This is a genomic window from Streptomyces sp. NPDC127108 (assembly GCF_042677545.1).
In the GTDB taxonomy this organism is placed as follows: Bacteria; Actinomycetota; Actinomycetes; order Streptomycetales; family Streptomycetaceae; genus Streptomyces.
The window spans coordinates 114485-169368 of the sequence record NZ_JBHXTE010000009.1; the positions used below are offsets into that span (position 1 = coordinate 114485).

The window sequence follows — 54884 nt, forward strand, 5'->3', positions numbered from 1 at the left end:
CATGTCGAGGGAGACGAGGAACTGGACGGTCAGGAGGACGGGGAGCAGCAGCGGGCCGCGCGAGGGCGGCGGGCCGGTCGGCTCAGTCGGGCGCAGCGGACCGGTCGGCTCAGTCGGCCCGGTCGGAGATGTCGTCATGCGCCGCACATTATTATACGCGTACAGAAATTAGCTATACGCGTACAGAAATTGACGTGGGAACCGGCCGGGGGCAAGGCCCGGGGGTCGGCCCCCGCACGCCCGGACGCGACAATGAGCACGTGGCAGCGCGAGCGAACGGCGAGGAACCCGGCACGGCCGGACAGAAGCGGCGCGTCGGACGGCCCCGGCGGATCGAGCCGGAGGCGATCGTCGACGTGGCGCGGCGCATCCTGCAGGAGGAGGGCGTCGCGGCGCTCAGCATGCGGCGGGTCGCCAAGGAGGTCGGCGCCACGCCCATGGCGCTGTACCACCATGTGCGCGACAAGGACGAGCTGTTGATGCTCACCCTGGCCGGGACGGCCGCGACCCTGCCCCGCCCCGAACTGCCCGCCGACCCCCGCGACCGGCTGCTCGCCGTCGCCCTGCACATGCACGGCATCCTGCTGCGGCTGCCCTGGGTGGTGGAGGTCCTGAGCCTCGGCGACCTCAGCGACAAGGGCGCCATGTGGATGGTCGACGAGATCATCGGCGCGGGCGTCGCCTGCGGGCTCTCCCCCGTCGAGGCCGCGCACGCCTACCGCACCGTCTGGCACTGCGTGTACGGCGACCTCGCCTTCCGGAACGCGATGCGGCGCCGCGCCGAGGAACCCGACCGCAAGCGGTACTTCCCCGACACGCTCACGGACGCCGACACCGCCGAACTGCCCCACGTCGCCCCCCTGGCCTCCCGCTGGGCCGAGCTCCGCGAGACCTACGACTTCGCCCGCCAACTCGGCGCGGTGGTCGACGGGTTGCTCGGCCGGACCACCCGCCCGACGCCGCCGCACCCGCAAGCGGACACGCCATAGACAACGCGGTTGCCCACCGGCTACACAGGGCTCGACGACAACCGAAGACAGGCAACGGGGGGCACGCATGGCCGCATGGGGTCAGGGCGGGGCAGGACAGGGCATACCGGGGCAAGGCATACCCGGCCACGGCATGACCGGGCCGGGCGTACCGGGCCGCGTCGCACCGCGCGACGCACCGACGCTGCAGTGGGTCGGCGCGGCCGTCCTGCTCTACGCGCTCACGGCGGCGATCTGGATCGGGTACGAGGCCAAGGAGGCGGCCGACCACCCGTACGCCAGGTTCTCCTTCAAGGCCCTGTACGACCCCCGGCAGTTCCTCACGCCGGTGGCGCAGACCCACCACGACTGGGCGTTCCTCGTGACCGCCGTCGTCGTCGGCGCCCTCGCGCTCGGGCGGCGCCGGGTGGCGCGCGGGGGCCTCGCCCTGGTCGCCGTGCTCCTGATCGGCCTGGGCCTGCGGGAAGTCATCGGCCTCATGGCCTCGGACGAGTACGGCGACCTCATCACCGAGATCGGCTACGGCAAGGCCCTGCTCACCTTCCGGTTCACGGGCATCGCCCTGGGGTGCGCGATCTTCGCGGCCGTCGCCCGCACCCGCGGCTCGACGGACGGCGCCCCGCCCCCGGCTGCCCCGGCCCACCCACCGGCCCCGCCGCGGCCCGCGTTCGCGGACGCCCCGCCCCCGCCCGCGTACGCCCCGTACAACGTGCCCTACGGCCCGCGGCCCGGCGCGACGGGCCGCGCACGGCCGGCCTTCATCGCGTCCGGCATCGCGCTGCTCCTGAGCGGCGCGATCGAGGTGGGCTGGCTGATCCACTCCCTCACCCGGGACAACGTCTACTTCGTCGGCAGCCAACCGGGCTCCGACGCGGGCGACTTCTTCCGGGCCGCGGTCGACGCCTCGCGCGGCATCCCGCTCCCCCAGGCCTTCTACGTCCTGGCCCTGGTGGCCGCACCCGTGCTCGTCGGCGTCCTGCTGCTCGCCGGGCGCCCGGCGGCCCGCGGTGCCGCGCTCGCCCTGGCGCTCGCCTCGACCTACTTCGACATCCGCACCCTGGTCCCGGCCTTCGACGACGGCTTCGACATCTACTGGGACTCGACGGTCGGCACGCTCAACATCCTGACGCCGTTCGTCACCCTGCCGCTCCAGGCCGTGGTGGTGATCGCGCTGCTCGGGGCGCGGGAGGACGGCGTGCGCGCCGGGGCGTACGGGGGTCAGCCCTGGCCGAGGGACTCGAACCGCCATCTGTGAGGCGGCCGGGAGACCAACTCCGCGGGGGGCGCGGGCAGTTCGGGCAGGTCGGCGTCGTACGCCGCGTCCCACCACGTGATCACGAGGACGCGGTCCTGCGGGGCCTGGAAGGTCTCCCTGCGCGGCGGCGCGGGCGCCAGGACCTGGGCCCGCGCCCACGCGAGGAGTTCCGGGCCCCGGCCCTCGACGGCCCGCGCCTCCCACATCAACGCGACGCTCATGAGCGGAGGTCGCCCTTCACGAGTAGAGGTTGTCCTTGCTGACCTCGTGCACGTGATCGTGATCGTGGCCATGGGAGTGCGCGTGCGCGCCCGGCACGTGCGGCTCCGTCACCGGCAGCGAGGAGTCCGCCGAGAGCCCGAGGTCGGAAGCGGCCCGGTTGCGGGCGACCATCTCCGCGCCGAGCGCGGCGACCATCGCCCCGTTGTCCGTGCACAGCTTCGGCCGGGGCACCCGCAGCCGGATCCCCGCCCGCTCGCAGCGCTCCTGGGCCATCGCCCGCAGCCGGGTGTTCGCGGCCACGCCGCCCCCGATCATGAGGTGGTCCACGCCCTCGTCCTTGCAGGCCCGCACCGCCTTGCGGGTCAGCACGTCGACCACGGCCTCCTGGAACGACGCCGCCACGTCCCGCACCGGAACCTCCTCCCCCGCGGCCCGCTTCGCCTCGATCCAGCGCGCCACCGAGGTCTTCAGGCCCGAGAAGGAGAAGTCGTACGCGGGGTCGCGCGGCCCCGTCAGACCGCGCGGGAACGCGATGGCCTCCGGGTCGCCCTCACGGGCGTAGCGGTCGATGACGGGGCCGCCGGGGAAGCCCAGGTTCAGCACGCGGGCGATCTTGTCGAAGGCCTCGCCCGCCGCGTCGTCGATCGTCGCGCCCAGCGGCCGCACGTCGGAGGTGATGTCGGTCGACAGGAGCAGCGAGGAGTGGCCGCCGGACACGAGGAGCGCCATCGTGGGCTCCGGCAGGGCGCCGTGCTCCAGCTGGTCCACGCAGATGTGCGACGCCAGGTGGTTCACGCCGTACAGCGGCTTACCGAGGGCGTACGCGTACGCCTTCGCCGCCGAGACCCCGACGAGCAGCGCGCCCGCGAGTCCGGGGCCCGCGGTGACGGCGATGCCGTCCAGGTCCTTCGCGCTCACCCCCGCGTCCTTCAGGGCGCGCTGGATGGTGGGGACCATCGCCTCCAGGTGCGCGCGGGACGCCACCTCGGGCACGACGCCGCCGAAGCGCGCGTGCTCGTCGACGCTGGACGCGACCGCGTCCGCGAGCAGCGTCGTGCCGCGGACGACGCCGACGCCCGTCTCGTCGCAGGAGGTCTCGATGCCGAGGACGAGGGGCTCGTCACGGGAGTCAGCCATGGATCTCGGTTCCTTGTACGCCGTTCAGCGGGCCAGGGGCCCGGCCTTCGGTGGGGCCGCCGGTCGAGCCGTCGGCCGCGGAGTCGGGGGCGCCGTGCGCGGAGCAGTCCGGTACGGCGGACGGGTCGGACAGGCGCATCACCAGCGCGTCCACGTTGCCCGGCTGGTAGTAGCCGCGGCGGAGGCCGATCGGCTCGAAGCCGAAGCGCTGGTACAGCTTCTGCGCCCGGGTGTTGTCCACCCGCACTTCGAGCATCACCTCGGTCGCCTCGAAGGCCGTGGCGTGCCGCAGCAGTTCGGTGAGCAGACGCGCGCCGAGGCCGGAGCCCCAGTGGTCGCGGGCGACCGCGATGGTCTGCACGTCGGCGGCCACCGCGGCGCCGCCGTCGGAGTCGGTGCCGGCGACCGCGAGGCCGCCGTAGCCGACGAGGCGTTCGCCCTCGTACGCCACCAGGTAGCGGCGCGTCGAGCCGGGCCCGCGCGCGTGCGCGAGCTCGGACCAGAACATGCCGCGCGACCAGGCGTCGTCCGGGAAGAGTTCCTTCTCGAGGGCGAGCACGGCGTCGATGTCCCACCAGCGCATCTCGCGCGGTACCACGGCGGGGGGCGGCGTCTTCGACGGCACGGTGGTCACTTGGGGGTGACCACCTTGTAGTTCTTGGGGACCTGCGCGTCGGGGCGGCGCAGGTACAGCGGGCGGGGTTCGAGGAGTTCCTCGCCCGCGGCGAGCCGCTCGGCCGCGAGGGCGGCGAGCGCCGCGGCCGACACGTGCTCGGGGCCGCGCACGTCCCCGAAGGCCTCCGGGTAGAGGGCGGCGCCCGCGCCGACGGCGGGGAGCCCGGCGACCTGCTCCGCGATGTCGGCGGGCCGGTCGACGGCCGGTCCGCCGACCCTCGTACGGGCGTCTTCGTAGCGCGCCCAGTAGACCTCCTTGCGGCGGGCGTCCGTCGCCACGACGAACGGCCCGTCCTCGATGCCCGCCGCGTACGCGAGGCCGTCGAGGGTGCACACCCCGTGCACCGGGACGCCGAGCGCGAGGCCGAAGGTGTCGGCGGTCATCAGGCCGACGCGCAGGCCCGTGTAGGGGCCGGGGCCGACGCCGACGACGACGTCCGTCACCGCGTCGAGTCTCAGCCCCGCGTCGGCGAGGACCCGGTCCACGGCGGGCAGCAGCAGTTCACCGTGGCGGCGGGCGTCGACCTGGCTCGATTCGGCGACTGTTCCGATGGAGGCCGTGCCGTCGTGCAGGGCGACGGTGACGGCGGGGGTGGCGGTATCCAGAGCGAGCAAGAGCACGCGAACAGCCTACGGCTCCGGCGCCCGGCGCACGGCCGCCCCGGCACGGGCCGCGCCTGCTGCTACCGTCACCCCATAGCCGTACGTAGGAGAGGTGGGCCAGGTGTCAAGGAGCAGCTCGGGATTCGTGGCCGGGCTCACCGCGGCGGCGCTCGCCGTGGTCGGCTTCCTCGCCTACCAGGCCTCCGCGAACGCCCCGGACGACCTCAACGCCCGCCCGGACAAGTCCCCCACGGCCCCCTCGCGCTCCCCCAAGGACAAGGCCGACCCGCTGAAGCTGCCCGCCGGATCCGGCGCGGGCAGGCGCGTCGTGTACTCCCTCGACGGTGACCGGGTGTGGCTGGTCGGCGAGTCCGGCAAGGTGAAGCGCACGTACAAGGTCACGCCGAGCACCGTGGACCCCTCTCCCGGGTCGTACACCGTCGGCTCGCGGACGGGCCAGGTCATAGGGTCCGACGGCGTGCAGATCGAGCACGTGGTGCGGTTCACGAGTGTCGACGGGATAGCGATCGGGTTCAGCGCGGCGCTCAGCGGCTCGACCCAGAAGCCGGACCCGGCGAAGAAGACCGGCGGCATCCGCTCCTCGCGCGAGGACGGCAACGTGATGTGGGACTTCGCCCTGTACGAGACGAAGGTCGTCGTGGTCCGCTAGGACCCCCGCCGACCGGTAACCCGCCGACCAGTACCCGCCCGACGAAAAGCACTCCGCCCGACGCCGCGGCGCCCGCTCTACGCGGCGTCGCGGCGTCGCTCGTCCGTGTGCCCTGCCGCCGGGTGCGCCGGCGTCTCCGGGGCCGGGGGCGGCGTGGAGACCGCGCTCGCGGCGGCGCAGGACGCCAGCAGATCGCTCATCGAGTACGCGTGGGAGGGCGCCGGCCGCGCCGAGGGCCCGTGCGGGCGGGGCTGCGCATCACGTTCTGAAGCCGGCATGGACGCCTCCTGGGGCTCCGGGGGCAGACGTGGTTAGGTAGACCTAACCCGTACCTGGTATCCATGTGACCACGTACGACGCTCGGCGCGCAACATCTTGCCGACGGCTTGTCGGAAAGTTCGGGCGAACCGACGAGAACCCGTCACCCCGCCCCCGGCACCCTCAGGCCGACAGGACCGTCAGATCGGCCCCCGCCCACCGCGCGCCGATCCCGCGCAGCGTCACCTCGCGCACCTCGTCCGTGGTGTCCCCGACGGCCCGATGGATCAGAACATGCAGCCGGTCCTCCGACAGGTCCTCGACCTTGCCGTCGCCCCACTCGACGACAATCACGGAATCCGGCAGGGACACGTCGAGGTCCAGGTCCTCCATCTCGTCGAGCCCGCCGCCCAGGCGGTACGCGTCCACATGGACCAGCGGCGGCCCGTCGCCGAGGGACGGGTGGACGCGGGCGATGACGAACGTCGGGGAGGTGACGGCGCCGCGCACGCCCAGGCCCTCCCCGAGCCCGCGGGTCAGCGTCGTCTTGCCCGCGCCCAGCTCACCGGTGAGCATGACGAGGTCTCCGGGGCGCAGGATCTTGGCCAGGCGGCGGCCCAACTCGCCCATCTGCCCCGGCGAGTTCACGGTGAGCTCGAGAGCGGTGGCGGGGGCCGGGCTGTGCGGTGCTTCCATGACGGAAACGTTAGCCGCTCGGCGCACCCTCCCCGGCCCCGCCGACACCGCGCCCGGTGCCTCACATGGCCGCGCTGCGCGCCTGTTCCCTGGCCCTGACCAGCAGATCGGCGATCCGGTCGGTGACCGCCTCGGGGTGTTCAAGCATCACCAGGTGCCCGGCGTCGGGGACGAGCACGAGTTCGGCGTCCGGCAGCAGGTCCGCGATGGCCTCGCTGTGCTCGCTGGGGGTGACCAGGTCCTTGTCCCCCGCGAGGACGAGTACGGGAAGCTCCGCGAAGTGGACGAGTGCCTCGGCCTTGTCGTGCTCGGCGAACGCCGGATAGAACTCGGCGACCACGTCGATGGGCGTGGCCTCGATGAGGCGCTCCGCGAACCGGGCGACGGCGGGATCGACATCCCTGGAGGCGAACGAGTACCGCTTGATGATGCCCGCGAACAGATCGGCGGTGGCGCGGCGCCCCTTCTCCACCAGGTCGGCCTGCGAGCCCAGGGCCTTCAGGACGCCGGGCAGGACGCGCCGGATGGCGTTCATGCCCGCGACGGGCAGGCCGAAGCTGACCTCGCCGAGCTTTCCGGACGAGGTGCCGATGAGGACGACGCCGACGACGCGGTCCCGGATCAGCTCCGGGAACTGGTCGGCGAGGGCCATCGTCGTCATGCCGCCCATGGAGTGACCGACGAGCACCAGCGGCCCGGTGGGTGCGGCCGCGTCGATGACGGCCTTCAGGTCCCGGCCGAGCTGGTCGATGGAGACGGGCTTGTCGTCGTGGATCTGGGCCATGCCGCGACCGGAGCGGCCGTGGCTGCGCTGGTCCCAGTAGACGCACCGCACCGCACCGCGCAGCGCGGCGCGCTGGAAGTGCCAGGAGTCCTGGCCGAGACAGTAGCCGTGGCTGAAGACGAGGGTGACGGGATCGGGGGCCTTGCGCCCGAAGAGCCGCCGCAGCCGAGGCACCTGCGCCGCGTCACCACCCGCCTCACCGCTCCCGTCGCCCACCTCGTCGACCTCGTACGCGAGCTCCGTGCCGTCATCGGCGTAGGCCTTGCCGGGCATGCCGCGGAGCGAGCCGTAGGGTCCGGAGGCGTCGAGGGCGAGGCGGGCCTTCTTGCGCATGCCGCGCCCGACCGTCATCCGCTCGATGGCGACGCCCGCCGCGGCGCCCGCCGCGATGACTCCTATGGCGGCACCGGCGAGACCGGCCCGCCGCCAGTTGGTGCCCGCCGAACCGGCGGCCTCGGCCACTTCGGCCGCCAATTCCACGGCGGCCGCCCCCGTGCTGCCCTCGCCCACGTGCCGCTCCTCTTCAGTCGTCGCTGCCGCTGTGCCGCTCGTCGACATAGACGCGCGGAACGCGGGAACCGATGCGAGTCACGATCTCGTACGCGATGGTGCCCGCCGCGCGCGCCCAGTCCTCGGCTGTCGGCTCACCCCGGTCACCGGCCCCGAAGAGCACGGCCTCCGCCCCGACCTCGGGCTCGTCGCCGCCCAGGTCGACCACGAACTGGTCCATGGCGATACGGCCCGCGGCGGTACGCCACTTGCCGCCCACCAGGACGGGTCCGGAGCCGGACGCGTGCCGGGGGATGCCGTCGCCGTACCCGGCCGGGACGAGGCCGAGGGTGGTGGCGACGGGGGTGGTGTAGTGATGGCCGTAGCTCACGCCGTGATCGGCCGGGGCGTGCTTGACCGAGGCCAAGGCGGCGGCGACCGTCATGACGGGCCGCAGTCCGAAGTCCTGCGGGGTGCCGATCTCGGGGCTGGGCGAGACGCCGTACATGGCGATGCCGGGCCGGACAAGGTCGAAGTGGGCCTCGGGGACCGTCAGCGTCGCCGGGGAGTTGGCGATGTGCCGGACCTCGGCCCGTATCCCCTCGCCCTCCGCGTACGCGAGCATCTCCCGGAACACGTCGAGCTGACTCTTGATGGACGGGTGCCCCGGCTCATCGGCGCAGGCGAAGTGGGACCACAGCCCGGTCACCTTCACGAGCCCGTCCGCCTCCGCGCGCAGGGCCGCGGCGATCAGCTCGGGCCAGTCCTCCGGCATACAGCCGTTGCGGCCGAGGCCGGTGTCCGCCTTGAGCTGGACGCGAGCCGTACGGCCCGAGGCGCGGGCGGCCGCGGTGACCTCGCGCAGGGCCCACATGCCGCTCACCGAAACGTCCAGGTCGGCCTCGACGGCCTCACGCCAGGGGCCGCCCGGGGTCCAGAGCCAGCACATCACGCGGCCGCCGATACCGGCCGCGCGCAGGGCAAGGGCCTCCTCCGGGGTGGCGGTGCCCACCCAGGTGGCGCCCGCCTCCAGGGCCGCGCGGGCACACGGGATCATGCCATGGCCGTAGCCGTCCGCCTTCACCACGGCCATGAGGGCGGCCGTGGGGGCGTGGGCGCGGAGCGTACGCACGTTGGCCCTCAGGGCGGCGAGGTCGATCTCGGCGCGGACGCGCGGCAGTGCAGTCTCAGTCATCGCGCCAAGTCTCTCAGAGCCCGATCTGGCCGGGGGCCCACACCCGCCCCACCCCGGCCCGGTGACCCTCACCCTCGCCCCCACATCACGGGCGCCCTGGCCCGGGGCCCACCCCTCCCCCCTCACATCAAGGGCACCGTCGGCCTGGGCTGTGCCCACCCGTGCCGCCCCTGGCGGCCCAGCTGCCCACAGCGGGGGGGCGGCAGCTAGAAGTGACCGCGCCCCACCGAACCGAAAGCCGGACGCCAGGCCCCCACCGGACCGATAGCCGCGAACCGAACCGGAGGGGACGTGCCGGTATGTCCGCGCGCAGCTCGGACGACCACGATGGACGTACACACAACGCGTACCAGGCCACACACGCGAGCACGGACATACCGGCGCGGCCCCGCCCCACAACCGGACACAAGGCGAAAAGACCGCAGCCCCCACAACCGAACCGAGGGCGAAGGGACAGCCCCCCCGAACGCCCCCGACGCCGACCTCGCCCTCGGCCTACCCCCGCACGTCCCGCCAAGCCAGCGGCACCGCGTCCGCCACGTCCTGGGCCCCCACGGGCGCCCCCTCGGCCGCCAGCCGTGCCGCGAGGCCGTGCAGGAAGGCGCCCACGGCCCCCGCGTCCCGAGCCCCGAGCCCCGCAGCCAGCAACGACCCCGAAAGCCCCGAGAGCACGTCCCCACTCCCGGCCGTCGCGAGCCACGCCGTCCCCGTCGGATTGACGCGCACCGCCCCACCCCCACCCGGCGAGGCCACCAACGTGGTCGACCCCTTCAACAGCACCGTGGCCACGTACCGAGCAGACAGCTCCCGCACGGCGTCGAGCCGAGCCCCCTCGACCTCGGCCCGGGACACCCCGAGCAGCGCGGCCGCCTCCCCGGCGTGCGGGGTGAGCAGGGTGGGCGCGGCACGCTTCCGCACGGCGTCGGGGTCGACGAGCCGCAGCCCGTCGGCGTCGATGAGGACGGGCACGTCGGCGGCCACGACGTCACGCAGACGCCCCGCGTCGTCCCCGAGCCCCGGCCCGGCCACCCAGGCCTGCACCCGCCCGGCCTTGGCGGGAGGCCCGTCGGACACGAGGGCTTCGGGGAAGCGGGCGATGACGGCGTCGGCGGCGGGCCCGACGTACCGAACGGCCCCGGCCCCGCCCCGCAGGGCACCCGCGACGGAGAGGACGGCGGCGCCGGGGTAGCGGGCGGACCCGGCGACGATGCCGACGACCCCACGCCGGTATTTGTCGCTCGCGGCGCCGGGCACGGGCAGCAGCCGCTCGACGTCGACGTACTGAAGGGCTTCGAGCTCGGCTTCGTACGGGGCGAGTTCACCGTCGAGCCCGATGTCGACGAGCCGGACGGCCCCGGCGTACTCCCGCCCGGGGTCGACGAGCAGTCCGGGCTTGTACGTCCCGAAGGTCACGGTCGCGTCGGCGCGCACGGCGTCGCCGGGCACCTGCCCGGTGTCGGCGTCGACGCCGCTGGGCAGGTCGACGGCGACGATCAGGGCGCCGGAGTCCGTGGCGGCGCGGACGAGCCGGGCGGCGGGGGCCCGCAGCCCACCCTTGCCGCCGATGCCGACGATGCCGTCGACGACGAGCTGGGCCCCGTGGACCGCGTCGAGCGCCCCCTCCGAGACAACACCCCCGACACCCCCGCTACCCCCCACAGCCCCCACAGCCCCCACAGCATCAACAACCCGCCCCCCAGCCCCACGAAACGCAGCGAGCCCACCCCCATGCACCCGCTCCGGAGCAAGCAACACCGCCGTCACCCCGGCACCACGCCGAGCGAGCCGGGCCCCGGCGTACAGGGCGTCACCCCCGTTGTCCCCACTGCCGACGAGGAGCACGACGCGCGCCCCGTACACCTTGCCGAGCAACTGCGCGCAGGCCACGGCGAGTCCGGCGGCGGCGCGCTGCATCAGGGCGCCATCGGGGACGCGGGCCATGAGGGCACGCTCGGCGGCTCGGACACTCTCCACGCTGTACGCAGTACGCATGCCCCAAGTCTCCCGCATGGGAGGAAACCCCACGCGTCCGCGAGACACCACCCCCAGCACCCCCGGACCCCAGCACCCCCCGCTCCCCCAACTACCCCTCAGCGATCACCACAGCGGAAGCGACCCCCGCGTCATGACTCAACGAGACATGCCACCCCCGCACCCCCAAGGCCTCAGCACGAGCGGCAACGGTCCCCGAGACGCGCAACCGGGGCTGCCCACTCCCCTCGACGTACACCTCGGCGTCGGTCCACCGCAGCCCGGCGGGAGCACCCAGGGCCTTGGCGAGAGCCTCTTTCGCGGCGAAGCGGGCGGCGAGGGAGGCGACGCCGCGCGGCTCCCCGCTGGGCAGGAACAACTCGGGCTCGACGAAGAGCCGTTCACGCATTCCAGGGGTCCGCTCAAGAGAGGCGGCGAACCGCTCGATCTCGGCAACGTCGATCCCGACGCCAATAATCACGAACTCACTCCACAGTCACCGACTTGGCCAGATTCCGAGGCTGATCCACCTCGTTGCCCCGCGCCACGGCCAGCTCGCAGGCGAAGACCTGCAACGGCACCGTGGCGACGAGGGGCTGAAGCAGCGTAGGCGTAACGGGCACGCGGATCAGATGGTCGGCGTACGGGACGACGGCGTCGTCGCCGTCCTCGGCGATCACGATGGTGCGGGCGCCCCGGGCCCGGATCTCCTGGATGTTGGAGACGATCTTGTCGTGGAGGACGGAGCGGCCGCGGGGCGAGGGCACGACCACGACGACGGGCAGACCCGACTCCACGAGGGCGATGGGCCCGTGCTTCAGCTCCCCGGCGGCGAAGCCCTCGGCGTGCATGTAGGCGAGTTCCTTGAGCTTGAGGGCGCCTTCGAGGGCGACGGGATACCCCACGTGCCGCCCGAGGAAGAGCACGGTCCGGGCCCCGGCGAGGGACCGGGCGAGCGCACGCACGGGCTCCATCCCGGCGAGCACCCGCTCGACCGCGTCGCCGATGTCGGCCAGGTCCCGGACGACGCCGAGTACTTCGTCGCCCCATTGGGTGCCGCGCGCCTGACCGAGGTAGAGGGCGACCAGGTAGCAGGCGACGAGCTGGGTGAGGAACGCCTTCGTGGAGGCGACGGCGACCTCGGGCCCGGCGTGGGTGTAGAGGACGGCGTCGGACTCGCGCGGAATCGTGGAGCCGTTGGTGTTGCAGATGGCGAGGACGCGGGAGCCCTGTTCGCGGGCGTGCCGCAGCGCCATGAGGGTGTCCATGGTCTCGCCGGACTGGGAGACGGCGATGACGAGGGAGCGGGCGTCGAGGATCGGATCGCGGTAGCGGAACTCGCTGGCCAGCTCCACCTCGCAGGGCAGCCGCGTCCAGTGCTCGATGGCGTACTTGGCGATGAGCCCGGCGTGGAAGGCGGTGCCGCAGGCGACGACCACGACCTTGTCGACCTCGCGCAGCTCGGCGGCGGGGATGCGCAGCTCGTCGAGGGTGAGCGCGCCGTCGGCGCCGATGCGGCCGAGCAGGGTGTCGGCGACGGCGCGCGGCTGCTCGGCGATCTCCTTGTGCATGAAGGAGGCGTACCCGCCCTTCTCGGCGGCGGCCGCGTCCCAGTCGACGCGGAAGTGCCGCACCTCGGCGGGGCGCCCGTCGAAGTCGGTGACGGTGACCTCGACGACGCCGCCCCGGCGCACCTCGACGACCTGGTCCTGCCCCAGCTCGATGGCCGACCGGGTGTGCGCGATGAAGGCGGCGACGTCGGAGGCGAGGAAGGCCTCGCCCTCGCCCACGCCGACCACGAGGGGCGAGTTCCGGCGCGCCCCCACCACCACGTCCGGGGCGTCGGCGTGCACGGCGACCAGCGTGAACGCGCCCTGGAGCCGCCGGCACACCAGCCGCATGGCCTCGGCGAGGTCGGCGCGGCCGGAGAACTCCTCGGCGAGGAGGTGGGCGACGACCTCGGTGTCGGTCTCGGAGCGGAGGACGTGCCCGCGTTCGGCCAGCTCGGCGCGGAGGGCGGCGAAGTTCTCGATGATGCCGTTGTGGACGACGGCGACGCGACCGGCGTTGTCGAGGTGGGGGTGGGCGTTGGCATCGGTGGGGCCGCCGTGGGTGGCCCAGCGGGTGTGTCCGATGCCGGTGGCGCCCGCCGGGAGCGGCCGGTCCACCAGGGCCTTCTCCAGGTTGACGAGCTTGCCGGACTTGCGGGCCGAGGCGATCCGGCCGTCGGCGGGTACGGCCACTCCGGCCGAGTCGTATCCCCGGTACTCCAGGCGTCTCAGCCCGGCGAGCACCACTTCGAGCGCCGACTGCGAGCCGACATATCCTACGATTCCACACATGCCGGGAAGCGTACGACGCATATCGACCAAGGTGACGCACCCCACCCGCCGAGCTGTTCAAACAGCCGTAACAATGGAATGTGATCTCTTCGGTCTCAGCGCCCACGAAGGCGCCACGGGGCGCCCACCGGCACAAGCCGGAGGCGACCCCTTATGTCGACCTCACCCGATCCGAGTGGAGCGCGCTGCGCGAGAAGACGCCGCTGCCGCTCACCGCCGACGAAGTCGAGAAGCTCCGCGGTCTCGGCGACGTCATCGACCTCGACGAGGTCCGTGACATCTATCTGCCGCTGTCACGGCTCCTGAATCTGTACGTGGGCGCCACGGACGGCCTGCGCGGCGCCCTGAACACGTTCCTCGGCGAGACCGGCGAGAAGGCCGCGCAGTCGGGCACGCCGTTCGTGATAGGCGTCGCGGGCTCGGTGGCCGTCGGCAAGTCGACGGTCGCCCGCCTCCTGCAGGCCCTGCTCTCGCGCTGGCCGGAGCACCCGCGCGTGGAGCTGGTCACCACCGACGGCTTCCTGCTGCCCACCAAGGAGCTGCAGGCCCGCGGCCTGATGTCGCGCAAGGGCTTCCCCGAGTCGTACGACCGGCGGGCCCTGACCCGCTTCGTCGCCGACATCAAGGCGGGCAAGGACGAGGTGACGGCCCCCGTCTACTCGCACCTGATCTACGACATCGTGCCCGGCGAGCGCCTCACCGTCCGCCGCCCCGACATCCTCATCGTCGAGGGCCTGAACGTCCTGCAGCCCGCCCTGCCCGGCAAGGACGGCCGCACCCGCGTGGGCCTCGCCGACTACTTCGACTTCAGCGTGTACGTGGATGCCCGCCCCGAGGACATCGAGCGCTGGTACCTGAACCGCTTCCGCAAGCTGCGCGCCACGGCCTTCCAGAACCCGTCCTCGTACTTCCGCAAGTACACCCAGGTCTCCGAGGAGGAAGCCCTGGACTACGCCCGCACCACCTGGCGGACCATCAACAAGGTCAACCTCCTGGAGAACGTGGCCCCGACCCGCGGCCGCGCCACCCTCGTCGTCCGCAAGGGCCCCGACCACAAGGTGCAGCGCCTCAGCCTGCGCAAGCTCTGAGGGCCGTGTCAGGGCCGCGTTAAGGTGCGGACATGCTGCATCTGCGCCTGATCACCCCGCCGGACAAGACCGATGACGTGGTGCGTCTGATCGAGAAGACGCCGGGCACCACGCATCTGGCCGTCGTGGCGGGCGCGGCCCGCAACCCCTCGGGCGACATCGTCATGTGCGACGTCGCCCGGGAGGCGGGCGACGAGCTGATCGACGGGCTGCGCGGCCTGGAGATCGACAAGCGCGGGTCGATCGCCCTGGAGAACATCGACCTGTCGCTGTCGCTGCGCGCCGCCAAGGCGGAGGACGAGGCGCCGGGCGAGGGCGCCGACGCGGTCCTGTGGGAGCACCTGGAGGACGCCACCCACGAGGAGTCCACGCTCTCCGTCACCTACGTCGCCTTCATCACGCTCGCCACGATGATCGCCGCGTGCGGCGTGGTGCTCGACAACGCGATCCTGATCGTCGGCGCGATGGCGGTGGGCCCGGAGTTCGGGCCGCTCGCGGGCTTCTGCACGGCGCTCGTGCAGCGCACGCCGCGGCTCGCGCTGCGCTCGCTGATCGCGCTGCTCGTGGGCTTCGCGGTGGCGATGGTGGTGACGGTGGGCTTCAGCTTCTTCATGGACGCGGTCGACCTGTTCGACGCGGAGGCCCTGGACGCCGCACGCCCCAACACCAACTTCATCTACCGGCCCGACTGGTTCTCCTTCGTCGTGGCCGTCCTCGCGGGCGCCGCCGGCATGCTCTCGCTGACCTCGGCGAAGTCGGGCGCCCTGGTCGGCGTCGCGATCTCGGTGACGACGGTCCCGGCGGCGGCGAACGCCGCGGTCGCCTTCAGCTACGACAAGTACAACCAGGCCTGGGGCTCCACCGAACAGCTGCTCCTGAACCTGCTCGGCATCGTCCTCGCCGGTACGTGCACGCTGCTCGCCCAGAAGCTGCTCTGGGCGCGGCAGCGCGAACGTACCGCGAGGACACGCGAACTGGGCTAGCCCAGCGCGGACTTCACCACGTCGGCGAGGCGTCCGGCGACGGAGCGGGCCTGCTCGATGTCGGCGGCCTCGACCATCACGCGCACCAGCGGCTCGGTGCCGGAGGGGCGAAGGAGCACGCGGCCGGTCTGGCCCAGCTCGCGCTCGGCGTCGGCGACGGCCGAGGACAGCTCCGCGGAGGTCTTCACCCGGGACTTGTCGACGTCGGGGACGTTGATGAGGACCTGCGGCAGGCGCTCCATGACGGCGGCGAGGTCGGCGAGGCCCCGCCCGGTCTCGGCGACGCGGGCCGCGAGGAGCAGACCGGTGAGGGTGCCGTCGCCGGTGGTGGCGTGGTCCAGGACGATGACGTGCCCGGACTGCTCGCCGCCGAGGGCGTAGCCGTGCTCCTTCATCGACTCCAGGACGTACCGGTCGCCGACGGCCGTCTGCACGAGGGACAGGCCCTCGCGCTCCATGGCCAGCTTGAAGCCGAGGTTCGACATGACGGTCGCGACGACGGTGTCCTGGCGCAGCACGCCGCGCTCGCGCATGGCGAGGGCGAGGACGGCGAGGATCTGGTCGCCGTCGACCTCCGCGCCGGTGTGGTCCACGGCCAGGCAGCGGTCGGCGTCGCCGTCGTGGGCGATGCCGAGGTCGGCGCCGTGCTCGACGACGGCGGCCTTCAGGAGGTCGAGGTGGGTGGAGCCGCAGCCGTCGTTGATGTTGAGGCCGTCCGGCTTGGCGCCGATGGTGATGATCTCGGCACCGGCCCGGGCGAACGCCTCGGGCGAGACCCGCGCGGCCGCGCCGTGCGCCTCGTCCAGGACGACCTTGAGGCCGTCGAGGCGGTTCGGGAGGACGGCGACGAGGTGGGCCACGTACTGGTCGAAGCCCTCGTCGTAGGTCTTCACGCGGCCGACGCCCGCGCCCGTGGGCCGCTCCCAGGGGGCGCCGGTGCGGTGCTCGTCGTACACGGCCTCGATGCGGTCCTCGAGGTCGTCGGCGAGCTTGTGGCCGCCGCGGGCGAAGAACTTGATGCCGTTGTCGGGCATCGCGTTGTGGCTGGCGGAGAGCATCACGCCGAGGTCGGCGCCCAGCGCACCGGTGAGATGCGCCACCGCGGGGGTGGGCAGCACACCGACGCGCAGGACGTCCACGCCCGCGCTGGCGAGGCCCGCGACCACCGCGGCCTCAAGGAACTCCCCGGAAGCGCGCGGATCACGCCCGACCACCGCCGTCGGGCGATGTCCCTCGAAGGTGCCCGCTTCGGCGAGCACATGCGCCGCGGCGACCGAGAGCCCGAGCGCGAGCTCGGCCGTCAGATCCGCGTTGGCGACACCGCGCACACCGTCCGTGCCGAAGAGTCGTCCCACTGCTGTCCTCCGAACATTGAGTGTCGGCTGGTCCTGCGGACGCGGTGACGTCAGCGGCTCCACCGCACGGTCCCGGACGCTCAGCCTGTCGAACTTCTACCCCAGATCATGGGGTGCTGATAAACGAAACGCCCCGGCAGCACACAGGGTGCCGCCGGGGCGTTCGAGAAGTACTAGCAGGCAGCGATGATTAGCGCTTGCTGTACTGCGGGGCCTTGCGGGCCTTCTTCAGACCGGCCTTCTTGCGCTCGACCGCACGGTCGTCGCGCTTGAGGAAGCCGGCCTTCTTGAGGGCGCCGCGGTTGTTGTCCACGTCGGCCTCGTTGAGGGCGCGGGCCACGCCGAGGCGCAGGGCGCCGGCCTGGCCGGAGACGCCGCCACCCGCGATGCGGGCGATGACGTCGTAGCGGTCGTCCAGCTCGAGCACCTTGAAGGGCTCGTTGACTTCCTGCTGGTGGACCTTGTTCGGGAAGTAGTCCTCGAGCGTACGCCCGTTGATCTTCCACTTGCCGGTGCCCGGGACGATCCGGACGCGGGCGATGGCGTTCTTGCGACGGCCCAGGCCGGCGGCCGGCTGCGGGTCGCCGAAGCGCGCGGCGTTGGACTCCGAGGTGTACTCGCCCTCGACGGGCGCCTCGGACTCGGTGGTGTAGGACTCGATGTCGACGTTCTCGGTCTCGTCGAGCGGCTGCTCAGCGGTGGTCTCGGCCACGATGCTCCTCAGATTCTTTTTCGTCTTAGGGGGTGGCCGGAACTACTGCGCGACCTGGGTGATCTCGAACGGGACCGGCTGCTGAGCGCCGTGCGGGTGCTGGTCACCCGCGTAGACCTTCAGCTTCGAGAGCATCTGACGGCCCAGGGAGTTCTTGGGGAGCATGCCCTTGACGGCCTTCTCGACGGCCTTCTCGGGGTTCTTCTCGAGCAGCTCGTCGTAGCGGACCGAACGGAGGCCGCCCGGGTAGCCAGAGTGGCGGTAGGCCATCTTCTGGGTCTTCTTGTTGCCGGACAGGTGCACCTTGTCGGCGTTGATGATGATGACGAAGTCACCGGTGTCAACGTGGGGCGCGTAGATCGGCTTGTGCTTGCCACGCAGGAGGGTGGCAGCAGTGGTCGCGAGACGGCCGAGGACGATGTCCTGGGCGTCGATCACGTGCCACTGGCGAGTGACATCGCCAGGCTTAGGGCTGTACGTACGCACTTCGTAGCCTTCGCTTCTTCAGTGGATGAGTTCCAGACACACGGATCCTCTGAAGCGATCATGCAGCTGGGGCTCACAAAGGCCGGGACGATGCCCGTATGCGAGCCACTGGTAACTGCTCCAGGGAACTTGCGTAAGGGCCCATCGCGTGAGAACGACCAAGCCAATACGCATAACGAACTGGCACAATACCCGTCATGCCCCGTACGGGTCAAAACGGGGTCGCCACCGGCAACTATCAGCCCGTCGTGGGGGTCCCCCCCTGCTCTTTAAGAGCTTGGGGGAGTTTGAGGACGAGGCGCGGAGCGCCGACAGCGGGGCCCAGGGGCGGCAGCCCCTGCCCGCGGCGGAGCCGCTGATCGGTGCGGCGGGAAGGGGCGGGACCGGGGAGCCCCCGGCAGGGCCCACGGCGCCGCCCGGCGGACGCACACCACCAGAACACCACCGCCGCCAGCACACAGAGCGTGAACGCGTCCTTGAAGGCCCGCTGCGGCAACGCCTCCACCCCCACCCACACGAACCCCGGCACCTGCGGCACCAGCGCCACCCAGAACCACGGCACCCGCACCACGGAAGCCCCCGCCCCAAGCCCCCCGGCCAGCAGCAGCGGCAGCACGACCAGCAGATAGTGGTCGTACGACGGCCGCGACACCAGGAACGCGGCCAGCATCAGGGCCGCCGCCACCTCGACGACCCGCCCCGCGGCGGGCCCCCCGGCCAGCCACCGCCGCCAGGCGCACCACACCCCCGCACAGGCGCCCACGCCCGAAAGAAGCGACGCCACCACCACGGGCACCCCCACCCGAGGCAGCACGGCCGCGGGCGACGCCTCGTACAGCCGCACGAACCGGTCCTCCCCGCGCAGCAGGAACGGCAGGGTCCTGGTGAAGAACGCCCCCGGATCCGGCAGCACGAGCGCCGCGAGCACCGACACCACCACCGGCACGGCCACCGCCACCCCCAGCGCCCGCCACTTCCGCGCGAAGACAAAGAGGAGCAGCACCGGCACCAGCAGCGGCTTCACGGAGACCGCCACCCCGATCACCGCCCCGGCGACCACCCACCGCCCCCGGCACACGCACAGCAGCGCCACCGGCAGCGCGAGGGCGGACGCCACCGTCCAGTTGCCCAGCTCCACGAGGTGCACGAAGGGCGCGAAGCCGAGGACGAGCCCGAGCAGGCCGAGCACCGCGAACCGGCTGCCCCAGGCCACGCCGTGGATCCGCAGCGCGCAGAACCACCCGGAGGCCAGCGCCCCCACCACTCCCACCGGCACGAGCACCCGCGCCACCCCCGGGAACACCGCCTGCGGCACCGCCGCGAGCACGGCCCCCGGCAGATAGAGGAAGTGCCGGTCGGCGTACGGCGAGCGCCCGTCCAGCCAGGCCTCGGCGGCCCGCACGACGATCGCGTTGTCCATGCCGCCGTCCGGCACCCGGTACGCGATCCGCAGCGCCGCCGCCCCCAGGACGACCCCGAGGACGCCCCAGGCCCACCACTCCGCCCGGCGCTCCAGCCAGCCACCCACGCCGAATACCCCAGAAGCATCCTTTTTGCCCGATTTCATGCGGGTCAGGCTAGGGCGAGATCGCCCCACAACCCCGGCTCAACATCCCCACCGCCCCGTCTAAGATGCGGCCCATGAGCTTTGGGCAAGGGGGACCCCAGTGGGGTCCGGGGGGCTCGCAGACCCCCGACTGGGCGGCGCTCGCCGAAGCGTCCGAGGCACGTGCCCGCCGCCGCAAGTGGCTGATGATCGGCGGCGGCGCGCTCGCCACGATCGGCGTCGCCGCGGCCGTCGCCATCGCGGTCGTCTCCGCGAACAGCGACGACGCCACGGCCTCGAACAAGCCCGCCAGCGAGCTGCCCACCAGCGCGGACATCCCCGGCGCCAGCGACTCCCCCGAGCCGTCCTTCGAGGCGACCACGCCTCCGCCCCCGCCGGACCCGAAGGACTACATCTCCAGCGCGAAGAAGGACAAGGCCCCGCTCAGTCCCGAGTCGTTCTTCCCGGGCACGAAGCTGACCTCCGGGGAGCGGGTCTACAAGAAGGGCGCGACGGCGAGCACCAAGAAGTGCGCCTCCGTCGCCCAGCCGGTTCTGGCCAACATCCTGACGAAGAACAAGTGCACCGAGGTGCTGCGCGCCACCTACGCCCGTAAGGGCGTCGCGGTCACCGTCGGCGTCGCCGTCTTCGACACCGAGGCACAGGCCAAGAAGGTCAAGCGGCAGGCCGACAAGGGCCTGATCACGTCCCTGCCCGGCAAGGGCGTGTCCGGCTTCTGCCGTACGACGGTCTGCCGCGGCACGTACAACGCGTACGGCCGCTACGCGTACTTCACGACGACCGGCTTCCTGAACGGCAAGGACGTCACGGAGAAGGACCGCTCCGCGTACGAGGTCGGCGACGACCTCGCCCGCTTCACGTTCCACCAGATCAACCGTCGGGGCGAGGCCCAGGCGTCGGCGGCGGCCAACAACCCCGAGTAGTCCCGCCCGCGGCGGCGATTCTCAGCAGCAGCCCGCAGCGCCCGCGGTCCCGGGCAGCGTCCGCTTGTTCCGCGCCGCCACGCTCCGCGCCGCGAGCAGCTCGTCGGCCGGGTAGCCGACCTCCTCCAGGGTCAGCCCGTGCGGCCGCACCACGTGCACGGCGGAGTCCCGCACCCCGGCGGCAAGCACCTTCCCGGGCCAGTCCGCGGGCCGGTGCCCGTCCCCCACGAACAGCATCGCGCCGACCAGCGACCGCACCATGTTGTGGCAGAAGGCGTCGGCCTTCACGGTCGCCTCGAGGATCCCGTCCGGACGCCGCTCCCAGCGCAGCTCCTGGAGCGTACGAATGGTCGTGGCGCCCTCGCGCCGCTTGCAGTACGCGGCGAAGTCGTGCTCCCCGAGCAGCGCCTCCGCGGCGGTGTTCATGGCGTCGACGTCGAGCGCCCAGTCGTGCCACAGCACGTGCCCGCGAAGCAGCGGATCGACGCCCCCGGGGTGATCGGTCACCCGGTACGCGTACCGCCGCCAGATCGCCGCGAACCGCGCGTTGAACCCGGCGGGCGCCTCTTCGACCTTCCACACCCGGACGTCGTGCGGCAGCCGCCCGGCGAGCCGCCGCAGCAGCTTCTCCCGGTGCTCGGCCCACAGCGCCTCCGGCAGATCGACGTGCGCGACCTGCCCCCTGGCGTGCACCCCGCTGTCGGTCCGCCCGGCCACCGTCAGCTCGTACGTCTCCTGGGACCGCGTCACCGTACGCAGGGCGTCCTCGATCTCACCCTGGACGGTCCGCTGGCCCTCGCGCTGCTTGGCCCAGCCGGAGAAGTCCTTGCCGTCGTACGACAGGTCCAATCGCACCCGGACGAAACCGGGCTCCACTTCCTCACTCACACCGCAATCCTCTCAGGCATGCGAAAGCGGGCCCGCCCCGAAGGGCGGACCCGCTCTCACGAAGGCTCAGCCTCAGGCGTCCTTGGACTCCTCGGCCGGGGCCTCGACGGCCTCGTCGGACTTGGCCTCGACGGCCTCGTCCTTCTTCAGGGCGTCTTCCTTGACGGCACGCTTGGTGGCCGCCTCGGCCTCACCGGTGGCCTGCTGGGCCACGGTCAGGGCCTCCACCAGCTCGATGACGGCCATGGGCGCGTTGTCGCCACGGCGGTTACCGATCTTGGTGATACGGGTGTAGCCACCCGGGCGGTTCTCGTAGCGCGGGCCGATCTCCGTGAAGAGCGTGTGCACGATGCTCTTGTCGGTGATGACCTGGAGGACCTGGCGGCGGTTGTGAAGGTCGCCCTTCTTCGCCTTGGTGACCAGACGCTCCGCGTAGGGACGCAGACGACGGGCCTTGGCCTCGGTGGTGGTGATGCGGCCGTGCTCGAAGAGCTGCTTGGCGAGGTTCGCCAGCAGAAGCTTCTCGTGCGCGGCACTGCCGCCCAGACGGGCACCCTTGGCGGGCTTCGGCATGGTGTATCTCCTTGATGTCTGCCCCGGCCGTACTAGGTACCGAGGTCAGTGTCCGAGCAGGCGGTCGCCCGTCGGAGATCCGGACCGAGCCCCGAAGGGGCGAGTCCGGAAGGGGCGCGGGGCGGTATCGATATGCGACTCCGTCACGTGGGCGCGACAAGCCACAGCGCACCCGCACCCGCACCCAAGATCCGGCAAAAAGCGCCGAGCTCTTAGTACTGCTCGGTCTCGACGAAACCGGCGTCCGCGTCGTCGTCGGCGCCGAAGGCGTCCGCGGCGGCGGTCGGGTCGAACCCGGGAGGCGAGTCCTTCAGGGCCAGGCCCATGCCGTTGAGCTTCATCTTGACCTCGTCGATCGACTTCGCACCGAAGTTGCGAATGTCGAGCAGGTCCGCCTCGGAGCGGGCGACGAGCTCGCCCACGGAGTGGATGCCCTCGCGCTTGAGGCAGTTGTACGACCGAACGGTGAGCTCGAGCTCCTCGATCGGCAGCGCCAGATCGGCGGCGAGCGCGGCGTCCGTCGGGGACGGACCCATGTCGATGCCCTCGGCGTCGATGTTGAGCTCGCGGGCCAGACCGAACAGCTCGACCAGCGTCTTGCCGGCGGACGCCATGGCGTCGCGCGGCCGCATGGCCTGCTTGGTCTCGACGTCGACGATCAGCTTGTCGAAGTCGGTGCGCTGCTCGACACGCGTGGCCTCGACCTTGTACGTGACCTTCAGCACCGGCGAGTAGATGGAGTCGACCGGGATGCGGCCGATCTCCTGGCCGACCTGCTTGTTCTGCACGGCGGAGACGTAGCCGCGACCGCGCTCGACGGTCAGCTCCATCTCCAGCTTGCCCTTGCCGTTGAGCGTGGCGAGGACGAGGTCGGGGTTGTGCACCTCGACACCGGCCGGGGGCGCGATGTCGGCGGCGGTGACCAGACCCGGGCCCTGCTTGCGCAGGTACATCACGACCGGCTCGTCGTGCTCCGAGGAGACGACCAGCTGCTTGATGTTCAGGATGAGGTCGGTGACGTCTTCCTTGACGCCCGGCACGGTGGTGAACTCGTGCAGGACACCGTCGATGCGGATGGACGTGACCGCCGCACCCGGGATCGAGGAGAGCAGGGTCCGACGCAGGGAGTTGCCGAGGGTGTAGCCGAAGCCCGGCTCCAGCGGCTCGATGACGAACCGGGAGCGGAACTCGTCGACGACCTCTTCGGTCAACGAGGGACGCTGAGCGATCAGCATGAAGTGAATCCTTCAGTCAGGGGCACCCACTATTTGATGCCCGACTAGTTACCAAGGGTACGGGCGGCACGGCCACAAGGAGCCGTACCGCCCGAAAACCTCGAAATCAAGCGACGAACGTCAGACGCGGCGGCGCTTGGGCGGACGGCAGCCGTTGTGCGGCGTGGGCGTCACGTCCTGGATCGAGCCGACCTCAAGACCGGTCGCCTGCAGCGAACGGATGGCGGTCTCACGACCGGAACCCGGACCCTTGACGAAGACGTCGACCTTGCGCATGCCGTGCTCCTGCGCGCGACGGGCAGCCGACTCGGCGGCCATCTGCGCGGCGAACGGGGTGGACTTGCGCGAGCCCTTGAAGCCGACGTGGCCGGCGGAGGCCCAGGAGATCACGTTGCCGGTCGGGTCCGTGATGGACACGATCGTGTTGTTGAACGTGCTCTTGATGTGGGCGTGCCCGTGAGCGACGTTCTTCTTTTCCTTGCGGCGCACCTTCTTGGCAGCGCCCTGACGACCCTTGGGGGGCATCTATTACTCCTACGGGAGGTGGTCGGTCCTGCAGCGTCAGCTGTCGATAGACCGCTGAGCGAGGACTACTTCTTGCCCGGCTTCTTCTTGCCGGCGATGGCGCGACGCGGGCCCTTGCGGGTGCGAGCGTTGGTGCTGGTGCGCTGACCGCGGACGGGCAGGCCACGGCGGTGACGCAGACCCTGGTAGCAGCCGATCTCGACCTTGCGGCGGATGTCGGCCTGAATCTCGCGACGGAGGTCACCCTCGGTCTTGATGTTCTGGTCCACGTACTCGCGGATCTTGACCAGGTCCTCTTCGGACAGGTCGCGAACGCGGGTGTTGCGGTCGATCTCCGTGGCGTCCAGCGTCTGCTGGGACAGCGTCCGGCCGATGCCGAACACGTAGGTGAGGGCGACCTCGATGCGCTTGTCGCGCGGGAGATCGACTCCTTCAACGCGTGCCATTCATGGCTCCTGTTGATACTCGGAGGTCTTCAGCAGAACCGCTCCCAACCGCCGTTCCCTCCGGGTGGAAATTCACCGGGAAGAGTCGGTACGAACTGGGTCCCCGGCCTCCGAGCCGGGGGTGTCGCCCTCCATTACCGCTGTGGACCTGAAGAGGGACGGGTCCTGCACATGTGCTGTTACGTGCGTCGCGCGAAAATCTGCGAGTGCAGTACGTGCGTCAGCCCTGGCGCTGCTTGTGGCGCGGGTTGTCGCAAATGATCATGACCCGGCCGTGACGGCGGATCACCCTGCACTTGTCGCAGATCTTCTTGACGCTCGGCTTGACCTTCATGGGTGTGAGGTTCTCCGGGTCAGTGCCACCACCCCGCCGGGGCGGAGTGCGGGCAAGATCTACTTGTACCGGTAGACGATCCGGCCACGCGTCAGGTCGTACGGAGACAGCTCCACCACGACCCGGTCGTCAGGGAGGATGCGGATGTAGTGCATGCGCATCTTGCCGCTGATGTGTGCCAGGACCTGGTGGCCGTTCTGGAGCTCCACCTTGAACATGGCGTTCGGAAGAGACTCGACGACAGTGCCTTCGATCTCGATGGCACCTTGCTTCTTGGCCACGCTTCGCCCTTCGAATCGACTACCTTGATCGACTCTGTGAGCGTTACGCAGACATGCGAATGCACGAGAGCCGACGCGTCAGTCTACGTCAGTGCACTCGGAAAGACGAATCGGGTATGACTGCCCGCTCACGAAGATCCTTAAGCAAGGGCACGGTCAGGGCCCCGGCGCGACCATCGGCGCCGGGTGGGAACAGCTCCGGGCCGAAGCCCGGACGACCTCAGCCCAGCGGATCCGGCGCCGCCGTGATCCCGTACTCCGCCAGCTTCGCCTTGCCGCCATCGGGGGCCGTCAGGACCAGCGGACCCTGCTCGGTCAGCGCGACGGAGTGCTCCCAGTGCGAGGACCAGGTGCCGTCGGTCGTGATGACAGTCCAGTCGTCCTCGAGGACCTCGGTCTTGGCGGTGCCGAGGGAGACCATCGGCTCGATGGCCAGGCACAGGCCGGGGACCAGCTTGAGGCCGCGGCCGCGGCGGCGCTCCACGTAGTTCAGGAGGTGCGGGTCCATGTGCATCTCGGTGCCGATGCCGTGGCCGCCGTAGTCCTCGACGATGCCGTACTTGCCGCGGGCGGGGCGGGGCTGGCGGCGGATGTAGGTCTCGATGGCGCGGGAGATGTCGACGAGCCGGTTGCCCTGCTTCATGGCCGCGATCCCGGCCCACATCGACTCCTCGGTCACCCGGGAGAGCTCGACCAGCTCCGGCGCGTGCCCGCTGCCCACGAAGGCGGTGAAGGCAGCGTCGCCGTGCCAGCCGTCGATGATCGCGCCGGCGTCGATCGAGATGATGTCGCCGTCCTGGAGGACCACGTCCTCACTCGGGATGCCGTGGACGACGACCTCGTTCTTGGAAGTGCAGATGGTCGCGGGGAAGCCGCCGTACCCGAGGAAGTTCGACTTGGCGCCGTGCTCGGCGAGGACCTTGCGGGCCACGTCGTCCAGGTCCTTGGTGGTCGCCCCCGGGACCGCGGCGGCACGCGTCGCCTGGTGGATGGCGGCGACGACAAGCCCCGCCGCCCGCATCTTCGCGATCTGCTCGGGAGTCTTGATCTGCACCATCGGGCTTCCGCTCTCCGTCTTCCTACAACCTTTGGGTACACAACACTACGGCCGCGGCGCCCATGACGGGCACCGCGGCCGAAGCGACGTGCTGATGACTACGCGTCGCCCTGGAGGGCGGCCATCGCGCGCTTCGTGACCTCGTCCACCTTGCCGAGCGCGGAGATCGTGACGACCAGACCCTGGGTCCGGTAGTAGTCGATGATCGGCTCGGTCTGCGTGTGGTAGACCTCGAGGCGCTTGCGGACGGTGTCCTCGCTGTCGTCCTCGCGCTGGTACAGCTGGCCGCCGCAGACGTCGCAGACGCCTTCCTGCTTCGGCTTGGAGTACGTCACGTGGAAGACGTGGCTGGAGTCCTTGCGGCAGATGCGACGGCCCGCGATCCGCTTGACGACCTCGTCCTCGGGGACCTCGAGGTCCAGGACGGCGTCGAGCTTCACGTCGTCGGCCTTGAGGGCCACGTCGAGCGCCTCGGCCTGCGACACGTTCCGCGGGAAGCCGTCGAGGAGGAAGCCGTTCTCCGCGTCGGGCTGCGCCATGCGGTCCTTGGCCATCCCGATGGTGACCTCGTCGGGGACCAGGTTGCCGGCGTCCATGTAGGACTTGGCCAGCTTGCCGAGCTCGGTCTGCTGACTGATGTTGGCCCTGAAGAGGTCGCCCGTGGAGATGTGCGGGATCGACAGGTTCTTGGCAAGGAACGCGGCCTGCGTTCCCTTGCCGGCACCGGGCGGCCCGACTAGGACGATACGCATCAGCGGAGGAACCCTTCGTAGTTGCGCTGCTGGAGCTGGCTCTCGATCTGCTTCACGGTCTCCAGACCCACACCCACGATGATGAGGATGCTCGTCCCGCCGAACGGGAAGTTCTGGTTCGCGCCGAAGCCCACCAACGCCATCGTTGGCACAAGAGCGATCAGACCCAGATACAGCGAGCCCGGCCACGTGATCCGGTTGAGTACGTAGCTCAAGTACTCAGCGGTCGGTCGGCCAGCCCGGATGCCCGGGATGAAGCCACCATACTTCTTCATGTTGTCCGCGACTTCCTCCGGGTTGAAGGAGATCGCCACGTAGAAGAAGGCGAAGAAGACGATGAGGACGAAGTAGGTGACGATGTAAATCGGGTGGTCACCCTTGGTCAGGTTCTGCTCGATCCAGGTCTTCCAACTCGACTGACCACCCGCGAACTGGGCGACGAGAGCCGGAATGTAGAGCAGTGACGAGGCGAAGATCACAGGGATGATGCCCGCCTGGTTGACCTTCAGCGGGATGTACGTCGACGTACCGCCGTAGGACCGGCGGCCGATCATGCGCTTCGCGTACTGCACCGGGATGCGGCGCTGTGCCTGCTCGACGAAGACGACCAGGCCGACCATGAACAGACCGACCAGGATCACGGTGCCGAACTCGATCCAGCCGCCGGCCAGGTCACCCTGCTTCTTGATGCCCCAGAGGGCGGCGGGGAAGGTCGCGGCGATCGAGATGAACATCAGGATCGACATGCCGTTGCCGATGCCGCGGTCGGTGATGAGCTCGCCGAGCCACATCACACAGGCGGTGCCCGCGGTCATGGTGAGCACCATCGTGATGGTCACGAAGATCGACTGGTCAGGAACGATCTCGCTGGCGACCGGGCAGCCGCTGAACAGCGTGCCGGTGCGGGCGGTGGCGACGAGGCCGGTGCCCTGCAGGATGGCGAGCGCGATGGTCAGGTAGCGCGTGTACTGCGTGATCTTGGCCGTGCCGGCCTGGCCCTCCTTCTTGAGGGCTTCCAGGCGCGGGATCACCACGGTCAAGAGCTGCAGGATGATGCTCGCCGTGATGTACGGCATGATGCCGAGCGCGAAGATCGTGATCTGAAGAAGCGCGCCACCACTGAACATATTGACCAGACCGAACAGGCCCTGGTTGGCATTGGCCGCGTCGATACAGGTCTGGACGTTCTTGTAGTTGATGCCGGGAATCGGTACGTGCGTACCGAGCCGGTAGATCACGATGATGCCGAGCGTAAAGAGCAGCTTCTTGCGCAGGTCGGGCGTCTTGAACGCCCGGGCGAACGCGGTGAGCACGGTGCCTCCTGCGACCCCCGCGCTACTGCGTCAGAGGTGACGGTGGTGAGTCCGACGGATAAGTACGTAACGACTAGAAACAGGCAAGAACCGCACGCCCTGTCGCGAGGACAGACCGCGCGGAAAGTAACAGTGCACGCCACCTTACCGGCGACCGTGCCCCCCTTGGAACGACCAACCGGGGATGCCCCTTTTGTGGGGCATCCCCGGTTGGGATCGCTCAAGTCATCGAGACGCCTGGGAAATTCAGACGAGCTCGGTGACGGTACCGCCGGCGGCGGTGATCTTCTCCTTGGCGGAGCCGGAGACGGCGTCAACCGTCACCTGCAGCGCCACGGTGATCTCACCCTGGCCGAGGACCTTGACAAGGCTGTTCTTGCGAACGGCGCCCTTGGCGACCAGGTCGGCCACCGTGACCTCGCCACCCTCGGGGTAGAGGGAGGCGAGCTTGTCCAGGTTGACGACCTGGAACTCGGTCTTGAACGGGTTCTTGAAGCCCTTGAGCTTCGGGAGACGCATGTGGAGGGGCATCTGCCCACCCTCGAAGCGCTCCGGAACCTGGTAACGGGCCTTGGTGCCCTTGGTACCACGACCGGCCGTCTTACCCTTCGACGCCTCACCACGACCGACACGGGTCTTCGCGGTCTTGGCACCGGGGGCGGGACGGAGGTTGTGGATCTTGAGCGGGTTGTTCTCCGCCATGATCAGTCGACCTCCTCGACCGTCACGAGGTGGCGGACGGTGTGCACCATGCCGCGGAACTCGGGACGATCCTCCTTGACGACCTGCGTGTTGATGCCCTTGAGACCAAGGGAGCGCAGGGTGTCGCGGTGGTTCTGCTTGCTACCGATGTACGACTTCGTCTGCGTGATCTTGAGCTGAGCCATGATTACGCACCCGCTCCCGCACGCGCACGCAGGAGAGCCGCGGGGGCGACGTCCTCGAGGGGCAGACCGCGGCGGGCCGCGATCTCCTCGGGACGCTGCAGGCCCTTGAGGGCCGCCACGGTCGCGTGCACGATGTTGATCGCGTTGTCGGAGCCCAGGGACTTCGACAGGATGTCGTGAACGCCGGCGCACTCGAGCACGGCACGCACCGGGCCACCGGCGATAACACCGGTACCGGGGGAAGCAGGCTTCAGCAGGACGACGCCCGCGGCCTTCTCACCCTGGATGGGGTGCGGGATGGTGCCCTGGATACGGGGGACCTTGAAGAAGTGCTTCTTGGCCTCCTCAACACCCTTGGCGATGGCGGCCGGCACCTCCTTGGCCTTGCCGTAACCGACACCCACGGTGCCGTCACCGTCGCCCACCACGACAAGCGCGGTGAAGCTGAAGCGACGACCACCCTTCACAACCTTGGCGACGCGGTTGATCGCGACGACGCGCTCAACATATGCGGTCTTCTCGGCGGCGGCAGCGCCACCGTCACGGCCCTTCCGGTCCCGCCGCTCGCCGCCACCGGCACCGCTTCCACGGCGCTGGGGTCCAGCCATTGGATTACCTCTCTCTTTTCCGCTAGCTACGCAGTGACATCAGTCGCTGCGCGACGGGGCCTCAGAACTTGAGCCCGGCTTCGCGGGCGGCGTCCGCCAGGGCGGCGATGCGCCCGGCGTACTGGTTACCACCACGGTCGAACACGACAGCCTCGACGCCGGCGGCCTTGGCGCGCTCGGCGACCAGGGCGCCGACCTGCTTGGCCTGCGCGGACTTGTCGCCCTCGCCACCGCGGATCGACGCGTCCAGGGTGGACGCCGACGCGAGGGTGTGACCCTTCACGTCGTCGATCACCTGGGCGACGATGTTGCGGTTGGAGCGCGTCACGACCAGGCGCGGACGCTCGGCCGTACCGGAGATGTGCTTCCGGATACGAATGTGACGGCGCTTGATGGCAGCACGCTTGTAAGCGTCGCCCTTAGCAATCTTGACACCGTATGCCATGGCTTACTTACCCGCCTTTCCGACCTTGCGGCGGATGACTTCGCCCTCGTACTTGACGCCCTTGGCCTTGTACGGGTCAGGCTTGCGCAGCTTGCGGATGTTGGCCGCAACCTCGCCGACCTTCTGCTTGTCGATGCCCTCGACCGAGAACTTGGTCGGCGACTCGACCTTGAACGAGATGCCCTCGGGCGCCTCGATCAGGATCGGGTGGCTGTAGCCGAGCGAGAACTCCAGGTTGGAGCCCTTCGCCAGGACGCGGTAACCGACACCGCTGATCTCGAGCTTCTTCACGTAACCCTGGGTCACACCGGTGATCATGTTCGCCACCAGCGTGCGGGACAGGCCGTGAAGGGCCTTGTTCTGACGCTCGTCGTTGGGACGGGTGACGTTCAGAACGCCGTCCTCGCCCTTAGCGATCTCGATCGGCGCGACAACGGTGTGGTTCAGGGTGCCCTTGGGGCCCTTCACCGAGACCGTCTGCCCGTCGATGGTGACGTCCACGCCGGCGGGAACCGTGATGGGGAGCTTGCCAATACGCGACATAGCTGTTTCCTCCGTTCCCTTCCGCTACCAGACGTAGGCGAGGACTTCCCCACCCACGCCCTTCTTGCCCGCCTGCTGGCCGGTGAGCAGACCGTGCGACGTGGAGATGATCGCCACGCCCAGGCCGCCGAGCACCTTCGGCAGGTTGGTGGACTTCGCGTACACGCGCAGACCCGGCTTCGAGATCCGCTTGATGCCCGCGATGGAGCGCTCACGGTTCGGACCGAACTTGAGCTCGAGAACGAGGTTCTTGCCGACCTCGGCGTCCTCGACCTTCCAGCCCGTGATGAAGCCCTCCTGCTGGAGGATCTCCGCGATGTGCGACTTGATCTTGCTGTGCGGCATCGCCACGGAGTCGTGGTACGCCGAGTTCGCGTTCCGCAGACGCGTAAGCATGTCTGCGATCGGATCAGTCATGGTCATGAATTGGCCTTCGGCCTCTCTCGCCGGGGTTTCCTGTATGCGCCATCCCTCTCCCCACTCAGTGGCGGGACGGGTGCGGCGCGGGGACCTACGGCGTAGTAAGTCGTACGAGGGCGGCAGGCGCCCAACCACACAAGCCTAAGGCATGTGCGGTGGGCCACCCACCAACCTCATTGCTTACCGAGAGCGTCCGGTAATCCCAACTAGGGGTTTACCAGGAGCTCTTGGTCACGCCCGGCAGCTCGCCACGGTGAGCCATCTCACGAAGGCACACGCGGCAGAGGCCGAACTTGCGGTACACGGAGTGCGGGCGGCCGCAGCGCTGGCAGCGGGTGTAGGCACGCACACCGAACTTGGGCTTACGAGCAGCCTTGGCAATCAGAGCCTTCTTCGCCATCTCGCTTACGCCTCCTTGAAGGGGAAGCCGAGGTGACGGAGAAGGGCACGGCCTTCGGCGTCGTTGGTCGCCGTGGTCACCACGGTGATGTCCATACCCCGGACGCGGTCGATCTTGTCCTGGTCGATCTCGTGGAACATGACCTGCTCGGTGAGACCGAAGGTGTAGTTGCCACGGCCGTCGAACTGCTTGGGGGACAGACCACGGAAGTCGCGGATGCGCGGCAGCGCGAGCGACAGGGTGCGGTCCAGGAACTCCCACATGCGGTCGCCACGGAGCGTGACGTGGGCACCGATCGGCTGACCCTCACGCAGCTTGAACTGCGCGATGGACTTCCGGGCCTTGGTGATGGCCGGCTTCTGACCGGTGATCGTGGTCAGGTCACGGACGGCACCGTCCATGAGCTTGGAGTCACGGGCGGCGTCGCCGACACCCATGTTGACCACGATCTTGACGAGGCCGGGAACCTGCATGACGTTCTCGTACGAGAACTCTTCCTGCAGCTTGCCCTTGATTTCCTCGCGGTACTTCGTCTTGAGACGCGGAGTGGTGGTGGTCGTCATCAGATGTCCTCACCCGTCCGCTTGGCAACGCGGATCTTGTTGCCCTCGTCGTCGAAGCGGTAACCGACGCGCGTGACGACCTTGTTGCCGTCCTTCTCCACGACCAGCTGGACGTTGGAGACATGGACGGGGGCCTCGGTGGTCACGATGCCGCCGGCCTGGGAGCCGCTGGCGGTCGGGCCGGCCTTCGTGTGCTTCTTGACCCGGTTGACACCCTCGACCAGGACGCGCTCCTCGCGCGGGTAAGCGGCAATGACCTTGCCCTGCTTGCCCTTGTCCTTACCGGTGATGACCTGGACCAGGTCGCCCTTCTTGATCTTCATGCTTACAGCACCTCCGGCGCGAGCGAGATGATCTTCATGAACTTCTTCTCGCGCAGCTCACGGCCGACCGGGCCGAAGATGCGGGTGCCGCGAGGGTCGCCGTCGTTCTTCAGAATGACGGCGGCGTTCTCGTCGAAGCGGATGTACGAGCCGTCCGGACGGCGGCGCTCCTTGACGGTGCGAACGATGACCGCCTTGACGACGTCACCCTTCTTCACGTTGCCACCGGGGATTGCGTCCTTGACGGTGGCGACGATGACGTCACCGATGCCCGCGTAGCGGCGACCCGAGCCACCGAGAACACGGATGGTGAGGATTTCCTTCGCACCCGTGTTGTCGGCGACGCGAAGTCGCGACTCCTGCTGGATCACGTCTATCTCCTGTTTGTCTGCCGGTTCCCGGCAGGGGCTTCACTCCAGGGAGTCGGGCCCCTGCCGAGCCTGGCGGAACTGATCCGAGGGGAAACCCCCTCGGACGGAACTATTGGGAATTCCCTTGCGGGAATTACCTACTTGGCCTTCTCGAGGATCTCGACGACGCGCCAGCGCTTGGTCGCCGACAGCGGACGCGTCTCCATCAGGAGGACGCGGTCGCCGACGCCGGCAGCGTTCTGCTCGTCGTGCGCCTTGAGCTTGTTCGTACGGCGGATGACCTTGCCGTACAGCGCGTGCTTGACGCGGTCCTCGACAGCGACGACGACGGTCTTGTCCATCTTGTCGCTGACGACCAGACCCTCACGGGTCTTGCGGAAGCCGCGGGCGGCCTTCGTCTCTTCAGTCACGTTGCTCTCGCTCATCAGGCGCTCTCCACCGTCTCGATGCCCAGCTCGCGCTCACGCATCAGGGTGTAGATCCGCGCGATGTCCTTACGGACGGCCTTCAGCCGACCGTGGTTCTCGAGCTGACCCGTCGCCGCCTGGAAGCGGAGGTTGAACAGCTCTTCCTTGGCCTCGCGGAGCTTGTTGAGGAGCTCCTCGTTGCCCAGCTCGCGGAGCTCGGACGCCTTGGTACCGGCCGACATCACGCTTCACCTGCCTCGCGCTTGACGATCCGGCACTTCATCGGCAGCTTGTGGGCCGCACGAGTCAGAGCCTCACGCGCAATCTTCTCGTTCGGGTAGGACAGCTCGAACATGACCCGGCCCGGGTGCACGTTGGCGACCCACCACTCGGGCGAACCCTTACCGGAACCCATGCGGGTCTCGGCGGGCTTCTTCGTCAGCGGGCGGTCCGGGTAGATGTTGATCCAGACCTTGCCGCCACGCTTGATGTGGCGGGTCATCGCGATACGAGCCGCCTCGATCTGGCGGTTGGTCACGTACGCCGGAGTCATGGCCTGGATGCCGTACTCGCCGAACGCAACCGTCGTACCACCCTTGGCCATACCGCGGCGCTTGGGGTGGTGCTGCTTGCGGTGCTTGACCCTACGGGGGATCAGCATTTCGGTCAGGCCTCCGTTCCGGTGCTCTCAGCCGGAGCGGCAGCGGCGGCGGGAGCCTCGGCCTTGGGGGCCTCGGCAGCCGGCGCGGACTGCTGCTGCGGCTTGCGACCGCGACCGCCACGCTCGCCACCACGGCCACCACGGGCCGGGCGGTCGTTGCCACCACGGGCCGGGCGGTTGCCGGCGCGGGCAGCGGCGTTCTCGGCGCGGACCTCGGCGATGTTCTTGACGTCGCCCTTGTAGATCCAGACCTTCACGCCGATGCGGCCGAAGGTCGTCTTGGCCTCGAAGAAGCCGTAGTCCACGTTCGCGCGGAGCGTGTGCAGGGGCACACGGCCCTCGCGGTAGAACTCCGAGCGGGACATCTCGGCGCCGCCGAGACGGCCACCGCACTGGATCTTGATGCCCTTGGCGCCCGCCTTCATCGCCGACTGCATGCTCTTGCGCATGGCACGACGGAAGGAGACACGGGAGGACAGCTGCTCCGCGACGGCCTGGGCCACGAGCTGAGCGTCCGTCTCGGGGTTCTTGACCTCGAGGATGTTCAGCTGGACCTGCTTGCCCGTGAGCTTCTCGAGGTCACCGCGGATGCGGTCGGCCTCGGCGCCACGGCGGCCGATGACGATGCCGGGACGAGCGGTGTGGATGTCCACACGCACGCGGTCACGGGTGCGCTCGATCTCCACCTTCGAGATGCCGGCGCGCTCCATGCCGGACGTCATCATCCGACGGATGGCGACGTCTTCCTTGACGTAGTCCTTGTACAGCTTGTCGGCGTACCAACGGGACTTGAAGTCCGTCGTGACACCGAGCCGGAACCCGTGCGGGTTTACCTTCTGGCCCATTACCGGGTTCCTTCCTTGCTGCTGACGACCACGGTGATGTGGCTGGTCCGCTTACGGATCCGGTAGGCACGGCCCTGGGCGCGCGGACGGAACCGCTTCAGGGTCGGGCCCTCATCGACGAACGCCTCGCTGATGAACAGCGACGAAGCGTCCGTGTGGTCGTAGTTGTGTGCAGCGTTGGCGATGGCGCTGTCCAGCACCTTGCCAACCGGCACGCTCGCGGCCTGCGGGGCGAAACGCAGGACCGCCTGAGCCTCCGTGGCATCCATGCCACGGATGAGGTCCACCACGCGGCGGGCCTTCATGGGCGTGACGCGGATGTACCGCGCCTGGGCCCTGGCTTCCATGGTTGTCCCTTCGGTGTTAGTCACAGTCGTTCACACCCCGCTTAGCGGCGCTTCGACTTGCGGTCGTCCTTGACGTGGCCGCGGAAGGTGCGGGTCGGCGAGAACTCGCCGAGCTTGTGGCCGACCATCGACTCGGTGACGAACACCGGGATGTGGGTCTTGCCGTTGTGCACCGCGAGCGTGTGGCCAAGCATGGCCGGCACGATCATCGAGCGTCGGGACCAGGTCTTGATGACGTTTTTGGTGCCTGCTTCGTTCTGGGCGTCCACCTTCTTGATCAGGTGGTCGTCGACGAAGGGCCCCTTCTTCAGACTACGAGGCATCTCAACCCGTCCTTAGCGCTTCTTGTTCGTCTTGCGGCGGCGGACGATGTACTTGTTGCTCGCCTTGTTGCGATCACGAGTACGCATTTCCTTCTTGCCCCAGGGCGACACCGGGTGACGACCACCCGAGGTCTTGCCCTCGCCACCACCGTGGGGGTGGTCAACCGGGTTCATCACGACACCACGCACGGTCGGGCGGACGCCCTTCCAGCGCATGCGGCCGGCCTTGCCCCAGTTGATGTTCGACTGCTCGGCGTTGCCGACCTCGCCGACCGTGGCGCGGCAGCGCACGTCGACCAGGCGGATCTCACCGGACGGCATACGAAGGTGGGCCATCGAGCCCTCCTTCGCCAGCAGCTGCACGGAGGCACCCGCGGAGCGGGCGAACTTGGCGCCACCGCCCGGACGGAGCTCGATCGCGTGGATCGTGGTACCGACCGGGATGTTGCGGAGCGCGAGGTTGTTGCCGGGCTTGATGTCGGCGCCAGGGCCGTTCTCAATCCGGTCACCCTGCGACAGGCCGCGCGGAGCGATGATGTAGCGCTTCTCGCCGTCTGCGTAGTGCAGCAGCGCGATGCGCGCGGTGCGGTTCGGGTCGTACTCGATGTGCGCGACCTTCGCCGGCACGCCGTCCTTGTCGTGACGACGGAAGTCGATCACGCGGTAGGCGCGCTTGTGTCCGCCACCCTGGTGGCGAACGGTCACACGACCGGCGTTGTTACGGCCGCCCTTGCTGTGCAGCGGGCGGACCAGCGACTTCTCCGGCGTGGACCGCGTGACCTCGACGAAGTCGGCGACGGAGGAGCCACGGCGGCCCGGCGTCGTCGGCTTGTACTTGCGGATTCCCATTTCTCAGTCCTCGTCCGATATTCGGACCAGGGCGCTCCGTTAGGAGGCCTGGCCGAAGATGTCGATACGGTCGCCCTCAGCGAGGGTCACGATCGCGCGCTTGGAGTCGGCACGCTTGCCGAAACCGGTGCGGGTGCGCTTGCGCTTGCCCTGGCGGTTGAGCGTGTTGACGCCGGTGACCTTGACCGAGAAGACCGCCTCGACGGCCTGCTTGATCTGGGTCTTGTTGGCGCCCGGCGCGACGACGAAGGTGTACTTGCCCTCGTCGAGCAGCGCGTAGCTCTTCTCCGAGACGACCGGCTTGATGAGGACGTCACGGGGGTCCGTGAAGCTCTTGCTCAGCGGCGTCTCAACGGTGTTCTTGCCCTCGGCGGCGTGGCGACGCGCCTTGGCGACGCGCGCGGCCTTGGCGGCCTTGGCCGCCTTCGAGGCGATAGCGGGGTGACGGATAGCCATCAGGCCTCGCTCCCTTCGGTGTCAGCGGCCTTGGGGCCAGACACGAAGGACTCCAGCGCGGCCTGGGTGAAGACCACGTCGTCCGAGACGAGAACGTCGTACGTGTTGAGCTGGCCCGGCTCCAGGATGTGGACCTGGGGCAGGTTGCGGGCGGACAGCAGCGCTGCCTCGTCCGAGCGCTCGATGACCAGGAGCACGTTCTTGCGCTCACTGATCTTGCCGAGCAGGCTCTTCGCGGCCTTGGTGGAAGGCGTCTCGCCCTCGATCACGCCGGAGACGACGTGGATGCGAGCGTTGCGCGCCCGGTCGGTGAGGGCGTGGCGCAGGGCCGCGGCCTTCATCTTCTTCGGGGTCCGCTGCGAGTAGTCACGCGGCACGGGGCCGTGGACGACGCCACCGCCGGCGAACTGCGGAGCGCGGGTCGAGCCCTGACGGGCGCGGCCGGTGCCCTTCTGGCGGTACGGCTTCTTGCCACCACCGCGGACTTCGCCACGGGTCTTGGTCTTGTGCGTGCCCTGACGGGCAGCGGCCAGCTGGGCGACAACGACCTGGTGGATCAGCGGGATGCTGACCTTCTCGACGTCGAAGATCTCCGCGGGGAGCTCGACGGTCCCGGCCTTGTCGCCTGCCGGCGAAAGGATGTCAATGGTGCTCATCGGTTCCTCAAGCCCCCTTGGCCGCGGTACGGACCAGGACGAGGCCGCCGTTCGGACCGGGAACCGCTCCCTTGATGAGGAGCAGGCCCTTCTCCGCGTCAACGGCGTGAACGGTCAGGTTCTGGGTGGTGACCCGCTCGTTGCCCATGCGGCCCGCCATGCGGAGGCCCTTGAACACACGGCCCGGGGTGGCGCAGCCACCGATGGAACCGGGCGAGCGGTGCTTGCGCTGGGTGCCGTGGCTGGAGCCGAGGCCACCGAAGTTGTGGCGCTTCATGACACCGGCGAAGCCCTTGCCCTTGCTCTTGCCGGTCACGTCGACCTTGACGCCGGACTCGAAGGTCTCAGCGGTCAGCTCCTGGCCGAGGGTGTACTCGCTGGCGTCAGCGGTACGGATCTCGACGAGGTGGCGACGGGGGGTCACGTCGGCCTTGGCGAAGTGGCCCTTGAGGGGCTTGTTCACCTTGCGCGGGTCGATCTCGCCGAAGGCGATCTGGACCGACTCGTAGCCGTCGGAGTCATTCGTACGGACCTGGGTAACGACACAGGGCCCGGCCTTGACGACGGTGACGGGAACAACGCGGTTGTTCTCGTCCCACACCTGCGTCATGCCGAGCTTCTCGCCCAGGATGCCCTTGATCTGCTTGCTCATTCTCAGATCACCGGCCCTCAGAGCTTGATCTCGATGTCGACACCGGCCGGGAGGTCGAGTCGCATCAGAGAGTCAACGGTCTTGGGGGTCGGGTCGAGGATGTCGATCAGGCGCTTGTGCGTGCGCATCTCGAAGTGCTCGCGAGAGTCCTTGTACTTGTGCGGCGACTTGATGACGCAGTACACGTTCTTCTCAGTGGGCAGCGGCACCGGGCCCGCGACCGACGCACCAGTGCGGGTCACCGTCTCGACGATCTTCTTCGCCGAGGAGTCGATGACCTCGTGGTCGTAGGCCTTGAGCCGGATGCGGATCTTCTGTCCCGCCATGGCTACTTAGTAGTCCTTTGTCTCGAACGCTCTGGCCCCCGGAAGGCCCTGTTTTCTACTTCCATCCGACCCACGCGGTCGGGCGTGTCGCAGTCCCGCTCACACAGATCTCCCGAAGGATTTCCCTGCTAGGGGCTGCGGCCCTGATGACCGCGGGTCCGGGGGAAGAAACCCACCGGGTGCCTGGTCGAGCCACCTTGCCGCACTTCCCGGAAGATTCCCGTACGTCCGCCACAGTGCTGCCTTACGACAGATATGGCGACGAGTACCGTGGGACTCGCTTCCAGTCCTCCCGGCGGGAGGCGCGCAGCATCGGCACTCAACCGAGCAACCTGAACAGTGTGCCATACCTGGGACGACGAAGGCCAATCGAGCCGCTTGTCAAGCGGCGCGCCAGCCCCGCCCCGCCCGGACACGACAAGAGGCCCCACCCGCCGTAATGGCGAGTGGGGCCTCTTGCTGCGCTCAGTTCAGAGCAGCCGGGTCTCCCCGACCAACAAGCAAGGAGTACTTACTTGGTGATCTTGGTGACCTGGCCGGCGCCGACGGTCCGGCCACCCTCACGGATGGCGAACTTCAGGCCCTCCTCCATGGCGACGGGCTGGATGAGCTCCACCTTCATCTCGGTGTTGTCACCCGGCATGACCATCTCGGTGCCCTCGGGGAGGGTCACGACGCCGGTCACGTCCGTCGTACGGAAGTAGAACTGCGGGCGGTAGTTGTTGAAGAACGGGGTGTGACGGCCACCCTCGTCCTTCGACAGGATGTACGCCTGCGCCTCGAACTCGGTGTGCGGGGTGACCGAGCCCGGCTTGATGATGACCTGGCCGCGCTCGACGTCCTCGCGCTTGATGCCACGGAGGAGCAGACCGACGTTCTCACCGGCCTGGCCCTCGTCGAGCAGCTTGCGGAACATCTCGATGCCGGTGACCGTGGTGGTGGTCTTCTCGGTCTTGATGCCGATGATGTCGACGGTCTCGTTGACCTTGAGGACACCACGCTCGATACGACCGGTGACGACGGTGCCACGACCGGTGATCGTGAAGACGTCCTCGATCGGCATCAGGAACGGCTTGTCGACGTCACGCTCGGGCTGCGGGATGGACTCGTCGACGGCCTTCATCAGGTCGAGGACGGACTTGCCCCACTCGGCGTCGCCCTCGAGCGCCTTGAGCGCCGAGACCTTGACGACCGGGACGTCGTCGCCCGGGAACTCGTACTCGGAGAGCAGCTCACGGACCTCGAGCTCGACGAGCTCCAGGATCTCCTCGTCGTCCACCATGTCGGCCTTGTTCAGGGCGACGACGATGTACGGAACGCCGACCTGGCGGGCCAGGAGCACGTGCTCCTTGGTCTGCGGCATCGGGCCGTCGGTGGCCGCGACCACGAGGATGGCGCCGTCCATCTGCGCCGCACCCGTGATCATGTTCTTGATGTAGTCGGCGTGACCGGGGCAGTCGACGTGAGCGTAGTGACGCGCCTCGGTCTGGTACTCGACGTGCGCGATGGAGATCGTGATACCGCGCTGGCGCTCCTCGGGAGCCTTGTCGATCTGGTCGAAGGCCGAGGCCTCGTTCAGGTCGGGGTACGCGTCGTGCAGCACCTTGGTAATGGCGGCCGTGAGGGTCGTCTTACCGTGGTCGATGTGACCGATGGTGCCGATGTTGACGTGCGGCTTAGTCCGCTCGAACTTCGCCTTCGCCACTGGGGTCCTCCTGTGGAGTGGTTCTGTACGCCTTACTTCATCGGCGCCAGGTGATCTTTGCTGGGGTGCCCGGGGCCCGGGCCATTCCGTCCCGGTGGGGGCTGGAATGACCCGGAAGCTCCGGAGTCAAGCCTAAAGCGTGTACTCGGGTGAGTTACTCGCCCTTGGCCTTCGCGATGATCTCCTCGGCGACGTTCCGCGGAACCTCGGCGTAGGAGTCGAACTGCATCGAGTAGCTTGCGCGACCCGACGTCTTGCTGCGGAGGTCTCCGACGTAGCCGAACATCTCCGAGAGGGGCACGAGGCCCTTCACGACGCGAGCGCCGCTGCGCTCCTCCATGGCCTGGATCTGGCCACGGCGGGAGTTGATGTCGCCGATGACGTCGCCCATGTAGTCCTCGGGCGTGGTGACCTCGACGGCCATCATCGGCTCGAGCAGCACGGGGCTGGCCTTGCGCGCGGCCTCCTTGAAGGCCTGCGAACCGGCGATCTTGAAGGCGAGCTCGGAGGAGTCGACCTCGTGGTAGGCACCGTCGAGAAGCGTGACGCGGACGCCCGTCATCTCGTAGCCCGCCAGGATGCCGAACTGCATGGCCTCCTGCGCACCCGCGTCCACCGACGGGATGTACTCCCGGGGGATGCGGCCACCGGTGACCTTGTTCACGAACTCGTACGAGGCATCGCCGTCGACGATGGGCTCGATCGCGATCTGCACCTTGGCGAACTGACCGGTACCACCGGTCTGCTTCTTGTGGGTGTAGTCCACGCGCTCGACGGCCTTGCGGATCGTCTCGCGGTACGCCACCTGCGGCTTGCCGACGTTCGCCTCGACGCGGAACTCGCGCTTCATGCGGTCGACGAGCACCTCGAGGTGAAGCTCGCCCATACCACCGATGATGGTCTGGCCGGTCTCCTCGTCCGAGTGGACCTGGAAGGAGGGGTCCTCCTCCGAGAGACGCTGGATGGCGACACCCAGCTTCTCCTGGTCACCCTTGGACTTCGGCTCGATGGCGACCTGGATGACCGGGGCCGGGAAGTCCATGGACTCCAGGATGACCGGGGCCTTGTCGTCACAGAGCGTCTCGCCCGTGGTGGTCTGCTTCAGACCCATGACGGCGACGATGTCACCGGCGCCCACCGACTCGATCTCCTCACGCTTGTTCGCGTGCATGCGGTAGATCTTGCCGATGCGCTCCTTCTTGCCCTTGACGGAGTTCAGCACCGCGGTGCCGGAGTCCAGGCGACCGGAGTAGATCCGGACGAAGGTGAGCTTGCCGAGGTGCGGGTCGCTCGCGATCTTGAACGCGAGGGCCGACAGCGGCTCGTCGTCGGACGGCTTGCGCTTGACGACCTGCTCCGGGTCCTTCACGTCGTGGCCCTCGATGGCCTCGACGTCCAGGGGGGAGGGCAGGTAGCGCACGACGGCGTCGAGCAGGGGCTGGACGCCCTTGTTCTTGAACGCGGTGCCACAGAAGACCGGGGTCACCGTGGTGTCCCCGCCCTTGCCGGAGGCGATGGTGATGCGACGGATGGCCGCGTACAGCTGCTCCTCGGTGGGCTCCTGGCCCTCCAGGTACAGCTCCATCATCTGCTCGTCGTTCTCGGCGACGGCCTCGAGCAGCTTGCCGCGGTACTCCTCGGCAGCCTCGGTGTGCGTCTCCGGGATGTCGACGATGTCGTAGGCCTCGCCCATCTTGGTCTCGGCGGACCAGACGAAGGCCTTCATCGTGACGAGGTCGACGACACCCTTGAAGTCAGCCTCCGCGCCGATGGGCAGCTGCATGACGATCGGGGTCGCACCGAGGCGGTCGACGATCATGTCGACGCAGCGGTGGAACTCGGCACCCGTGCGGTCGAGCTTGTTGACGAAGCAGATGCGCGGGACGCCGTAGCGGTCCGCCTGACGCCACACGGTCTCGGACTGGGGCTCAACGCCGGCGACACCGTCGAACACCGTGACAGCACCGTCGAGCACGCGGAGCGAACGCTCCACCTCGACCGTGAAGTCGACGTGCCCGGGGGTGTCAATGATGTTGATCGTGTGGTCGACGTCGTTCAGCGGCCAGTGACAGGTGGTGGCAGCAGAGGTGATCGTGATGCCACGCTCCTGCTCCTGCTCCATCCAGTCCATCGTGGCGGCGCCGTCGTGGACCTCACCGATCTTGTACGAGACACCGGTGTAGAACAGGATCCGCTCGGTGGTCGTCGTCTTGCCCGCGTCGATGTGAGCCATGATGCCGATGTTGCGCACCTTGGCCAGGTCAAGTGAAGTGGTAGCCATATCGGCTCAGTCTTCTCTCGGTCTCGATGTGGGTAGCGACTACCAGCGGTAGTGCGCGAAGGCCTTGTTGGACTCGGCCATCTTGTGGGTGTCCTCGCGCTTCTTCACAGCGGCACCGAGGCCGTTGGAGGCGTCAAGGAGTTCGTTGAGCAGACGCTCGGTCATGGTCTTCTCGCGACGGGCGCGGGAGTAGCCCACCAGCCAGCGCAGGGCCAGCGTGTTGGCGCGACCGGGCTTGACCTCGATCGGCACCTGGTAGGTGGCGCCACCGACGCGGCGGGACTTGACCTCGAGGGTCGGCTTGATGTTCTCGAGCGCGCGCTTCAGCGTGATGACCGGGTCGTTGCCCGTCTTCTCACGCAGACCCTCCATGGCGCCGTAGACGATGCGCTCGGCGGTGGAGCGCTTGCCGTTCAGCAGCACCTTGTTGATGAGGGAGGTCACCAGAGGAGAGCCGTAGACCGGGTCGATGATGACCGGGCGCTTCGGGGCGGGGCCCTTACGAGGCATTCTTACTTCTCCTTCTTGGCGCCGTAGCGGCTGCGGGCCTGCTTGCGGTTCTTGACACCCTGGGTGTCGAGGGAACCCCGGATGATCTTGTAGCGAACACCGGGCAGGTCCTTCACACGGCCGCCGCGCACGAGCACGATGGAGTGCTCCTGCAGGTTGTGTCCCTCACCCGGAATGTAGGCCGTGACCTCGATGCCGGAGGTCAGACGCACACGCGCGACCTTACGGAGGGCCGAGTTCGGCTTCTTCGGGGTGGTCGTGAACACACGCGTGCAGACGCCACGACGCTGAGGGGAACCCTCGAGTGCGGGCGTCTTGTTCTTCTCGACCTTGTCCTGCCGGCCCTTACGGACCAGCTGCTGGATCGTAGGCACTACTTCTCCGGTTTCTGTGTGCCGAATAGTAAAGCTAACCTGGAACGTCGCCGACCCACGCGGTCGGGTGTGTCGAATGCTGCAGACCCCCGCTGAAAGGCGGGAAGGGCGCAGATTGCGGTGGCCGGATCGGACTCACGTTGCGGTTGAAGACACGCGCGCGAGCCCAGGCACACCCCAGGCACAAGGTCTGAGCGTACCTACCTCATTGGCTGCGGTCAAAACAAATACCCCGCACCCGGGACACGCCGGGCAGCCGCCCCCTCAGCCCGAAGCGGCCGAAACGATGAGCAGCAACAGCAGCGCCCACCCCGCGATCGCCAGCCAGCCCAAGGCCAGACCGGCCACCGCCTGGCCGTCGCCGTTCTCGTGGGTGCGGCGGATCTCGGCGCGGGCCATGTGGCCGAGGACGACCGCGGGCACGGCCGAGGCGCCGAAGGTGAAGAACGTCGCAATCCCGCACACCATCGCCGCGGTGGCCTTGCCGTTCGTGGGCGCCGCGGGCATGAAGGTGGCCGGCACCGCCATCGGGGCCTGCTGGACGGCGGCCGGGCCCTGCGGCAGGTCGGCGACGAGGAGGCCCAGCTCCCCCACCGTGCGGGCCTGGTACGCGCGCTCGACCCGGCGCTCGTACTCCTCCTTCTGCAGGCGTCCCTCGGCGAAGCCCGCGCGCAGCACGTCGACGGCGCGCTCGCGGTCGGAGTGGGCGGCCAGCATCGACGGCTGGCCCTGGGCCGGCCGCATGGCGGGCAGTCCCTGATGGGGCGGCCAGGCCCCCGGCTGCCACGACGGATCCGTCATGCGTGCCTCCCCCGCACGTTGTGTGCCCTCCATCATGCGCCAACGCGCCGCGGGGCGGCCACCCGACCTTCGTCGGACGACCGCCCCGCGGTGATGCGCTGTGCGCTCTTACTGGTTGTACGGACCGTAGTCGTAGTCCTCCAGCGGCACGGCCTGACCCGAACCCGTCCCGAAGGGCGAGTAGTCGATGTCGTCGTAGCCGACGGCCGAGTACATCGCGGCCTTGGCCTCCTCGGTCGGCTCGACCCGGATGTTGCGGTAGCGGGAGAGACCCGTACCGGCCGGGATGAGCTTACCGATGATGACGTTCTCCTTGAGGCCGATGAGGCTGTCGGACTTGGCGTTGATCGCCGCATCCGTCAGGACTCGGGTCGTCTCCTGGAAGGAGGCGGCCGACAGCCAGGACTCCGTCGCCAGCGAGGCCTTGGTGATACCCATCAGCTGCGGACGGCCGGAGGCGGGGTGACCGCCCTCGGTGACCACACGACGGTTCTCGGTCTCGAACTTCGAGCGCTCCACGAGCTCGCCGGGCAGCAGCTCGGCGTCGCCGGACTCGATGATCGTCACGCGGCGCAGCATCTGCCGGATGATGATCTCGATGTGCTTGTCGTGGATCGACACGCCCTGCGAGTTGTAGACCTTCTGGACCTCTCCGACCAGGTGGACCTGGACGGCGCGCTGGCCGAGGATCCGGAGCACGTCGTGCGGGTTGGTGGCACCCACGGTCAGCTTCTGGCCGACCTCGACGTGGTCGCCCTCGCCCACCAGGAGACGGGCACGCTTCGAGATCGGGAACGCCGTCTCGTCGCTGCCGTCGTCCGGGGTGACGACGAGCTTCTTGGTCTTCTCGGTCTCCTCGATGCGGACGCGGCCCGCGGCCTCGGAGATCGGGGCGACACCCTTCGGCGTACGGGCTTCGAAGAGCTCGACGACTCGGGGCAGACCCTGGGTGATGTCGTCACCGGCCACACCACCGGTGTGGAAGGTACGCATCGTCAGCTGCGTGCCGGGCTCACCGATGGACTGGGCGGCGATGATGCCGACCGCCTCACCGATGTCGACCAGCTTGCCGGTGGCGAGCGAACGGCCGTAGCAGAAGGCACAGGTGCCGACCGCGGACTCACAGGTCAGGACCGAGCGGGTCTTGACCTCCTCGACGCCGTTGGCGACCAGGGCGTCGATGAGCACGTCACCGAGGTCGACGTTGGCCGGCGCAATGACCTTGCCGTCGATGACGACGTCCTCGGCCAGCATGCGGGCGTACACGGACGTCTCGACGTTCTCCGTCTTGCGGAGCACGCCGTCCTCGCCACGGACCGCGATCTTCAGCTTCAGACCGCGCTCGGTGCCACAGTCCTCCTCGCGAATGATGACGTCCTGGGAGACGTCGACCAGACGACGGGTGAGGTAACCGGAGTCGGCGGTACGAAGGGCGGTGTCCGCGAGACCCTTACGGGCACCGTGCGTCGAGATGAAGTACTCGAGCACGGACAGGCCCTCGCGGAACGAGGCCTTGATCGGACGCGGGATGGTCTCGTTCTTCGCGTTCGACACCAGACCACGCATACCGGCGATCTGCCGCATCTGCATCATGTTTCCTCGGGCACCCGAGTCAACCATCATGAAGATGGGGTTGGTCTTGGGGAAGTTCGCGTTCATCGCCTCGGCGACCTCGTTGGTCGCCTTGGTCCAGATCGCGATGAGCTCCTGCGTGCGCTCTTCCTTGGTGATCAGACCGCGCTCGTACTGCTTCTGGACCTTCTCGTCCTGCGCCTCGTAGCCCGCGACGATCGCCTTCTTGGCCTCGGGGACCACGACGTCGGAGATGGCCACGGTGACACCGGAACGGGTCGCCCAGTAGAAGCCCGCCGCCTTCAGGTTGTCGAGCGTCGCCGCCACGATGACCTTGGGGTAGCGCTCGGCCAGGTCGTTGACGATCTCGGAGAGCTGCTTCTTGCCCACCGAGTAGTCGACGAACGGGTAGTCCTCGGGCAGCAGCTCGTTGAAGAGCGCGCGGCCCAGGGTCGTCCGCAGCCGGAAGCTGTCGCCCTGCTGGTACGTGCCGCCGAGGGCGTCGTCGCCGTCCTCGTCGACCGGCGGGGTCCAGCCGCGGGGCGGGAAGGTGCCCACCGGGAAGCGGATGTCGACCTTTGCCTGGAGCGAGAGCTCCTTGGCGTCGAACGCCATGATCGCCTCGGCCGTGGAGCCGAAGGACCGGCCCTCGCCCTTGACCTCGCGCTCCTCCTCGTCCGTGGTGAGGAAGAAGAGGCCGAGCACCATGTCCTGGGTGGGCATGGTGACGGGGCGGCCGTCGGCGGGCTTGAGGATGTTGTTCGAGGACAGCATCAGGATGCGGGCCTCGGCCTGCGCCTCCGCGGAGAGCGGCAGGTGCACGGCCATCTGGTCACCGTCGAAGTCCGCGTTGAACGCGGTGCAGACGAGCGGGTGGATCTGGATGGCCTTGCCCTCGACCAGCTGCGGCTCGAAGGCCTGGATGCCGAGGCGGTGCAGCGTGGGCGCACGGTTCAGGAGAACCGGGTGCTCCGCGATGACCTCTTCCAGGACGTCGTACACGACCGTGCGGCCGCGCTCGACCATCCGCTTGGCGCTCTTGATGTTCTGCGCGTGGTTCAGGTCGACCAGGCGCTTCATCACGAACGGCTTGAAGAGCTCCAGCGCCATGGCCTTGGGCAGACCACACTGGTGCAGCTTCAGCTGCGGACCGACGACGATCACGGAACGCGCGGAGTAGTCCACACGCTTACCGAGCAGGTTCTGACGGAATCGACCCTGCTTGCCCTTCAGCATGTCGCTGAGGGACTTCAGGGGGCGGTTGCCGGGACCGGTGACCGGGCGACCACGACGACCGTTGTCGAAGAGGGCGTCCACGGCCTCCTGGAGCATGCGCTTCTCGTTGTTCACGATGATCTCGGGCGCACCGAGGTCGAGAAGGCGCTTCAGGCGGTTGTTGCGGTTGATGACGCGGCGGTACAGGTCGTTCAGGTCGGAGGTCGCGAAGCGGCCACCGTCCAGCTGCACCATCGGACGCAGGTCCGGCGGGATGACCGGCACGCAGTCGAGCACCATGCCCTTGGGGCTGTTGCTGGTCTGCAGGAACGCGGAGACGACCTTGAGGCGCTTGAGCGCACGGGTCTTCTTCTGGCCCTTGCCGGTGCGGATGATTTCGCGGAGGCGCTCGGCCTCCTCGTCGAGGTCGAAGGACTCCAGGCGCTTCTGCAGCGCCGCGGCACCCATCGAGCCGTCGAAGTACGTGCCGAAGCGGTCACGCAGCTCGCGGTAGAGCAGCTCGTCGCCCTCCAGGTCCTGGACCTTGAGGTTCTTGAAGCGGTTCCACACCTCGTCGAGACGGTCGATCTCGCGCTGCGCACGGTCGCGCAGCTGCTTCATCTCGCGCTCGGCACCTTCGCGCACCTTGCGGCGCACGTCGGCCTTGGCGCCCTCGGCCTCCAGCTCGGCCAGGTCGGTCTCGAGCTTCTTGGCGCGGGCCTCGAGGTCCGCGTCGCGGCGGTTCTCGATCTGCTGGCGCTCCACGGAGACGTGCGCCTCCAGGGAGGGCAGGTCGCGGGTGCGGCGCTCCTCGTCCACGAACGTGATCATGTACGCGGCGAAGTAGATGACCTTCTCGAGGTCCTTCGGCGCGAGGTCGAGGAGGTAGCCGAGGCGCGACGGGACGCCCTTGAAGTACCAGATGTGCGTGACGGGCGCGGCAAGCTCGATGTGGCCCATCCGCTCACGACGCACCTTGGCGCGAGTGACCTCGACGCCGCAGCGCTCGCAGATGATGCCCTTGAAGCGGACACGCTTGTACTTGCCGCAGTAGCACTCCCAGTCCCGGGTCGGACCGAAGATCTTCTCGCAGAAGAGTCCGTCCTTTTCGGGCTTGAGAGTGCGGTAGTTGATGGTCTCGGGCTTCTTGACCTCGCCGTGGCTCCACTGACGGATGTCGTCAGCGGTGGCCAGACCGATCCGGAGCTCATCGAAGAAGTTGACGTCGAGCACTATGCGTCAATCCCTCTCAGGGTTGTAAGTCTTAGGGGTCTGAAACGGGGGTCCTGGGGCCGGCGGGCTCATCTCTGAACCCGCCGGACTCCCGTCAGACCTCTTCGACGCTGCTCGGCTCGCGCCGGGACAGGTCGATACCGAGCTCCTCCGCCGCGCGGAAGACGTCCTCGTCGGTGTCACGCATCTCGATGGACATGCCGTCCGAGGACAGCACCTCCACGTTGAGGCACAGGGACTGCATTTCCTTGATGAGCACCTTGAAGGACTCGGGAATGCCGGGCTCGGGGATGTTCTCGCCCTTGACGATGGCCTCGTAGACCTTCACGCGGCCGGTCACGTCGTCGGACTTGATCGTCAGCAGCTCCTGGAGGGCGTACGCGGCGCCGTAAGCCTCCAGCGCCCACACCTCCATCTCTCCGAAGCGCTGACCACCGAACTGAGCCTTACCACCCAGCGGCTGCTGGGTGATCATCGAGTACGGACCGGTCGACCGGGCGTGCAGCTTGTCGTCGACCAGGTGGTGGAGCTTGAGGATGTACATGTACCCGACCGAGATCGGGTCCGGGAACGGCTCGCCGGAGCGGCCGTCGAACAGACGCGCCTTGCCGGAGGGAAGCACCATGCGCTCACCGTCCCGGTTCGGGATGGTGTGCTGGAGCAGGCCGGCCAGCTCGTCCTCGCGGGCGCCGTCGAAGACCGGGGTCGCGACGTTGGTGCCCGGGGCGACCGAGTCGGCGCCGATCGCCTGCAGGCGCTGCGCCCACTCGTCCCCGAGCCCGGAGACGTCCCAGCCGCGGCTGGCGAGCCAGCCGAGGTGGATCTCCAGGACCTGTCCCGGGTTCATTCGGGACGGGACACCCAGCGGGTTGAGGATGATGTCGACCGGAGTTCCGTCCTCGAGGAACGGCATGTCCTCGATGGGCAGGATCTTCGAGATGACGCCCTTGTTGCCGTGACGGCCGGCGAGCTTGTCACCGTCGGTGATCTTGCGCTTCTGCGCCACGTACACGCGCACCAGCTGGTTCACACCGGGGGGAAGCTCGTCGCCCTCCTCGCGGTCGAAGACGCGGACGCCGATGACCTTGCCGATCTCGCCGTGCGGGACCTTCAGGGAGGTGTCGCGGACCTCGCGGGCCTTCTCACCGAAGATCGCGCGGAGCAGGCGCTCCTCCGGCGTCAGCTCGGTCTCGCCCTTGGGCGTGACCTTGCCGACGAGGATGTCGCCGGCGACGACCTCGGCACCGATCCGGATGATGCCGCGCTCGTCGAGGTCGGCGAGGACCTCCTCGGAGACGTTCGGGATGTCCCGGGTGATCTCCTCCGGGCCGAGCTTGGTGTCACGGGCGTCGACCTCGTGCTCCTCGATGTGGATCGAGGAGAGGACGTCGTCCTGCACGAGGCGCTGCGACAGGATGATCGCGTCCTCGTAGTTGTGACCCTCCCACGGCATGAACGCCACGAGCAGGTTCTTGCCGAGGGCCATCTCGCCCTCTTCGGTGGCCGGACCGTCGGCGAGGACCTGGCCCTCGATGACGCGGGCACCCTCCTCGACGACGACCTTCTGGTTCACCGAGGTGCCCTGGTTGGACCGGGAGAACTTGGCGACGCGGTACGTGGTGTACGTGCCGTCGTCGTTGGTGACCGTGACGTAGTCCGCGGAGACCTCCTGGACCACACCCGCCTTCTCGGCCTTGATCACGTCACCGGCGTCGACCGCGCAGCGGTACTCCATGCCGGTGCCGACGAGGGGGGCCTCGGCGGTGATCAGCGGCACGGCCTGACGCATCATGTTCGCGCCCATGAGGGCACGGTTGGCGTCGTCGTGCTCGAGGAAGGGGATCATGGCGGTCGCGACCGACACCATCTGGCGCGGCGAGACGTCCATGTAGTCCACGTCGGAACCGGCGACGTAGTCGACCTCGCCACCACGGCGGCGGACCAGGACGCGGTTCTCGGCGAACCGGAGGTCATCGGTCAGCGGCGCGTTGGCCTGGGCGATGACGAACCGGTCCTCCTCGTCGGCGGTCAGGTAGTCCACCTCGTCGGTGACCTGGTCGTCGACGACCTTGCGGTACGGCGTCTCGACGAAGCCGAACGCGTTCACACGGCCGTAGGAGGCCAGCGAACCGATCAGACCGATGTTCGGGCCTTCGGGCGTCTCGATCGGGCACATGCGGCCGTAGTGAGACGGGTGCACGTCACGGACCTCGAAGCCGGCCCGCTCACGGGAGAGACCACCCGGGCCAAGAGCCGACAGACGGCGCTTGTGGGTGAGACCCGACAGCGGGTTGTTCTGGTCCATGAACTGCGACAGCTGGCTGGTGCCGAAGAACTCCTTGATGGAGGCGACGACCGGCCGGATGTTGATCAGCGTCTGCGGCGTGATCGCCTCGACGTCCTGCGTCGTCATGCGCTCACGCACGACGCGCTCCATACGAGCCAGACCCGTGCGGACCTGGTTCTGGATGAGCTCGCCGACGTTGCGCAGGCGGCGGTTGCCGAAGTGGTCGATGTCGTCGGTCTCGACGACGATGCCCACACCGCTGTCACCGACGGTCTCGGTCTCACCGGCGTGCAGCTTCACCAGGTACTTGATCGAGGCGATGATGTCCTCGACCGTCAGGACGCCCGCGTCGAGCGGCGCGTCCGCACCCAGCTTCTTGTTGACCTTGTAGCGGCCGACCTTCGCGAGGTCGTAGCGCTTCGGGTTGAAGTACAGGTTCTCGAGCAGCGTCTGCGCGGCCTCGCGGGTCGGCGGCTCGCCCGGACGGAGCTTGCGGTAGATGTCGAGCAGCGCGTCGTCCTGGCCCTGGGTGTGGTCCTTCTCCAGGGTGGCGCGCATCGACTCGTACTCGCCGAACTCCTCGAGGATCTGCTCGGTGGTCCAGCCGAGAGCCTTCAGGAGCACGGTGACCGACTGCTTGCGCTTGCGGTCGATGCGGACACCGACCATGTCGCGCTTGTCGATCTCCATCTCCAGCCAGGCACCCCGGGACGGGATGATCTTGGCGGAGAAGATGTCCTTGTCGGACGTCTTGTCGATCGAGGAGTCGAAGTAGACGCCGGGCGAACGGACCAGCTGCGACACCACGACACGCTCGGTGCCGTTGATGACGAAGGTGCCCTTGTTCGTCATGAGCGGGAAGTCGCCCATGAAGACCGTCTGGGACTTGATCTCACCGGTCTCGTTGTTGGTGAACTCGGCGGTGACGAAGAGCGGGGCGGCGAACGTGAAGTCGCGCTCCTTGCACTCGTCGATCGAGTTCTTCGGGGGCTCGAAACGGTGGTCGCGGAAGGTCAGCGACATCGACCCGGAGAAGTCCTCGATCGGGGAGATCTCCTCGAAGATCTCCTCCAGACCGGACTTGGTGGGGACGTCCTGTCCGCTTTCCAGAGCCGCCTCGACACGAGCCTTCCACGCGTCGTTGCCGAGCAGCCAGTCAAAGCTTTCGGTCTGCAGCGCAAGAAGGTTCGGAACCTCGAGGGGCTCCTTGATCTTTGCAAAGGAGATGCGCAGCGGGGCGGTGCTGGCGCCGTTGTTCGTATTCGCGGTCGAGGCAGTGCGCGAGGCGGCCAAGAGGGGGTCCTTCCGAGGGCTCGGACTCACTACGCGCGTACCGGTCCCAAGCTGGCAGAGAGACAGAAATCCCAGGTCAGGGTGGTTTCAGTCCACGGTGCTCAAGCATGGGCATGCCCCTGGTGACGGGCAGGAGGCAGCTAACAGGCAGCGCAAAGGGTCAGTGTAGCCACCTGGCCCACTGATGTCCAGTCCCGGTTTCTGGAGACCCTCGTTGTTCTCAACACCTGCGGCAAGCCACGTCCTCAACGCACATCGATACTGCCCTCTTCGTCACCGATCCATGCCTCGGATGCGGATCGTTGTGACGACGCGTCCTGAGAATTGCGCGCTGCGTGCGGTTCGTCAAGGCCCCCCATGCCCGGACGAGGCTTGGCGTCGTCGCCGTCACGGCCCGTCGCCAGGCACAACGAAGATCACCATACTCGCCGCGACCGACAGCGCAAGGCAGCCGCCGCACACGTACCGGGAACGCCGAAAGGCGACCACCCACATGGGTGATCGCCGTTCGGTGTGTGTGCGTTACAGCCCAGGGCCGCAACCACACGGAAGAGTCAGAAGACTCATGCCACGCGCCCGTGGGCGCGTGGCGAGGTGTTACTTGACCTCGACGGAGGCGCCGGCGCCCTTGAGGGCCTCGGCGGCCTTCTCCGCGGCGTCCTTGGCGACCTTCTCGAGGACCGGCTTCGGGGTGCCGTCGACGAGGTCCTTGGCCTCCTTCAGACCCAGGGAGGTCAGCTCGCGCACGACCTTGATGACCTGGATCTTCTTGTCGCCGGCGCCGGTGAGGATGACGTCGAACTCGTCCTGCTCCTCGGCAGCGGCGTCAGCGGCGCCACCAGCGGCGCCACCGGCGACGACGACCGGCGCGGCAGCGGCGGCGGTGACGTCGAACTTCTCCTCGAAGGCCTTCACGAACTCGGAGAGCTCGATGAGGGTCATCTCCTCGAACTGAGCGAGCAGGTCGTCCTGGCTGAGCTTCGCCATGATGGCGGTCCTTCCACTAATTCGGCGGGTGCCGGATGTACATGAGAGGCGGGCTGTACTAGTGGCCCGCATACGACCGTCGCCTCAGGCGGCGGTCACTGTGCGAGCCGAATTACTCGGCACCGCCCTGCTCGGCCTGCTTGGCGCGAAGCGCGTCCACGGTGCGGACGAGCTTCGACGGGAGCGCCTGGAAGACAGAGGCAGCCTGGGACTGCTTGCCCTTCATGGCACCCGCCAGCTTGCTGAGCAGAACCTCGCGGGACTCGAGGTCCGCAAGCTTCTTGATCTCGTCGGCGGTCAGCGCCTTGCCGTCAAGGACACCGCCCTTGATGACGAGAGAGGGGTTGTCCTTGGCGAAGTCGCGCAGACCCTTCGCCGCCTCGACCGGGTCACCGGTCACGAAGGCGACAGCCGTCGAGCCCTTGAGGTGCTCGTCCAGCTGGATCCCGGCCTCGTTGGCCGCGATCTTGGTCAGCGTGTTCTTCACCACACGGTACTGAGCGTTCTCGCCGAGAGAACGGCGAAGCTCCTTGAGCTGCGCCACGGACAGTCCGGTGTAAGAAGTGACAACAGCAGCGTTGGAGTCGCGCAGCTTCTGCGTGATCTCCTCGACGGCTGCGACCTTGTCGGACGTCGCCATGAGCCTCGGCCTCCTTCCGGGGTGATGATCCTCGACTGACCTTTCGATCAGCCGCGTGTCGCCGGACCGCCTGAATCAGGCACACAGGAAGGGGTTCTGGCACAAAACGAAACGCCCCGGCGCAGGCGCACGGGGCGTGAGCTCGACCTGACGGAGAACCGTCCGGGAGCACTTCCACAGTCACCTACGCGGGTCGTCCGCAGCTTCAGCGGATCCTTCGGCCACCGCGCCCTCTTGCGAGCGCACGGCAACGACCAGCGGTCTTTGGCTTCTGTGGAAGAGTACGCGAACGGATCCGCGTCAGGCAAATCGGGCCGGTCCGGGAGCGATCAGCTCAGCTCTCCAGGCCCTTCATCTCCTTGGCGATGTCCATGACCTGGCTCTTCGGCGGGGCCTCGACGGTCACCGGCTTGTTGTAGTCGAGGAACGTGATGGTCATGTCCAGGGGGCCCTTGTCGGCCTTGCCGCGGGCGCGGAACTGCTTGGTGTGGTCCTCGCCGTCGATCCACATGTCCATCGTGAGCTTGTCAATGCCCATGTCCTCGTACTGCTTGAGGCCCCGCTCGCGGCGCTTCTTGGTGGCCGCGTCCTCGTCCTTCATCAGCTCGCGCAGCCGCTTCATCGTGACCGTGCCGGTGTAGTGCGTGGTCTCGACGCCCTCGACGGTCTCGTCGCCGACCTTCTTCAGGTCCTCGGAGCCGGTCAGGAGGGTGGACTGGTCGGCCGGGTTGTTCTGGGCCTGGGAGGAGACCGAGGTGCCGTTCGGCTTGGCGGCGCCCTTGCCCAGGGACTTGGCCGGGAACTTGATCCAGCTCTTGCCGTCCATCTCCTTGGCCGCTTCCTTGCCGCCGCCGAGGTAGATGCCGCCGTCGACGACCCGGATCTCCGCCTTCTCCGGACCCTGGTCGGGCGCGCTCATCTTCATGCTCATGGCGAGCGGCTCGGCGTTCATGGACGCCTCGGCCTGGACACGCCCGTCCCCCGGGACGCTGCCCTTCATGCGGAACGAGAACGACTTCAGGTCCTCGGTCTTGTCCGCGGCCTTCTTCACGGCCGCCGCGGGCGCCATGTCGCCCCCCGCCTTGTCGGACTTCTCCGACCCGCAGCTGACCGCGCCACCGGCGAGCAGCACGGCGGCGAGCGCGGCGCCCGCGGTTCTCTTGCGTCCCGTACGTACGGAAATGCTCATGACCCCACCCCTAGGAACATTTGGTTCATTTATTGCCCGGCCGAGATTACCCGAAGGTAGGCGGAGCCTTCCTCCGGGTTCTCCGGCGGCCGGGGGAACCAGCGGGGCGGGGCCGTGGCGGTCCTACGTGGTCGGCTGCCTGTTCATCAGGTCCTTGAAGTCGGCCGTGTCGTCGGCCGGGGGCTCCTCGGCGGAGACCTCGGTGCCGTAGTCGCTGTAGTACGCGGTGGCGGAGAGCCGGCCGGTCCTCATCTGGCCGCGCTCGGTCTTCTTCACGAGCAGGTTCTCGTCGTTGACCCAGATGTCGATGGTCTCGGTCGTGATCCCGGCCTGCTCCAACTGCTTCTTCATGTCGGCGAGTTGGGACTCGCTCAGGCCCGAGCTCTGCTCCGCGAGCTCGGCGACGTTCACGGTGCCGGAGTAGTGTGTGGTGTCCACGCCGCGCACCTTCTCCTCGCCGACCTTCTTCACGTCACCGGAGGCGAGCAGCATCTTCACCGACTGGTGCGGCGTGCTGTTCTGCATCGCGTCCTTCATGTACGCGCCCGAGCCGCCGCCGATCCGCTCCAGGTCGTCGTAGGCGTACTTCACCCAGTGCTTGCCGCCGGCCTGGGCGGCGAACTGCTCGCCCATCTTCGCGTAGTAGGCCTCGGGCAGATAGCGGGCCTCCATCGACGTGGTGCCGGCCTGGCGCATCGTCTCCGCCATCTGGCCACCGGTGTACGTGATGGTCATGTTGCCGGTGAGGCCGTCGGCCCAGCCGAGGGCGCCCTCGGCCTTCATCGACATCACGGAGCCCATGGTGGTCTCGGACTCCACCTTGGCCGAATCCGCCTTGTCGGTGGTGTTCTCGATGGTGCGCAGCGCGGCTATGGGGCTGACGCTCAGGCCGCCCTTGCCGGACCCCTTGG

Annotated in this window: 64 protein-coding genes (2 of these 64 running past the window's edge); 6 read left to right on the forward strand and 58 right to left on the reverse strand. The window is 68.6% G+C overall.

From position 1 onward, the window contains the following. Positions 1-138 carry the start of an MFS transporter gene (locus ACFVHO_RS09845; RefSeq protein ID WP_385711991.1) on the reverse strand. 1539 nt of this gene lie to the left of the window's left edge, so 138 of the gene's 1677 nt are visible here — the first part of the coding sequence; it begins with the start codon at positions 136-138; the stop codon falls past the left edge of the window. A gap of 122 nt (positions 139-260) precedes the next feature. On the opposite strand from ACFVHO_RS09845, the gene ACFVHO_RS09850 reads away from it, so the two are divergent. After that, positions 261-989, forward strand: a complete 729-nt coding sequence (locus ACFVHO_RS09850) for a TetR/AcrR family transcriptional regulator (protein WP_385711993.1) — start codon at positions 261-263, stop codon at positions 987-989. 67 nt (positions 990-1056) lie between these two features. After that, positions 1057-2244, forward strand: a complete 1188-nt coding sequence (locus ACFVHO_RS09855) for a hypothetical protein (protein WP_385711995.1) — start codon at positions 1057-1059, stop codon at positions 2242-2244. Here ACFVHO_RS09855 and ACFVHO_RS09860 read toward each other — a convergent pair. The 4 genes from ACFVHO_RS09860 to tsaB are packed head-to-tail and all read right to left on the reverse strand — an operon-like array spanning position 2208 to position 4899. Continuing rightward, positions 2208-2465: a hypothetical protein gene (locus ACFVHO_RS09860; RefSeq protein ID WP_385711997.1), complete on the reverse strand. Its 258-nt coding sequence runs from the start codon at positions 2463-2465 to the stop codon at positions 2208-2210. The two genes, ACFVHO_RS09855 and ACFVHO_RS09860, sit on opposite strands and share 37 nt — an antisense overlap. 16 nt (positions 2466-2481) lie before the next feature. After that, positions 2482-3603, reverse strand: a complete 1122-nt coding sequence (gene tsaD, locus ACFVHO_RS09865; RefSeq protein WP_385711999.1) for a tRNA (adenosine(37)-N6)-threonylcarbamoyltransferase complex transferase subunit TsaD — start codon at positions 3601-3603, stop codon at positions 2482-2484. Then, on the reverse strand, positions 3596-4186 hold the full coding sequence (gene rimI / locus ACFVHO_RS09870) for a ribosomal protein S18-alanine N-acetyltransferase (RefSeq protein WP_385712126.1): 591 nt from the start codon (positions 4184-4186) through the stop codon (positions 3596-3598). The genes tsaD and rimI overlap by 8 nt, the downstream gene beginning before the upstream one ends. Before the next feature lie 47 nt (positions 4187-4233). Then, a complete protein-coding gene (tsaB, locus tag ACFVHO_RS09875; RefSeq protein ID WP_385712001.1) occupies positions 4234-4899 on the reverse strand; it encodes a tRNA (adenosine(37)-N6)-threonylcarbamoyltransferase complex dimerization subunit type 1 TsaB in 666 nt (221 codons plus the stop codon). Between the two features lie 103 nt (positions 4900-5002). On the opposite strand from tsaB, the gene ACFVHO_RS09880 reads away from it, so the two are divergent. Next, positions 5003-5551 carry a hypothetical protein gene (locus ACFVHO_RS09880; protein WP_385712003.1) on the forward strand — a complete coding sequence of 183 codons (549 nt, stop codon included), beginning with the start codon at positions 5003-5005 and terminating at the stop codon, positions 5549-5551. 77 nt (positions 5552-5628) lie between these two features. On the opposite strand, the gene ACFVHO_RS09885 is transcribed toward ACFVHO_RS09880, so the two are convergent. The 7 genes from ACFVHO_RS09885 to glmS all read right to left on the reverse strand — a co-directional run bounded on the left by ACFVHO_RS09885 (position 5629) and on the right by glmS (position 13286). Next, a complete protein-coding gene (locus ACFVHO_RS09885; protein ID WP_385712005.1) occupies positions 5629-5829 on the reverse strand; it encodes a hypothetical protein in 201 nt (66 codons plus the stop codon). 163 nt (positions 5830-5992) lie between these two features. Then, entirely contained in the window at positions 5993-6505 is a 513-nt protein-coding gene (gene tsaE, locus ACFVHO_RS09890) for a tRNA (adenosine(37)-N6)-threonylcarbamoyltransferase complex ATPase subunit type 1 TsaE (RefSeq protein ID WP_385712007.1), read from the reverse strand. A gap of 61 nt (positions 6506-6566) precedes the next feature. Next, a complete protein-coding gene (locus ACFVHO_RS09895; RefSeq protein WP_385712009.1) occupies positions 6567-7799 on the reverse strand; it encodes an alpha/beta fold hydrolase in 1233 nt (410 codons plus the stop codon). A gap of 13 nt (positions 7800-7812) precedes the next feature. Further along, the gene (alr, locus tag ACFVHO_RS09900; protein WP_385712011.1) at positions 7813-8973 is read right to left on the reverse strand and encodes an alanine racemase; all 1161 of its coding nucleotides are present in this window, start codon (positions 8971-8973) and stop codon (positions 7813-7815) included. A gap of 495 nt (positions 8974-9468) precedes the next feature. Beyond that, positions 9469-10965: an NAD(P)H-hydrate dehydratase gene (locus tag ACFVHO_RS09905; RefSeq protein ID WP_385712013.1), complete on the reverse strand. Its 1497-nt coding sequence runs from the start codon at positions 10963-10965 to the stop codon at positions 9469-9471. A 91-nt stretch (positions 10966-11056) separates the two neighbouring features. Beyond that, complete coding sequence (locus ACFVHO_RS09910; protein WP_385712015.1) at positions 11057-11425, reverse strand: holo-ACP synthase; 369 nt, start codon at positions 11423-11425, stop codon at positions 11057-11059. A 4-nt stretch (positions 11426-11429) separates the two neighbouring features. Next, positions 11430-13286 carry a glutamine--fructose-6-phosphate transaminase (isomerizing) gene (gene glmS / locus ACFVHO_RS09915; protein ID WP_385712017.1) on the reverse strand — a complete coding sequence of 619 codons (1857 nt, stop codon included), beginning with the start codon at positions 13284-13286 and terminating at the stop codon, positions 11430-11432. 80 nt (positions 13287-13366) lie between these two features. Between glmS and coaA the strand changes: the two genes are divergently transcribed. Both coaA and ACFVHO_RS09925 read left to right on the forward strand, forming a co-directional pair. Continuing rightward, positions 13367-14374 carry a type I pantothenate kinase gene (gene coaA / locus ACFVHO_RS09920; protein WP_234311341.1) on the forward strand — a complete coding sequence of 336 codons (1008 nt, stop codon included), beginning with the start codon at positions 13367-13369 and terminating at the stop codon, positions 14372-14374. A gap of 32 nt (positions 14375-14406) precedes the next feature. Beyond that, on the forward strand, positions 14407-15357 hold the full coding sequence (locus ACFVHO_RS09925) for a DUF389 domain-containing protein (RefSeq protein WP_385712019.1): 951 nt from the start codon (positions 14407-14409) through the stop codon (positions 15355-15357). Here ACFVHO_RS09925 and glmM read toward each other — a convergent pair. The 4 genes from glmM to ACFVHO_RS09945 all read right to left on the reverse strand — a co-directional run bounded on the left by glmM (position 15354) and on the right by ACFVHO_RS09945 (position 19477). Next, the gene (gene glmM / locus ACFVHO_RS09930) at positions 15354-16712 is read right to left on the reverse strand and encodes a phosphoglucosamine mutase (protein ID WP_385712021.1); all 1359 of its coding nucleotides are present in this window, start codon (positions 16710-16712) and stop codon (positions 15354-15356) included. The genes ACFVHO_RS09925 and glmM overlap by 4 nt on opposite strands. 190 nt (positions 16713-16902) lie before the next feature. After that, complete coding sequence (gene rpsI / locus ACFVHO_RS09935; protein WP_385712023.1) at positions 16903-17424, reverse strand: 30S ribosomal protein S9; 522 nt, start codon at positions 17422-17424, stop codon at positions 16903-16905. 42 nt (positions 17425-17466) lie between these two features. Then, positions 17467-17910 (reverse strand): 50S ribosomal protein L13, encoded by a 444-nt coding sequence (rplM, locus tag ACFVHO_RS09940; protein WP_385712025.1) that lies wholly within the window; start codon positions 17908-17910, stop codon positions 17467-17469. A 238-nt stretch (positions 17911-18148) separates the two neighbouring features. After that, complete coding sequence (locus tag ACFVHO_RS09945; protein ID WP_385712027.1) at positions 18149-19477, reverse strand: glycosyltransferase 87 family protein; 1329 nt, start codon at positions 19475-19477, stop codon at positions 18149-18151. A 74-nt stretch (positions 19478-19551) separates the two neighbouring features. Between ACFVHO_RS09945 and ACFVHO_RS09950 the strand changes: the two genes are divergently transcribed. Continuing rightward, entirely contained in the window at positions 19552-20400 is an 849-nt protein-coding gene (locus ACFVHO_RS09950) for a hypothetical protein (RefSeq protein ID WP_385712029.1), read from the forward strand. Between the two features lie 21 nt (positions 20401-20421). Here the strand turns inward: ACFVHO_RS09950 and truA are convergent, their stop codons facing one another. The 42 genes from truA to ACFVHO_RS10160 form a co-directional block, all read right to left on the reverse strand. Continuing rightward, on the reverse strand, positions 20422-21288 hold the full coding sequence (truA, locus tag ACFVHO_RS09955) for a tRNA pseudouridine(38-40) synthase TruA (protein ID WP_385712030.1): 867 nt from the start codon (positions 21286-21288) through the stop codon (positions 20422-20424). Positions 21289-21360: 72 nt separating this feature from the next. Further along, entirely contained in the window at positions 21361-21861 is a 501-nt protein-coding gene (gene rplQ / locus ACFVHO_RS09960; protein ID WP_385712032.1) for a 50S ribosomal protein L17, read from the reverse strand. Positions 21862-22073: 212 nt separating this feature from the next. After that, the gene (locus ACFVHO_RS09965) at positions 22074-23096 is read right to left on the reverse strand and encodes a DNA-directed RNA polymerase subunit alpha (protein WP_016645160.1); all 1023 of its coding nucleotides are present in this window, start codon (positions 23094-23096) and stop codon (positions 22074-22076) included. A gap of 120 nt (positions 23097-23216) precedes the next feature. After that, on the reverse strand, positions 23217-23621 hold the full coding sequence (gene rpsK / locus ACFVHO_RS09970; protein WP_003948617.1) for a 30S ribosomal protein S11: 405 nt from the start codon (positions 23619-23621) through the stop codon (positions 23217-23219). Between the two features lie 65 nt (positions 23622-23686). Then, positions 23687-24067 (reverse strand): 30S ribosomal protein S13, encoded by a 381-nt coding sequence (rpsM, locus tag ACFVHO_RS09975; RefSeq protein ID WP_380854180.1) that lies wholly within the window; start codon positions 24065-24067, stop codon positions 23687-23689. 220 nt (positions 24068-24287) lie between these two features. Next, positions 24288-24401: a 50S ribosomal protein L36 gene (rpmJ, locus tag ACFVHO_RS09980; RefSeq protein ID WP_003948619.1), complete on the reverse strand. Its 114-nt coding sequence runs from the start codon at positions 24399-24401 to the stop codon at positions 24288-24290. 59 nt (positions 24402-24460) lie between these two features. Then, positions 24461-24682: a translation initiation factor IF-1 gene (gene infA, locus ACFVHO_RS09985; protein WP_003948620.1), complete on the reverse strand. Its 222-nt coding sequence runs from the start codon at positions 24680-24682 to the stop codon at positions 24461-24463. A gap of 220 nt (positions 24683-24902) precedes the next feature. Continuing rightward, positions 24903-25739 carry a type I methionyl aminopeptidase gene (map, locus tag ACFVHO_RS09990; RefSeq protein WP_385712034.1) on the reverse strand — a complete coding sequence of 279 codons (837 nt, stop codon included), beginning with the start codon at positions 25737-25739 and terminating at the stop codon, positions 24903-24905. A gap of 98 nt (positions 25740-25837) precedes the next feature. After that, on the reverse strand, positions 25838-26491 hold the full coding sequence (locus tag ACFVHO_RS09995) for an adenylate kinase (protein WP_385712036.1): 654 nt from the start codon (positions 26489-26491) through the stop codon (positions 25838-25840). Beyond that, complete coding sequence (secY, locus tag ACFVHO_RS10000) at positions 26491-27804, reverse strand: preprotein translocase subunit SecY (protein ID WP_385712037.1); 1314 nt, start codon at positions 27802-27804, stop codon at positions 26491-26493. The genes ACFVHO_RS09995 and secY overlap by 1 nt, the downstream gene beginning before the upstream one ends. 246 nt (positions 27805-28050) lie before the next feature. Then, positions 28051-28506 (reverse strand): 50S ribosomal protein L15, encoded by a 456-nt coding sequence (gene rplO / locus ACFVHO_RS10005; RefSeq protein ID WP_289946941.1) that lies wholly within the window; start codon positions 28504-28506, stop codon positions 28051-28053. A gap of 2 nt (positions 28507-28508) precedes the next feature. Further along, positions 28509-28691, reverse strand: coding sequence for a 50S ribosomal protein L30 (gene rpmD / locus ACFVHO_RS10010; RefSeq protein WP_005481207.1), 183 nt, complete (start codon positions 28689-28691; stop codon positions 28509-28511). Positions 28692-28693: 2 nt separating this feature from the next. Then, positions 28694-29299: a 30S ribosomal protein S5 gene (rpsE, locus tag ACFVHO_RS10015; protein WP_005313527.1), complete on the reverse strand. Its 606-nt coding sequence runs from the start codon at positions 29297-29299 to the stop codon at positions 28694-28696. A gap of 61 nt (positions 29300-29360) precedes the next feature. Next, the gene (gene rplR / locus ACFVHO_RS10020; protein ID WP_037664020.1) at positions 29361-29744 is read right to left on the reverse strand and encodes a 50S ribosomal protein L18; all 384 of its coding nucleotides are present in this window, start codon (positions 29742-29744) and stop codon (positions 29361-29363) included. A 3-nt stretch (positions 29745-29747) separates the two neighbouring features. Next, the gene (gene rplF, locus ACFVHO_RS10025) at positions 29748-30287 is read right to left on the reverse strand and encodes a 50S ribosomal protein L6 (RefSeq protein WP_030359016.1); all 540 of its coding nucleotides are present in this window, start codon (positions 30285-30287) and stop codon (positions 29748-29750) included. A gap of 24 nt (positions 30288-30311) precedes the next feature. Then, positions 30312-30710: a 30S ribosomal protein S8 gene (gene rpsH, locus ACFVHO_RS10030; RefSeq protein ID WP_030359017.1), complete on the reverse strand. Its 399-nt coding sequence runs from the start codon at positions 30708-30710 to the stop codon at positions 30312-30314. Positions 30711-30921: 211 nt separating this feature from the next. Continuing rightward, complete coding sequence (locus ACFVHO_RS10035) at positions 30922-31107, reverse strand: type Z 30S ribosomal protein S14 (protein WP_003956452.1); 186 nt, start codon at positions 31105-31107, stop codon at positions 30922-30924. A gap of 5 nt (positions 31108-31112) precedes the next feature. Next, positions 31113-31670 carry a 50S ribosomal protein L5 gene (gene rplE / locus ACFVHO_RS10040; protein WP_385712040.1) on the reverse strand — a complete coding sequence of 186 codons (558 nt, stop codon included), beginning with the start codon at positions 31668-31670 and terminating at the stop codon, positions 31113-31115. Next, positions 31670-31993 (reverse strand): 50S ribosomal protein L24, encoded by a 324-nt coding sequence (gene rplX / locus ACFVHO_RS10045; RefSeq protein WP_030685463.1) that lies wholly within the window; start codon positions 31991-31993, stop codon positions 31670-31672. Before rplX ends, rplE begins: the two co-directional genes overlap by 1 nt. A 2-nt stretch (positions 31994-31995) precedes the next feature. Next, positions 31996-32364: a 50S ribosomal protein L14 gene (gene rplN / locus ACFVHO_RS10050; protein ID WP_003974257.1), complete on the reverse strand. Its 369-nt coding sequence runs from the start codon at positions 32362-32364 to the stop codon at positions 31996-31998. A gap of 137 nt (positions 32365-32501) precedes the next feature. Then, entirely contained in the window at positions 32502-32789 is a 288-nt protein-coding gene (gene rpsQ, locus ACFVHO_RS10055) for a 30S ribosomal protein S17 (RefSeq protein ID WP_030039759.1), read from the reverse strand. Next, entirely contained in the window at positions 32789-33013 is a 225-nt protein-coding gene (gene rpmC, locus ACFVHO_RS10060) for a 50S ribosomal protein L29 (RefSeq protein ID WP_010036720.1), read from the reverse strand. Before rpmC ends, rpsQ begins: the two co-directional genes overlap by 1 nt. Further along, on the reverse strand, positions 33013-33432 hold the full coding sequence (rplP, locus tag ACFVHO_RS10065; protein WP_005313579.1) for a 50S ribosomal protein L16: 420 nt from the start codon (positions 33430-33432) through the stop codon (positions 33013-33015). Before rplP ends, rpmC begins: the two co-directional genes overlap by 1 nt. 5 nt (positions 33433-33437) lie before the next feature. Next, positions 33438-34277 (reverse strand): 30S ribosomal protein S3, encoded by an 840-nt coding sequence (gene rpsC, locus ACFVHO_RS10070; RefSeq protein WP_087885483.1) that lies wholly within the window; start codon positions 34275-34277, stop codon positions 33438-33440. After that, positions 34277-34624, reverse strand: a complete 348-nt coding sequence (rplV, locus tag ACFVHO_RS10075) for a 50S ribosomal protein L22 (protein WP_030359020.1) — start codon at positions 34622-34624, stop codon at positions 34277-34279. The genes rpsC and rplV overlap by 1 nt, the downstream gene beginning before the upstream one ends. 41 nt (positions 34625-34665) lie before the next feature. Next, positions 34666-34947, reverse strand: coding sequence for a 30S ribosomal protein S19 (gene rpsS, locus ACFVHO_RS10080; protein WP_003992359.1), 282 nt, complete (start codon positions 34945-34947; stop codon positions 34666-34668). A gap of 12 nt (positions 34948-34959) precedes the next feature. Then, entirely contained in the window at positions 34960-35796 is an 837-nt protein-coding gene (gene rplB / locus ACFVHO_RS10085; RefSeq protein WP_016645178.1) for a 50S ribosomal protein L2, read from the reverse strand. 39 nt (positions 35797-35835) lie between these two features. Beyond that, positions 35836-36252, reverse strand: coding sequence for a 50S ribosomal protein L23 (gene rplW, locus ACFVHO_RS10090; RefSeq protein ID WP_030359021.1), 417 nt, complete (start codon positions 36250-36252; stop codon positions 35836-35838). Beyond that, complete coding sequence (gene rplD / locus ACFVHO_RS10095; protein WP_030359022.1) at positions 36252-36908, reverse strand: 50S ribosomal protein L4; 657 nt, start codon at positions 36906-36908, stop codon at positions 36252-36254. The genes rplW and rplD overlap by 1 nt, the downstream gene beginning before the upstream one ends. Before the next feature lie 7 nt (positions 36909-36915). After that, a complete protein-coding gene (gene rplC, locus ACFVHO_RS10100; RefSeq protein ID WP_385712045.1) occupies positions 36916-37560 on the reverse strand; it encodes a 50S ribosomal protein L3 in 645 nt (214 codons plus the stop codon). Between the two features lie 17 nt (positions 37561-37577). Continuing rightward, complete coding sequence (gene rpsJ, locus ACFVHO_RS10105; RefSeq protein WP_003948644.1) at positions 37578-37886, reverse strand: 30S ribosomal protein S10; 309 nt, start codon at positions 37884-37886, stop codon at positions 37578-37580. A 511-nt stretch (positions 37887-38397) separates the two neighbouring features. Then, a complete protein-coding gene (gene tuf, locus ACFVHO_RS10110; RefSeq protein WP_030359024.1) occupies positions 38398-39591 on the reverse strand; it encodes an elongation factor Tu in 1194 nt (397 codons plus the stop codon). A 154-nt stretch (positions 39592-39745) separates the two neighbouring features. Beyond that, positions 39746-41872, reverse strand: a complete 2127-nt coding sequence (gene fusA / locus ACFVHO_RS10115; RefSeq protein ID WP_385712047.1) for an elongation factor G — start codon at positions 41870-41872, stop codon at positions 39746-39748. Positions 41873-41911: 39 nt separating this feature from the next. Beyond that, positions 41912-42382 (reverse strand): 30S ribosomal protein S7, encoded by a 471-nt coding sequence (gene rpsG, locus ACFVHO_RS10120; protein ID WP_003974303.1) that lies wholly within the window; start codon positions 42380-42382, stop codon positions 41912-41914. A 2-nt stretch (positions 42383-42384) separates the two neighbouring features. Then, on the reverse strand, positions 42385-42756 hold the full coding sequence (gene rpsL, locus ACFVHO_RS10125) for a 30S ribosomal protein S12 (protein ID WP_003948652.1): 372 nt from the start codon (positions 42754-42756) through the stop codon (positions 42385-42387). Between the two features lie 264 nt (positions 42757-43020). Next, positions 43021-43557, reverse strand: a complete 537-nt coding sequence (locus ACFVHO_RS10130; RefSeq protein WP_385712048.1) for a DUF1707 and DUF4190 domain-containing protein — start codon at positions 43555-43557, stop codon at positions 43021-43023. Between the two features lie 108 nt (positions 43558-43665). Continuing rightward, positions 43666-47577, reverse strand: coding sequence for a DNA-directed RNA polymerase subunit beta' (locus ACFVHO_RS10135; protein WP_385712050.1), 3912 nt, complete (start codon positions 47575-47577; stop codon positions 43666-43668). A gap of 94 nt (positions 47578-47671) precedes the next feature. After that, a complete protein-coding gene (gene rpoB / locus ACFVHO_RS10140) occupies positions 47672-51157 on the reverse strand; it encodes a DNA-directed RNA polymerase subunit beta (RefSeq protein ID WP_030359028.1) in 3486 nt (1161 codons plus the stop codon). A gap of 597 nt (positions 51158-51754) precedes the next feature. Further along, the gene (gene rplL, locus ACFVHO_RS10145) at positions 51755-52144 is read right to left on the reverse strand and encodes a 50S ribosomal protein L7/L12 (protein ID WP_289946994.1); all 390 of its coding nucleotides are present in this window, start codon (positions 52142-52144) and stop codon (positions 51755-51757) included. Between the two features lie 112 nt (positions 52145-52256). Continuing rightward, entirely contained in the window at positions 52257-52784 is a 528-nt protein-coding gene (gene rplJ, locus ACFVHO_RS10150) for a 50S ribosomal protein L10 (protein WP_030359029.1), read from the reverse strand. Positions 52785-53118: 334 nt separating this feature from the next. Then, positions 53119-53973, reverse strand: coding sequence for a DUF6612 family protein (locus ACFVHO_RS10155; protein WP_385712053.1), 855 nt, complete (start codon positions 53971-53973; stop codon positions 53119-53121). Between the two features lie 123 nt (positions 53974-54096). Then, a protein-coding gene (locus ACFVHO_RS10160) for a hypothetical protein (RefSeq protein ID WP_385712055.1) crosses the window boundary here: on the reverse strand, positions 54097-54884 show its 3' portion. 121 nt of this gene lie beyond the right edge of the window; 788 of the gene's 909 nt are visible here — the last part of the coding sequence; its start codon lies beyond the right edge, outside the window; it ends in the stop codon at positions 54097-54099.

Coding starts and splice junctions, on each gene's coding strand:
- glmS (WP_385712017.1), bottom strand. CDS start 13,286: ATGTGTGGAATCGTAGGATATGTCGGCTCGCAGTCGGCGCTCGAAGTG.
- rpsK (WP_003948617.1), bottom strand. CDS start 23,621: ATGCCCCCCAAGGGTCGTCAGGGCGCTGCCAAGAAGGTGCGCCGCAAG.
- rpsM (WP_380854180.1), bottom strand. CDS start 24,067: ATGGCACGCGTTGAAGGAGTCGATCTCCCGCGCGACAAGCGCATCGAG.
- rplL (WP_289946994.1), bottom strand. CDS start 52,144: ATGGCGAAGCTCAGCCAGGACGACCTGCTCGCTCAGTTCGAGGAGATG.
- rplE (WP_385712040.1), bottom strand. CDS start 31,670: ATGACGACCACCACCACTCCGCGTCTCAAGACGAAGTACCGCGAGGAA.
- ACFVHO_RS10155 (WP_385712053.1), bottom strand. CDS start 53,973: ATGAGCATTTCCGTACGTACGGGACGCAAGAGAACCGCGGGCGCCGCG.
- tsaE (WP_385712007.1), bottom strand. CDS start 6,505: ATGGAAGCACCGCACAGCCCGGCCCCCGCCACCGCTCTCGAGCTCACC.
- rpmJ (WP_003948619.1), bottom strand. CDS start 24,401: ATGAAGGTCAAGCCGAGCGTCAAGAAGATCTGCGACAAGTGCAGGGTG.
- rplQ (WP_385712032.1), bottom strand. CDS start 21,861: ATGCCGAAGCCCGCCAAGGGTGCCCGTCTGGGCGGCAGTGCCGCGCAC.
- rpsJ (WP_003948644.1), bottom strand. CDS start 37,886: ATGGCGGGACAGAAGATCCGCATCCGGCTCAAGGCCTACGACCACGAG.
- rpsE (WP_005313527.1), bottom strand. CDS start 29,299: ATGGCTGGACCCCAGCGCCGTGGAAGCGGTGCCGGTGGCGGCGAGCGG.
- ACFVHO_RS09950 (WP_385712029.1), top strand. CDS start 19,552: ATGAGCTTTGGGCAAGGGGGACCCCAGTGGGGTCCGGGGGGCTCGCAG.
- rpsS (WP_003992359.1), bottom strand. CDS start 34,947: ATGCCTCGTAGTCTGAAGAAGGGGCCCTTCGTCGACGACCACCTGATC.
- ACFVHO_RS09995 (WP_385712036.1), bottom strand. CDS start 26,491: ATGCGTATCGTCCTAGTCGGGCCGCCCGGTGCCGGCAAGGGAACGCAG.
- rpmC (WP_010036720.1), bottom strand. CDS start 33,013: ATGTCGGCCGGTACCAAGGCGTCCGAGCTCCGCGAGCTGGGCAACGAG.
- rimI (WP_385712126.1), bottom strand. CDS start 4,186: ATGCGCTGGTGGGACATCGACGCCGTGCTCGCCCTCGAGAAGGAACTC.
- rpsH (WP_030359017.1), bottom strand. CDS start 30,710: ATGACCATGACTGATCCGATCGCAGACATGCTTACGCGTCTGCGGAAC.
- alr (WP_385712011.1), bottom strand. CDS start 8,973: ATGACTGAGACTGCACTGCCGCGCGTCCGCGCCGAGATCGACCTCGCC.
- rpsC (WP_087885483.1), bottom strand. CDS start 34,277: ATGGGCCAGAAGGTAAACCCGCACGGGTTCCGGCTCGGTGTCACGACG.
- rplV (WP_030359020.1), bottom strand. CDS start 34,624: ATGGAAGCCAGGGCCCAGGCGCGGTACATCCGCGTCACGCCCATGAAG.
- rplW (WP_030359021.1), bottom strand. CDS start 36,252: ATGGCTATCCGTCACCCCGCTATCGCCTCGAAGGCGGCCAAGGCCGCC.
- map (WP_385712034.1), bottom strand. CDS start 25,739: ATGGTGCAGATCAAGACTCCCGAGCAGATCGCGAAGATGCGGGCGGCG.
- ACFVHO_RS09945 (WP_385712027.1), bottom strand. CDS start 19,477: ATGAAATCGGGCAAAAAGGATGCTTCTGGGGTATTCGGCGTGGGTGGC.
- ACFVHO_RS10130 (WP_385712048.1), bottom strand. CDS start 43,557: ATGACGGATCCGTCGTGGCAGCCGGGGGCCTGGCCGCCCCATCAGGGA.
- fusA (WP_385712047.1), bottom strand. CDS start 41,872: ATGGCTACCACTTCACTTGACCTGGCCAAGGTGCGCAACATCGGCATC.
- rplR (WP_037664020.1), bottom strand. CDS start 29,744: ATGGCATACGGTGTCAAGATTGCTAAGGGCGACGCTTACAAGCGTGCT.
- rplC (WP_385712045.1), bottom strand. CDS start 37,560: ATGAGCAAGCAGATCAAGGGCATCCTGGGCGAGAAGCTCGGCATGACG.
- tsaD (WP_385711999.1), bottom strand. CDS start 3,603: ATGGCTGACTCCCGTGACGAGCCCCTCGTCCTCGGCATCGAGACCTCC.
- ACFVHO_RS09905 (WP_385712013.1), bottom strand. CDS start 10,965: ATGCGTACTGCGTACAGCGTGGAGAGTGTCCGAGCCGCCGAGCGTGCC.
- rpsQ (WP_030039759.1), bottom strand. CDS start 32,789: ATGAGCGAGAGCAACGTGACTGAAGAGACGAAGGCCGCCCGCGGCTTC.
- rpsG (WP_003974303.1), bottom strand. CDS start 42,382: ATGCCTCGTAAGGGCCCCGCCCCGAAGCGCCCGGTCATCATCGACCCG.
- ACFVHO_RS09860 (WP_385711997.1), bottom strand. CDS start 2,465: ATGAGCGTCGCGTTGATGTGGGAGGCGCGGGCCGTCGAGGGCCGGGGC.
- rpmD (WP_005481207.1), bottom strand. CDS start 28,691: ATGGCTCAGCTCAAGATCACGCAGACGAAGTCGTACATCGGTAGCAAG.
- ACFVHO_RS09965 (WP_016645160.1), bottom strand. CDS start 23,096: ATGCTGATCGCTCAGCGTCCCTCGTTGACCGAAGAGGTCGTCGACGAG.
- rplO (WP_289946941.1), bottom strand. CDS start 28,506: ATGGCGGAGAACAACCCGCTCAAGATCCACAACCTCCGTCCCGCCCCC.
- ACFVHO_RS09855 (WP_385711995.1), top strand. CDS start 1,057: ATGGCCGCATGGGGTCAGGGCGGGGCAGGACAGGGCATACCGGGGCAA.
- rplB (WP_016645178.1), bottom strand. CDS start 35,796: ATGGGAATCCGCAAGTACAAGCCGACGACGCCGGGCCGCCGTGGCTCC.
- rplF (WP_030359016.1), bottom strand. CDS start 30,287: ATGTCGCGTATTGGCAAGCTCCCCATCACGGTTCCCGCCGGCGTGGAC.
- rplP (WP_005313579.1), bottom strand. CDS start 33,432: ATGCTGATCCCCCGTAGGGTCAAGCACCGCAAGCAGCACCACCCCAAG.
- ACFVHO_RS09925 (WP_385712019.1), top strand. CDS start 14,407: ATGCTGCATCTGCGCCTGATCACCCCGCCGGACAAGACCGATGACGTG.
- rplJ (WP_030359029.1), bottom strand. CDS start 52,784: ATGGCGACGTCCGACAAGGTCGCAGCCGTCGAGGAGATCACGCAGAAG.
- rplD (WP_030359022.1), bottom strand. CDS start 36,908: ATGAGCACCATTGACATCCTTTCGCCGGCAGGCGACAAGGCCGGGACC.
- rplX (WP_030685463.1), bottom strand. CDS start 31,993: ATGAAGATCAAGAAGGGCGACCTGGTCCAGGTCATCACCGGTAAGGAC.
- ACFVHO_RS09885 (WP_385712005.1), bottom strand. CDS start 5,829: ATGCCGGCTTCAGAACGTGATGCGCAGCCCCGCCCGCACGGGCCCTCG.
- ACFVHO_RS10035 (WP_003956452.1), bottom strand. CDS start 31,107: ATGGCGAAGAAGGCTCTGATTGCCAAGGCTGCTCGTAAGCCCAAGTTC.